Consider the following 57,671-nt stretch of genomic DNA (forward strand, 5'->3'; position numbering starts at 1 on the left):
CAGCATGGCGTGGTGTGCGGTCAGCGAGCGGCCGCTCTCCGAGAAGATGTGCGGGTGCGGCAAGCCCTGGGCGTCGCAGAACTCCTTGAGCATCCCCACCACCACGCCGGCATAGTCATCCATGTCGTAGTTGATCGAGCTGGCGTTGCGCGAGTGGGTACCGTCGTAGTCAACGCCCAGCCCGCCACCGACGTCGATGTGATCGACCGGCAGGCCCAGGCCACGCAGCTCGCCGTAATAGCGGATGGCTTCCTTGAAGCCGTGCTGGTAGTCGGCCAGGTTGGCGATCTGCGAGCCCATATGGAAGTGCAGCAGGCGGATGCCCTGGTCGAGCCCGGCATCACGGAAGCGGCTGACCACCGACAGCAACTGCGCAGCCGACAGACCGAACTTGGATTTCTCGCCCCCGGTGTCGGCCCACTTGCTCGACGCCAGCGACGACAGGCGCACGCGCAGGCCGACCTGTGGCTTGACCTTGAGCTCGGCGGCCTCCTCGATCACCAGGGCGACCTCGGACTCCTTCTCGATGACGATGAACACGTTGTGGCCGAGCTTCTGGCCCATCAGCGCCAGGCGGATGAACTCGCGGTCCTTGTAGCCGTTGCAAACGATGGTGCCGCCCTTGGGCGCCAGCGCCAGCACGGCCAGCAGCTCGGGCTTGGAGCCGGCTTCGAGGCCGATCGAGACGTTTTGCGTGGCGATGATGTTCTCGACCACCGCTTCCTGCTGGTTGACCTTGATCGGATAAAGGGCCGTGTACTGGCTCTGGTACTCCAGGCGTGCGATGTTGGCGTCGAAGGCACCGGTCAGTTGGCGTACGCGGTCCTGCAGGATGTCCGGGAAGCGGACCAGCAGGGGCAGCGACAGGCCACTCTGGCGCAACTCGTCGACCTGCTCGAAGAGATCGATCGGCGCGCTGTCGGGGCCGTTAGGGCGTACTTCGACACGCCCGGCTTCATTGATGGCGAAATAACCAGCGCCCCAATGGCGGATACCATAAACACTGCGGCTGTCGGCCACGGTCCATTGGCTGCCATCGTCCTTGCGTGTGCGTCGTACGGACATTCAAGTCCCCTATAGATAAGTCAAGACACTGCCCCGCGATGGGTGCGGGCGCAGTGTAGAAGCTGAAAATGACGATTCGTCCGTCTTCGGGGGTAGACCCCGGCAACGGAAACGAGTTTAGAAAGCACTGGGCAAAAAATCCTGCGGGCTGGCTCAGCCGCCGGACTTCTTCGCCTTGAAGCCCTGCTTGATCAGTTCGGCGAGCAACAGCTCGACGTGATCACCCTGGATCTCGATGACGCCGTCTTTGAGGGCGCCACCGGTACCGCATCGACGCTTGAGCGTGCTGGCGAGATCCTTGAGCTGCTCGAGCGGCAGCGGGACGCCGGTAATGGTAGTGACGGTCTTGCCGCCACGCCCTTTGCTTTCACGACGTACCCGGGCGATGCCATCGCCTTCGGGGATGAGTTGCTGCTTGCAGACACACGCGTCCACCGGCTTGCTGCAGTCGGGGCAGTGCCGACCAGCGTCGGTGGAAAACACGAGACCGCCGAGGGCGGAGAAGGAAGAAGCTTTCTTGGCCACTTTTGTTCCTCTTGCTGAGGACAAAAACTGGTCGGACCACAGGGGGACTGGACCGACCGCGAAGCCCCACTCTGGCAGGGGCGGCGCTACTGTCGCAGGTGTTGCGACAGCCCGAAAAGGGCGCGCAGTGTAACGATAAATCCTTGGCTTGCTAAGTACTGGATTGCGGCATTTTGCGAATGTTTTGCGACGTGGGGGAGCGCCGGCTGCTACAGGCTCGCCTTGTAGCGCTGCAACGCCGCCAGCGAGTCCGGACAGAAGTCCTTCTTCCGGCTCTCGGCCTCTGCCTGCTCCACCGTGACGAAGCGCGCCTCGATGACCTCTTCAGGCTGCAACCGCAGCGGCGCATCGGATACCGCCGAGAACACCGCGCACCACAGCCGGTTGCCCGGCTGGTCGAAGTAGAACTTCTCGTGAAAGCGCAACGTCACGCCGGCAATGCCCAGTTCCTCTTCCAGCTCGCGGGCCGCAGACTCGGCGTACTCCTCGTGCGCCCCGACCATGCCACCGGCCGCCACATCCCAGTACCCGGGATACAACGCCTTGCTCAAGGTGCGCCGGTGCACGCACAGCTCGCCCTGGCTGTTGAACAGCAGAATGAAAGTGCAGCGCCCGATCAGCCCACGCTCGCGCAACTCGGCCCGCGCCAGTGCGCCCAGGTACTGGTCGTGCTCGTCCACCCAGGCCACCAGTTCGGCATCGGAGGCCGCGCGGTGCGCGACCTCGGCGGGATTGATGGTCATCCTTGCGAGAGCAACTGACGCAGGTCGATGACTGCGGCGTTGGCCCGGGAGATGTAGTTGGCCATTACCAGCGAGTGGTTGGCCCACATGCCGAAGCCACTGCCGTTGAGTACCATCGGGCTCCACAGCGGCTCCTGCGAAGCTTCCAGCTCACGAATGATCTGACGCACGCTGACGGTGGCGTTCTTCTTGGCCAGTACGTCGGCGAAGTCGACCTCGATGGCACGCAGCAGATGCGACAGCGCCCAGGCCTGGCCGCGGGCTTCGTAGAAGACGTTGTCGATCTGCAGCCATGGCGTCTCGACGATTTCCTCGTCGACCTGCGGTGCCTGGCCGGCCTGGACGGTTTCGGTCTTCAGGTTGCTGTTGAGCTTGACCCGTCCCACGCTCGCCGACAGACGCTGAGACAACGAGCCCAGACGCGTGGCAACGTCGCCCAGCCAGTTGTTCAGGTTGTCGGCGCGGGTGTAGAAGATCGCGCCCTGGTCGCCAGCGGCCAGGCGCACCTGATAGCGGTTGAGCGACTTGATACCTTCCTCGAACTCCGACTCGCTGGACGGCAGGATCCAGCTCTTGTTGTCGAAGTTGAAGCGCGGCTCGGCCTTGGCCAGGTCGGCGTCTTCGGTCGATTGCGACTGCGAGCGAGCGAAGTCCTTGCGCAGCGCACGCGACAGGTCGCGCACCTGGACCAGCACGCCATATTCCCAGCTCGGCATGTTGTCCATCCACAACCCCGGCGGGAAGCGGTCGTTGGAGATATAACCGCCCGGCTTGTCGAGCAGGGTGCCGGCAACGTTCTTGAGGGTTTCGATGGTGGTATAGCCAACCACCATCTGCTGGCCGTTACGCTCGGCCGCAGCCTGGGCGTTCTGTTGCACCGGGAACAGGTCGGGCTCTTCGCTCCAGTACCAGCCGAGGCCGATGCACACCAGCAGGTACAGGCCGATCAGAGTGCCCAGGGCGCGGCTCCAGAGGCCGCCGAGGTAGCTACGGGTGGCGGCGCCACGGCCATCGGCGCGCTCAGGGCGCTCGGCCTTGGCCTCACGGTTTTTCCAGTCCAGCATGGCGTTGTCCTTAATCAATCATGACGGTTCAGGGGCTTGGACCACAGGCCTCGGCCAGGGTGCCACGGCAAGCCCGCGTCCCAGCACTATAAAGCAGACGCCGCCATACGCATAAGCGACCAATGGGTCGGGAACTGAATAATCGGGCCTGAACGCTTTGTTGATTCACAGCACTCGCGAGCAGGAAAAGACCTGCTAGCATAGAGCCATCATTGAACCTGCACCCTAACCTCCAACAAGCAGTCAGGACATGACCCAGCCAGCCGAGCCCAGCCACGAGCGCTTGAAGCAGCATTTCGCCCAGCGGGTCATCCATCAGGCCCGACAGATCCTCGAGATCTGGCAGCGCCTGCAGCGTGGCGAGTGGTCGAGCGCAGGGCTGGGCGAGCTGAGCGACGCCAATCTGCGCCTGCAACGCTACGCCGACCGTTTCGAACAGCCCGAGCACGGCAGCCTGTCGACGGCTATCGGGCAGACGCTGAGGGCCATCGAAGCGAACAGCACGCGGCTCAATTCAGAGCTGATCGGCGAGCTCAGTCGCCTGATGCAACGCTTGTCGCGCACCGGCCTGCGCAAGGGCGACCAGCTCGATCATGTGCCCCTGCCGCCCTTGCGCAAGCCGGTTTACATACTGCTGCAGGACCATGACCGCGCCGAACGCCTGGCGCAACAGCTGGAGTTCTTCGGGTTGGGGGTGCAGGCACTGGGCAACGCCGATGCCTTTCGTGCCTCGATGAGCGAACGCCTGCCTTCTGCCATCGTCATGGATGTCGATTTCAGTGGCCCCGGCCAGGGCCTCAAACTGGCCGCCGAAGCCCAGCAAAGGCTGGAGCTGCACATTCCGCTGCTGTTCTTCAGCCTCCACGAGACCGACACCCCGACCCGCCTGGCCGCCGTGCGCGCCGGCGGCCAGGAGTTCCTCACCGGCACCCTGGAAGCGTCCAGCCTGCTGGAGAAGGTCGAACTGCTGACCAGCGCCGCCCAATACGACCCGTTCCGGGTGCTGATCATCGATGACTCGCGCGCCCAGGCCATGCACACCGAGCGCCTGCTCAACGGCGCCGGCATCATCACCCGCACGCTCACCGAGCCGATCCGCACCATGGCCGAGCTCGCTGACTTCCAGCCCGACCTGATCATCCTCGACATGTATATGCCCGACTGCACCGGTACCGAACTGGCCAAGGTGATCCGCCACAACGACCGTTATGTCAGCGTACCGATCATCTACCTGTCGGCCGAGGACGACCTGGACAAGCAGCTCGACGCCATGAGCGAAGGTGGCGACGACTTCCTCACCAAGCCGATCCGCGCCCGCCATCTGGTGACCACCGTGCGCAACCGCGCCGCCCGCGCTCGTCATCTCAAGGCACGCATGGTGCGCGACAGCCTGACCGGGCTGTACAACCATACCCACATCCTGCAACTGCTCGAAGACTGCAGCTTCCGCGCTCGCCGCGAGGAACACCCACTGAGCTTCGCCATGCTCGACATCGACCATTTCAAGAAGATCAACGACCGGCATGGCCATCCCATGGGCGACCGGGTGATCAAGAGCCTGGCGCTGTTCCTCAAGCAGCGCCTGCGCAAGACCGATTTCATCGGCCGCTATGGCGGTGAGGAATTCGCCATCGTCATGCCCAACACCGGGCTGGAAGCTGCGCACAAGGTCCTCGACGAGATCCGCCAGCGCTTCGCCGAAATCCACTATCCCGCCCAGCCGAACGACCTGCAGTGCACCTTCAGCGCCGGGGTGGTGCAACTCGATGACACGCTGGACGCGCTGACCATGGCCAGCGCGGCGGATGAGGCGCTGTACCGGGCCAAGCACGCGGGGCGCAATTGCGTGGTGAGGGTCGAGCCCTAGACTGGCACTCTGCCACTTTTTTATGGCGCCACCCCGTCCTCGTCATCACCCGGTCACAAAATCGCAATAACTTCAGGCACCTACCTCTCCATTCCCGCAGGAAGTTCGCGGCTATGCGCCTGAAGTGGCTGACCAATTTCAACACCCTCTTGCTGGTGACCGTATGCTTCGCCCTGGGCGCAACCCTGTGGTGGTCGCAACGTGCACTCGAGCGTCCCTACCAGATGATGGAGCGCTACCTGGGGCTGTCCCAGCAGTTCCAGAACGAGGCCGCCGCCAATATCCAGGCCTACCTGGCCAGCGGCGACGCCCTGCGCCACGCCTCGGCCATGGAGGCCAACAAGCAGCTGCACAGCGCCCTTGGAGAATGGCCAGACGCACTGGCCGCCAAGCTTCGCCCGAGCCTGGACAGCCTGCAGGGCTTCACCGCCAACGAATTGCTGGCCGCCGGCAAGCTGGCCGGTGATCCGCAGGCACTGCTGCTGCAAGCCGAGCGCGAGCTGGGCGCCAACCTTGAGCAACTGGCCGGTTATGCCCGCGACAGCGGCAACGCCGAGGCTGGTCGCTACCTGGCCCCGCTGATGGACGCCTCGCTGCACCTGGGCCGCCTGGCAATGGCCCGCGACAAGCTGGTCAGCAGCGGTCGCGCGGAACTGGCCGACGAAGTGGAGCGTGAACTGCAACAGATCCGCGCCCAGGCGCAAATCATCGACAGCCTGCCGTTGCTGGGGGTGACCCGCGCGGCCGAATCCAACGCCGACGACTTCGCCGCGATGATGGGCCTGCAAAGCCAGGGCAGCGAGCAGAAGGAAGACGTTGCCGTGAGCCTCAAGCGTGAATTGCAGAGCTTGCTCGGTCGCTATCCGGCCGAACTGCAGCGCACCCGTGAACAGATCGAGCGTCGTGCCGCACTGGCCGCCAGCACCAGCGAGCGCCTCGAAGCTGTGCGAAAGGCCATCGCCGGACTGGAACCAGAGGTGCGTGGTCAGCACGCGAAGATCGCTGGCGAGGTCCGGGTCATCCAGGGCCTGATGATCGGCCTGATCCTGCTGATCGCCCTGCTCATCGACACCTTGCAGCGCCGCCTGACACGCACCCTCACCAGCCTTGCGCCGGCCCTGTCGCGCTGGGCCGAGGGCGATTTTGCCCAGCCGGTCGCCCTTGGCAAGACCAACCTCGAACTGCACGACATCCAGGAGTCGCTCAACCGGCTGCGCCAGTACCTGGTGACGCTGGTCGGCACCATCCGCCACAACGCCGAGCAAGTCGCAGGCAGCAGCCATGCCCTGGCCGGCATGAGCAGCGCGCTGCATGACGGTGCCGAACGCCAGGCAGGCGATACCGCACAGATCCGCGATGCCCTGGGCGAGCTCGAAGCGACCATCCAGCAGGTGGCCGGCGATGCCAGTTCGGCCGCCGATGCCAGCCGCGACGCCGGGCGCGCCGTGGAGCACGGCCAGGCGGTGATCGGCCACAGCCTCTCCGGCCTGCGAGCACTGGTCGATGAGGTGCAGGGCAATGCGCAGTTGATCGAACAGCTGGCCGAGGAGTCGGCGACCATCGGTGGCGTGCTGACGGTGATCCGCTCGATCGCCGAGCAGACCAACCTGCTGGCCCTCAACGCAGCGATCGAAGCGGCCCGTGCCGGGGAAATGGGCCGCGGCTTTGCCGTGGTGGCCGACGAAGTACGTTCGCTGGCCCAGCGCACCACCGGCGCCACCGGCGAGATCCAGTCGCTGATAGACCGCCTGCAACAGGCAGCGCGCGAATCGGTGAATGGCATGCGCACCCAGCTCGAACACGCCGAAGCGACCGCCAGCCAGGCCCAGGCGGCGGATGGTGCGCTGGATGAGATTGTCAGCGCGATTCGCACCATCTCCGATACAGCGGTGAGGATTGCCGACGTCACCGCCCAGCAGAGCGGTGCAGTGAGCGAGATCCGCGACCACAGCGAGCGGATTCATGCACTCGGTGAGGACAACCTGCAACGCATAGGCGAAGGGCGCGAGCAGGGTGAGCAGTTGCTGCAACTGGGTGGTGAGCTGAATACCGCTGTGGGGGCCTTCAGGGTGTGATCGACAGGCTTGGCTCCTTCGCGGGCAAGTCGCAGCGGCGAACCGCCGCTCCCACAGGAACCGCGCCAGCAGGAGGTTTCCTCGCCGCTACCCAGTGGGAGCGGGCTTGCCCGCGAAGGGGCCAGGCCTGCAAGCAGCCGAACCTGCGACCACCTGTCATCCCCGGCTCCAGCCAACTCCGTTATCATGCCGGGCACGTTCCGCCTCGCGAGTCCGCCATGCGCCGCCTGTTCCTCCTGCTGTTCCTGCTGCTGGCCAGCCCCACCTTCGCCTCGGGCCTGCTCGACAACCGTCCCAGCGCCACCCTCGGCGCCGCCTCGCTGTCCAACAGCGCCGATTTCCTGCCGGTCCACGAAGCCTTCAAGCTCGACCTGATCAGCGCCGATGCCCAGTCGATCAAGCTGCGCTTCGTCGCCACAGAGGGCTATTACCTCTATCGCCATCGCTTCCAGTTTCGCAGCGAGCCGGCCGACATCGCCCTCGGCAACGCACGGATTCCCCAAGGCGAAGCCAAGCACGACGAGTTCTTCGGCGATGTCGAGGTCTACCATGGCATCGTCGACATCGAAGTACCGCGCACCGACTCGCGCGCCTTCACCTTGCTGGTCGGCTACCAGGGCTGCGCCGACAAGGGATTGTGCTATCCGCCGGAAACCGCACGACTGTCGATTCCCGGCGAAGGCAGCACCTTGTCCACCACCACGGCCGAGGGCTGGAGCTGGCAGACCTTGCTGCTGTTCTTCCTCGCCGGTCTGGGCCTGACCTTCACGCCCTGCGTGCTGCCGATGCTGCCGATCCTCTCGGGCGTGGTGCTGCGCGGCCAGGTGGGAGGGTGGCGCGGCTTCAGCCTTTCGCTGGCCTACGTGCTACCGATGGCTGCCAGCTTTGCCGCGCTCGGTGCGCTGATGGGCCTGTTCGGTGCCAGCCTCAACCTGCAGGCACGTCTGCAGTCGGCCTGGGTACTGGTGCCCTTCGCCCTGTTCTTCGTGGTGTTCGCCCTGGCGATGTTCGGGCTGTTCGAACTCAAGCTGCCGCACGCCCTGAGCCAACGCCTGGACCGCGTCGCGAGCAATACCCGCGGCGGTTCGCTGCTCGGTGCTGCAGTGCTGGGCGTGCTTTCCAGCCTGCTGGTCTCGCCCTGCGTGTCGGCACCACTGGCCGGTGCCCTGCTCTATATCAGCGCCAGCGGCGATGCCCTGGGCGGGGCACTGAAGCTGTTCGCGCTCGGATTGGGCATGGGCGCGCCACTGCTGCTGGTGGCGACCGGCGGTGCCGCCTGGCTGCCCAAGAGCGGGGCGTGGATGAACACGGTGAAGAACGTGATCGGGGTCCTGCTGCTGGGCGTGGCGCTTGGCCTGCTCAGCCGCGTGTTGCCGGGGCCGGTGACCTTGCTGCTGATCGGCCTGTTGTCGGCAGGCGTGGCGCTGTTCCTCGGCGCGCTGGAGTTCGTGGTCAAGACCCCACGTCAACGCCTGGCCCAGCTGCTGGGGCTGCTCTGCCTGGTCTATGCACTGGCGTGCTGGTACGGCGCCCTCGCGGGTCAGGGCGATCCTCTGCGTCCATTGCCCGGCCCCGGCGTCAGCACCTCGTCCCACGCCACCTTCCAGGCAGATGCGTGGCAAACCCTCACCACCCCTGCCGCCCTGGAAGCCGCATTGGCCCAGGCCAAGGCCGCAGGCCAGCCGGTGCTGCTGGACTGGTACGCCGACTGGTGCATCAGTTGCAAGGTGATCGAACATGAAGTACTCAACGCGCCACAGGTGCAGGCCCAGCTGAACGGCTTCAAGCTGCTGCGGTTCGACCTGACCGAGAGCAACGCCGAACAACGCGCCCTGCTCGACCGCTACACGCTGTTCGGCCCACCCGCCTTGTTGTTTTTTGCCGCAAACGGCAGCGAAATGACCACTGATCGGGTGGTAGGCGAGGTGAACGCCGACGAATTTGCGAAAATTCTCACCGGCATGCGCAGCAAACTCGGTCTATAACTTCCCGCGCACCGGTAACTTTCTCCAACGAAGTGACCAGAGCTGATCATCTGGTCACATACTTTGCGCGAATCTCGGTCATCGTGCTGGCTATTGCAGGGAACTGGACACTCGCTAGTCTCTTGCGGCATAGTCGCCGCGCTATGTCGAATTGCCCTACAAAACCAAGGAAACCGCAGATGGCCACCCTACTGGTGCTGCACGGCCCCAACCTCAACCTGCTCGGTACCCGCGAGCCGGGAGTCTACGGCGCCGTCACCCTCGCCCAGATCAACCAGGACCTCGAGCAGCGCGCACGCGCCGCCGGCCACCACCTGCAGTACCTGCAGAGCAATGCCGAGTACGAACTGATCGACCGTATCCATGCCGCGCGCAACGAAGGCGTGGACTTCATCCTGATCAACCCGGCCGCTTTCACCCACACCAGCGTCGCATTACGTGACGCATTGCTCGCTGTGAGCATCCCATTCATCGAAGTGCACCTCTCCAACGTGCACAAGCGTGAACCGTTCCGTCATCACTCCTACTTCTCCGATGTGGCAGTGGGCGTGATCTGCGGCCTGGGCGCCAGCGGTTACCGGCTAGCCCTGGAGTCTGCTCTGGAACACCTGGCTGCCAACGCACAGCCCTGATGACGCAAAGCCCAGGCCTACATGCCTGGGCTTCGAAACACTACGAAGAAACGTTTTCGACACGTTTTGATAATTAAGTCCCCGACCGAACCTTGGGAGTTGCTGATTAATGGATATCCGTAAAGTCAAAAAGCTGATCGAACTGCTGGAAGAGTCCGGCATCGACGAACTGGAGATCAAGGAAGGCGAAGAGTCCGTTCGCATCAGCCGTAACAGCAAACAACCTGCCGGCGCCCAGTACTTCGCCCCCCCAGCGCAATTTGCCGCTCCGGCCCCTGCCGCCGCAGCCCCCGTGGCCGCCGCCCCGGCTGCCGAAGCCGCTGCAGCACCTGCCCTCAAAGGCACCGTGATCCGCTCGCCGATGGTCGGTACCTTCTACCGCAAGCCTTCGCCAACCTCGCCGAACTTCGCTGAAGTCGGTCAGTCGGTGAAGAAAGGCGACACCCTGTGCATCGTCGAAGCCATGAAGATGATGAACCACATCGAAGCCGATATCGGCGGTGTCATCGACGCCATCCTGGTAGAAGACGGTCAGCCGGTTGAGTTCGACCAGCCGCTGTTCACCATCGTTTGAATCGCGGAGAGCCAACGATGTCTGGGAAGCTCGAAAAAGTCCTGATCGCCAACCGCGGGGAAATTGCCCTGCGGATCCTGCGTGCCTGCAAAGAGCTGGGCATCAAGACCGTCGCGGTCCACTCCACCGCTGACCGCGAACTGATGCACCTGGGCCTGGCAGACGAATCGGTCTGCATCGGCCCTGCATCGTCGAAAGAATCCTACCTGCACATCCCGGCGATCATCGCTGCCGCCGAAGTGACTGGCGCCACCGCCATCCACCCGGGCTACGGCTTCCTCGCCGAGAACGCCGACTTCGCCGAGCAGGTGGAGAAATCCGGTTTCGCCTTCATCGGCCCTAAAGCCGACACCATCCGCCTGATGGGCGACAAGGTTTCGGCCAAGGACGCGATGATCAAGTCGGGCGTCCCGACCGTGCCGGGCTCTGACGGCCCACTGCCGGAAGACGAAGAAACTGCACTGGCCATCGCCCGTGAAGTCGGCTATCCGGTGATCATCAAGGCCGCCGGTGGCGGTGGTGGTCGCGGCATGCGCGTGGTGCACAAGGAAGAAGACCTGATCGCCTCGGCCAAGCTGACCCGTACCGAAGCCGGTGCTGCGTTCGGTAACCCGATGGTCTACCTGGAAAAGTTCCTGACCAATCCACGTCACGTGGAAGTTCAGGTACTGTCCGATGGCCAGGGCAACGCCGTGCACCTGGGCGACCGCGACTGCTCGCTGCAGCGCCGTCACCAGAAAGTACTGGAAGAAGCGCCGGCCCCCGGCATCGACGAGAAGGCCCGCCAGGAAGTCTTCAAGCGTTGCGTCGATGCGTGCATCGAGATCGGCTACCGCGGTGCAGGTACTTTCGAGTTCCTGTACGAGAACGGTCGCTTCTACTTCATCGAGATGAACACCCGCGTCCAGGTCGAGCACCCGGTTTCGGAGATGGTCACCGGCATCGACATCGTCAAGGAGATGCTCAGCATCGCCGCTGGCAACAAGCTGTCGTTCCGCCAGGAAGACGTGGTGATCCGCGGTCACTCGCTGGAGTGCCGGATCAACGCCGAAGACCCGAAGAAGTTCATTCCGAGCCCAGGCACCGTCAAGCACTTCCATGCTCCGGGTGGCAATGGCGTGCGGGTCGATTCGCACCTGTACAGCGGCTATTCGGTTCCGCCGAACTACGACTCGCTGATCGGCAAGCTGATCACCTACGGCAAGGACCGCGACGAAGCCATGGCACGCATGCGCAATGCCCTGGACGAGATCGTTGTCGACGGTATCAAGACCAACATCCCGCTGCACCGCGACCTGGTGCGTGATGAAGGTTTCTGCAAAGGCGGCGTCAACATCCACTACCTCGAGCACAAACTGGCCAACCAGGAGTGATCGCTTGTTGAGGTAGCACGCCCGGCGATCGCTGCGATGCCAACCACTGGCCTTTCAGAAAAAACCGGGGATGCCACAAAAAACCGATGCCAGAATCTGGCATCGGTTTTTTTTTGCTATCTACCCAGGACAGAGCAGGTCACCCAGGCTCGCATGAGCGGGATATCCGCTTGTCAGAGGCTCACCACTGAGATCGCCTGCAAGGCGAGTTCGTCCGGGGCCGGCGCCAATCCAGCAGCATCTTCCACGACTCCGCCTGACCGCTCGTACAGTGGGCCGGCGCGGAAACGGCTTTTGAATCTGAAGGCGCGAGCGGGCACACCCGGCAACCGGAAATTGGCCTTCTTCATGATCGGATCAAGTACTTGTTCGACCAACCTCGCAGGCGTTCGATAGACACGCGTAACCCCAGTTCCTAGATTCAGCGTCATGCCGTAGCTACCGCCAAAACACGACGAAAACGACCAGTGCTGCCAGCTTGCCTGGATTCCCTGGCGCCTGAGCAACGTACGCACGGCGCCGCCAATATCCACACCGCCCAGCCAGTCGCCGCCGACCATGACTGCCCTGACGCCCGCGCCATTCTGCGCAGCACCAATCTCCGTCAGCACTTGCCGCAGTGCGGGCTCGATCAGGCTGCGGACATTGTGATCAACATGCAGTACCGCACCTGCACGTGTTGCAGGGTTATACAAGGATACCGCCACACAGGACTGTGCATTGACGGTATACAGGTAGTCATCCGCCCTCCCCAAGTGTCGCGCCACTACGGCTTCTCCCTGCAGAGCGCCACGTATCTGCGATGGCGCACCCTCACCGTCGGTAATTTGCCGTGCCTGCGTCAGGGTTCCAGCATCCTGCACATGATTGCCGCCGCGAAGGCCTGTGCTGTTGGCAACCCATCGGCCATCTTCATGCAATCGCACTGCCTGGCGATGGTAGCTCTGCGGGCGATTGGCCTTGAACACCCGTAAGGTGGCCTGCTCGACGTCGTGTGTGACCTTGTAGTAACGACCGCCCGAGTGGATGAAATGCTCTGCATTGGCAGCGTCCTCGGCGCCGCTGCGGTAGGTGCCCTTCCAGATGCCGTCCTCCGTCACCTTGTGCAGATCGCCAGGCTTGCTCTTGACTGCCCAGGACTTGTCGAACTGCAGGGAGGGGGTTCGTGTCGCACCCGTCACCTGAGGGCGGCGAACAACTGCCTGGCGCAAGGGCGCAAGCGCTGACTTGAGCATTCCCAGGCTCACTCCCGGCACACTCAACACCGCCCCCAACAAACTCCACGACGCTTCCAGCCAGTTCTGCAGGGCCACCGCGGTTTCCCATCGAGTATGGGCGACAATGGCCTTTTTCAAAGCGGAGGCGGTCATGAAGGCACCAAACGCTATGGCGAACGGCGGATACACCAGCAATGGCAGTGCGCTGAACAAAACGCCTTTGAACACCTGGGCGCGAATGACCTCGGCTTTGCCAAGGGTCGCATCCTCGACATCGGCGAGCGCATGCTCGATGAACGCGTTGTACTCCCCGGCCACCGTCACCACCTGGTTGAGCCCACGCAGGGAATCACGATGACTGTCGCCACTGGCCAACCTCCTCAGGCGCGTGCTGACCTTGGATCTGGAGGCCAACGTAACGCGGTTGAGCAGATAATCGTAAAGCACGCCCGTACCTGTGGCGTTCAAGGACTGATAGGGACGCAGCAGAACACCATCCGGGGCGTCCGGGGTATACAGCCAGTCAGTCGCCACTTTGTCTGCCACATCGCGCAGGACATAGGCGCCCAGTACGAAACAGCCGTCGATCGACAAGCGAAACACCCCCGAACTCTCGACCACCGTTTCCGACTCACTGACGATGTCGGGCTGGCTCAACGTCCGCCCCAGCGCCGTCACCAGTGCAATCAGTTTCGTATAGGTCGCTTGATCGAGTTCAGCCTTGATACTGGCCAGGCGCAAATCGCGGTCCATCGCCGAGATCAGCGCACGACCGAACATCTTCCGGCGAGCCGCATAATCCGCCGAGGACTCGTTCAGATAGTGCTCGCGTATGTGTGTGATGTACGTCTCGCCAACGTAAGCGCGACGTGCATAGCGCGTAAAGTCGTGGCTGCGCAGAGCGCTCAGGTCCTGGCCAACCAGAGAGCGCACGCCCTTATTCGGGTTGTCCAGGCCAGAATTGTCGTCATATCCATAGCAGACCAGATCGACCAGGTTCATCGTCAGCGGCGTATCCGTGCCTGTGGACGGCAGATCGAACAGAATAGACTCCGGGTCAACCTGTTCGGTGATGCCCTTGTCGGCCAGGTAAGGCTTGATGGCAGTCTCGACGGTACGCCGGGCGAACGCGTGAAAACCTTCATAATCCTGCATCGACGCGGCAAACACGTGCTCAGCTTGCAACGCCACCTGCTTTTCCAGGTTGATCACGCGCTTTTGGCCAATGTTCAGATTAAGTGCGTAATACGGCGCAATAGAGGCCTCGATCTCATCCTCGGCCTTTTTATTGCTCAAGCGCACCCGTTCGGCCAGGCATGCCTCGTAACCCGTCAGGGCTCGCCTGCGATCCAGACTCAGGGACCATTCGGAAGGTTTTTCCACAATGCTCAGGATGGATGCACTGACCGTGGCTCGTTGAACGAAGGGAACCTGGCTCAACAGATAATGACGACCCGTTTCCTCCGCCAACCAACCACCGATTTCACTGTTGAGCGCGCGCTGTGATACCAGCTCTATCCACTCCTGGCCATCTGGTTTACCAGGGGCATACAGCACAAAGGCGTCATCTGCTACGGCGAACAACAACAAGTCACTGCAATCTGCGCCCGCCCACAACTGCAGAGGGCAGATCTCGTCGCCTGGCGGCTCCTGGGCGAGCAATGCCACGACCTGATCATGACGCGCATCCGACAGGTGCCCTTTCTTGCTGGCAATCAGCAGGCTGTAGCGCAATTGCATGTCATAGAGTTCTAGCTGCGCCAACCCGACTTCAGCGTCCTGATGGCGTTGCTTGAGGGTCGTCAGGAAGCTGTGCGGTGCATCGAGTTCGCTCAACAAGACCTGCAGTTGCTCAGCGGAAGGTGGCTTGCAATGCAGTAACGGCATACTTACCTGGAGCGGCTTGTATACCTGCGTCACGTCAATGGCGCCTTCCATCACCAGTTCGGTAAGCGTCTGTGTCCTGACGCTCACATTTTCCGTGGCTGACGGTTCGCATTTGACGGTGATGAGGTCGGCAGACAGTGGCAGGTCGAAATGCTCGCGCAGATAGGCGCTCGCCAGGCTGCCCGCATGCTCACGCAACGAGCGCGCACTACCGAGCAAGTTTTCGAGCGTTGACTGTGCTCCGTCACAAGCACCCTGAGCAGCACTCAGCGCCGCGACGTCCTCGGCATTCAAATTGCGATACCACTCCGGCAGGTGCTTGCGGACAAGCCTGTCGATCACTTGCTTCTCATCGTCATCGGAGAGAAACAACAACGCAGGCTGCGCATGCCAGTCCCGCTCCTGCTCCCGAATCAGCGCCCGCACCTGGGCACTGGTCATCGCGGCAACCTGTGGCGCGCCCAGCGCGGCTTCAAGATCGATGCAATGCTGCTCGCAACGTTGGCGGATTCGCTTCTGGTACTCGAGCACATCACTCAAGCCCTGGGGCTTCGTCTCCCAGTGGCGGGTGAGGTAATCCCGGTAGGTTTCAACCATGCGCCCACCGATGCCCTCCACCAGTTGTTCGACCTGCTGGCGCCGTTCCAGCGGCACTTCGAGCGGCTCACCGTCGCTGATGCGATAGATGGCATGTTCTGCTTCGTCATAGAGCACCGGCTGCTGGGTGGCCAGGCGCTGCAGAGCGGCATCCAGCAGGTCCTGGATGAAAGTCGGGTCGATATCTTCGGTGTAGTAGGTGCGCAGTTGCACAAGCGCGTCGCTTTCGATTGCCTCGATAAAGCTCAGCTGGGAGTTGCGTCGTTGCTCGAAGGCCGCACTCCAGCGCCCGAGTCGCTCGATGATGGAGTGGGCCGACGAATCGTCAATGGGGGAATGGGTAGCGGGCTGATCGTTCATGACGCTATACCTCGTAGGCTTGGGGGCCCGAATTCTAGGTAGCGCCACGGCACGACCAGCGGTAGTTATTTGTTCGACGGATCATCCTGCGGCCTGTCCGTACGGGACGCGCTCGCGTAAAATGCTCCATTTGGCAGTCGTAGACTGCCTCTTCGATCACACCGAACCACATTTAAGGTGCCCGCCATGCCCTGGCTGCAAGTACGTCTGGCCATCAGCCCGGAACAAGCCGAAACCTACGAAGACGCCCTGCTCGAAGTCGGCGCCGTCTCGGTCACGTTCATGGATGCCGAAGACCAGCCGATCTTCGAACCGGACCTCAACACCACCCCACTGTGGTCGCACACGCATCTACTGGCCTTGTTCGAAGCCGATGCCGAGCCCGAAGCGGTATTCGCCCATCTGCAGTTGCTGACCGGTGCAGCGCTCCCCGAGCACCAGGCCGAGGTCATCGAGGACCAGGACTGGGAACGCAGCTGGATGGACGGTTTCCAACCGATGCGTTTCGGCCAACGCCTGTGGATCGTGCCGAGCTGGCATGAGGCCCCGGAGAAAGACGCCGTCAACCTGCTGCTCGACCCGGGCCTTGCCTTCGGCACCGGCACCCATCCGACCACCGCTCTGTGCCTGGAATGGCTCGACGGCCAGTCGCTCGCAGGCACCCAGGTGCTCGACTTTGGCTGCGGCTCGGGCATCCTGGCCATTGCCGCCCTGCTGCTGGGCGCCCGCGAAGCGGTGGGGACCGACATCGACGTGCAGGCCATCGAAGCCTCGCGTGACAATGCCCAGCGCAACGGCATCGCCGACGAGAAGCTGGCGCTGTACCTGCCCGAGCACATGCCGGCGATGCAGGCCGACGTGCTGGTCGCCAACATCCTGGCCGGCCCGCTGGTCTCCCTGGCCCCGCAGTTGTCCGGCCTGGTGCGCCCTGGTGGACTCCTGGCGCTGTCGGGCATTCTCGCCGAGCAGGGCGAGGAAGTGGCTGCTGCCTACGCCGCCGACTTCGACCTCGACCCGATCGTCGTGCGCGATGGCTGGGTGCGTATCAGCGGCCGTCGTCGCTAGGCTACAGTTCGTGAAGCACCAGACTCCAACCCTGCACAACGCCCGGATCGCCGCATGACCGACAGTTTCGTCACCCAGTGCCCGCATTGCCAGACGCGTTTTCGCGTCACGTATCACCAGTTGAGCGTGGCCCGTGGGGTGGTGCGTTGTGGCCAGTGCCTGCAGGTGTTCAATGCCGCCCGGCAACTGCTCGAGCAAAGCCAGGAGGTTGCGCCGCCGGTCGCCACGGTACCGGTGGCGCCACCGGTGCCAGCAACGCCTGCGGTCGAGCCACCCGCGCCGAGCCAGGACGACTGGGCTGCCACGCTGGATGCCATGGATCTGGACCAGGAGCTTGCGCGCCTGGAGCGACGCGGCCCCCGCCCCGAGCGCCAAAACGCCGACCGCGACGAATCCTTGCAGGCGCGGCGTGACGATCAGCACCCGGAGCAACATGGTGACGAGCCCTTCGGCACTGCAACCGATGACCGCCTCGAGCCCGACTCGCAACCCACACCTGCACCGGTTCTGGTCGAGCAGGAGCCCCTCGACCTGGAACCGATAGCCCAGGAGCGTACCGAGCCAACCCTCGGACAGGCGCTTGAGCTCGACGACGAAGACACCCCCGCACACTTGCCCGCCGAACACGACGAACCAGCCACCGAGCGGCTCTCGTCCCTCGACGAGCCTCGTCCGGAAAAAGGCCTCTCGGCCCTGGACGACGATGTCGCGAATCTGCACCTGTCGGCACGTGACGACCACGACGGCGCCGAAGACGACGAACGGCTGGAGCCGGTCCTGGCCAGCAAACCCTCGCGCGCGCGCAAGGAACCATTGGTCGATGTGGTCGACGACCCGCTGCAACTGGACTGGCAAAAGCCCGCACCGAACTGGGGCAAGCGCCTGCTTTGGGGCTTCCTGGCGCTGCTCGCCGTTGGCCTGCTGGCCTTCCAGTACGTCTACTACCACTTCGATGAAATGGCCCGGCACGATCGTTACCGGCCGCTGTTCCAGCAACTGTGCCCGATCGTCGGCTGCCAGGTACCCACCCGAGTCGACATCGCGCGTATCAAGAGCAGCAACCTGGTGGTGCGCAGCCATCCGGACTTCAAGGGCGCGCTGATCGTCGACGCGATCATCTACAACCGCGCCTCCTTCAGCCAACCCTTCCCCTTGCTGGAGCTGCGTTTCGCCGACCTCAACGGGCAGTTGATCGCCAGTCGTCGGTTCAAACCCAGCGAGTACCTGTCGGGCGAGCTGGCCGGGCGTGGCGAGATGCCTAGCCAGACACCGATCCACATCGCTCTGGACATCCTCGATCCAGGCCCCAAGGCGGTGAACTACAGCTTGAGTTTCCGCTCCCCCGAGTAGCACGCCATACCTGAGGGAGCGCGGTGGGCGACATCACCAACCTAAATGTCATAAGCCCACAACTGTTCAGATTTTATCCAGTTCCATCTTTATCCGGTCACCGAGAGCGGGTATCATGCCATCCCTTTTTCGAACTCCAATGATCCGGCCCCACAACAGGGAACACCTATGTCGGCGGTACGCATCGGCCCATATACACTGCAGAACAACCTGATCCTCGCGCCTATGGCCGGGGTGACGGACCAGCCTTTCCGCACGCTTTGCAAACGTCTGGGGGCGGGCATGGTGGTGTCGGAGATGGTCACCAGCGACATGAACCTGTGGAACAGCCGCAAATCGCGCCTGCGCCGCATCCACGAAGGCGATCCCGAACCCCGTTCGGTACAGATCGCCGGTGGCGATGCACAGATGCTGGCTGCGGCAGCGCGAGCCAACGTCGAGTCCGGTGCCCAGATCATCGATATCAACATGGGCTGTCCGGCAAAAAAAGTCTGCAACAAAGCGGCAGGCTCTGCTTTATTGAGAGATGAAGCGCTGGTCGCTGAAATCCTCGACGCGGTGGTCGGTGCGGTCGATGTGCCGGTCACCCTGAAGATTCGCACCGGGTGGGATCGCTCGAACAAGAACGGCCTGAACGTGGCGAAGATCGCTGAACAGGCCGGAATCCAGGCGCTGGCGGTGCATGGCCGCACACGCGCCGACCTGTACACCGGTGAAGCCGAGTACGACACCATCGCCGCAATCAAGCAGGCGGTGTCGATCCCGGTTTTCGCCAACGGCGACATCACGTCGCCAGAAAAGGCCCGGGCGGTGCTGGATGCCACAGGGGCCGACGGCCTGCTGATCGGCCGTGCCGCCCAAGGGCGGCCATGGATCTTCCGCGAGATCGAGCATTACCTGCGGACAGGCGAGCATCTTCCGGCTCCCGGGCTGGATGAGGTGGAACGCATTCTGCTGGAGCACCTTGCCGCGCTGCATGCCTTCTATGGGGATGTGATGGGCGTACGTATCGCCCGCAAGCACGTGGGTTGGTACCTGGCAACACGCACGGGCGGCAGGGAGTTTCGCGCCCGCTTCAATGCCTTGGAAGATACCCAAGCGCAGTGCGCCAACGTTCGGGCGTTTTTCGCCGAACGTCGACAGAGCCTTGAGACAGAGGACGGACAAGGGGTGGCCGCATGACGATGATGACCGAGACATTAGTGAGTGGAACAACGCCCGTGAGCGACAACGCCAACCTGAAGCAGCACCTGAACACGCCGAGCGAAGAGGGCCAGACCCTGCGCGACAGCGTCGAGAAGGCACTGCACAACTACTTCGCCCACCTGGAAGGCGCCACCGTCACGGACGTGTACAACCTGGTGCTCTCGGAAGTCGAGGCACCGCTGCTCGAGAGCGTGATGAACCACGTCAAGGGCAACCAGACCAAGGCCAGCGAGATGCTCGGGCTCAACCGCGGCACCCTGCGCAAGAAGCTCAAACAGTACGACCTGTTGTAAGCCAGAATCCCAATCAGAAAAGGCGGCTCCGTTGAAAGAGGCGCCTTTTTTGCTGACTCCACCGCGTTATGGAATCCGAAATGACCGACCAGACTACCCGCCTGCCGATCCGCCGCGCCCTGATCAGCGTCTCCGACAAGACCGGTATCCTCGAGTTCGCCCGTGAGCTGCAACAGCTCGGTGTCGAGATCCTGTCCACCGGCGGCACCTACAAGCTGCTCAAGGATAACGGCGTGAACGCGGTGGAAGTGGCCGACTACACCGGCTTTGCCGAAATGATGGACGGCCGGGTCAAGACCCTGCATCCGAAGATCCACGGCGGCATCCTCGGCCGTCGCGGCACCGACGACGCCATCATGAACGAGCACGGCATCAAGCCGATCGACCTGGTCGCGGTCAACCTGTATCCGTTCGAAGCCACCATCAGCAAGCCAGGTTGCGACCTGCCGACCGCCATCGAGAACATCGATATCGGCGGCCCGACCATGGTGCGTTCCGCGGCGAAGAACCACAAGGACGTCGCCATCGTGGTCAACGCCAGCGACTACGCCGGCATCGTCGAAGGCCTCAAAGCCGGCGGCCTGACCTACGCCCAGCGCTTCGACCTGATGCTCAAGGCCTTCGAGCACACCGCCGCCTACGACGGCATGATCGCCAACTACATGGGCAGCATCGACCAGTCCAAGGACACCCTGTCGACCGAAGGCCGCAGCGAGTTCCCGCGCACCTTCAACAGCCAGTTCGTCAAGGCCCAGGAAATGCGCTACGGCGAGAACCCGCACCAGAGCGCGGCGTTCTATGTCGAGGAAAAGAAAGGCGAGGCCAGCATTTCCACCGCCGTCCAGTTGCAGGGCAAGGAACTGTCGTTCAACAACGTGGCCGACACCGACGCCGCGCTGGAGTGCGTGAAGAGCTTCGTCAAGCCGGCCTGCGTCATCGTCAAGCACGCCAACCCGTGCGGCGTGGCGGTGGTCCCGGAAAACGAAGGTGGCATTCGCAAGGCCTATGACCTGGCCTACGCCACCGACACCGAGTCGGCGTTCGGCGGCATCATCGCCTTCAACCGCGAACTCGACGGCGAAACCGCCAAGGCCATCGTCGAGCGTCAGTTCGTCGAAGTGATCATCGCACCGAAAATCTCCCAGGCCGCCCGTGACGTGGTCGCCGCCAAGCAGAACGTACGCCTGCTCGAGTGTGGCGAATGGCCTGCCGAACGCGCTGCTGGCTGGGACTTCAAGCGCGTCAACGGTGGCCTGCTGGTGCAGAGCCGCGATATCGGCATGATCAGCGCCGAGGACCTGAAAGTCGTCACCAAACGCGCGCCGACCGAGCAAGAGATCCACGACCTGGTGTTCGCCTGGAAAGTCGCCAAGTTCGTCAAGTCCAACGCTATCGTCTACGCCAAGAACCGCCAGACCATCGGTGTCGGTGCCGGCCAGATGAGCCGCGTCAACTCCGCTCGCATCGCTGCAATCAAGGCCGAGCATGCTGGTCTGCAGGTACAGGGTGCGGTCATGGCTTCGGACGCGTTCTTCCCGTTCCGCGACGGCATCGACAACGCCGCCAAGGTGGGTATCAGCGCTGTGATCCAGCCGGGTGGCTCGATGCGTGATGCAGAAGTCATCGCCGCCGCCGACGAAGCCGGTATCGCGATGGTGTTCACCGGTATGCGCCACTTCCGCCACTGATTTATGGCAATCGGCCGCACTGAAGCAGGCATCTGCTGCGTTGGGGCCGGTTCCGCTGATGCTCATTGCCAGAAGGCAACTCCGCTCATCGGAACCGTCCCCGCCTTGCATCTACCAGCTTCATTGCGACCTCGTACAGCGAGAAGCATTGTCTCTCGTTCGACAGATTTCGAGGTTTTGACATGAAAGTTTTGATCATCGGCAGCGGCGGCCGTGAACACGCCCTGGCCTGGAAAGTCGCCCAGGATCCACGCGTCGAGAAAGTCTTCGTGGCCCCGGGCAACGCCGGCACGGCCATCGAAGCCAAATGCGAGAACGTCGCCATCGACGTCTGCGCCCTGGAGCAACTGGCCGATTTCGCCGAGAAGAACGTCGACCTGACGATTGTCGGCCCTGAAGCGCCACTGGTGATTGGCGTGGTCGACCTGTTCCGCAGCCGCGGCCTGGACTGCTTCGGTCCGACCAAGGGCGCAGCGCAGCTCGAAGGCTCCAAGGCCTTCACCAAGGATTTCCTGGCTCGCCACAAGATCCCGACCGCCGACTACCAGAACTTCACCGAGATCGAGCCGGCGCTGGCCTACCTGCGCGAGAAAGGCGCACCGATCGTGATCAAGGCCGACGGCCTGGCCGCAGGCAAAGGCGTGATCGTCGCCATGACCCTGCAGGAAGCCGAAGACGCCGTGCGCGACATGCTCGCCGGCAACGCCTTCGGTGAAGCCGGTTCACGCGTGGTGATCGAAGAATTCCTCGACGGCGAGGAAGCCAGCTTCATCGTCATGGTCGATGGCCACAACGTGCTGCCAATGGCCACCAGCCAGGACCACAAACGTGTCGGCGACAAAGACACCGGCCCCAACACCGGCGGCATGGGCGCCTACTCGCCGGCCCCGGTGGTCACGGCCGACGTGCACCAGCGCGTGATGGACCAGGTGATCTGGCCGACCGTGCGCGGCATGGCCGAGGAAGGTAACGTCTACACCGGTTTCCTCTATGCGGGCCTGATGATCGACAAGGCAGGCAATCCCAAGGTAATCGAGTTCAACTGCCGCTTCGGCGACCCCGAGACACAACCGGTCATGCTGCGCCTGGAGTCGAGCCTGGTGCTGTTGGTCGAGGCCGCATTCGCCAAGGCTCTGGACAAGGTCGAAGCACAGTGGGACCCACGCCCGAGCCTGGGCGTAGTGCTGGCCGCTGGCGGTTACCCGGGCGACTACGCCAAGGGTGACGTGATCGACGGCCTGGATGCTGCTGCCAAGATCGAAGGCAAGGTATTCCATGCCGGTACTGCGCTCAAGGATGGCCAGGTAACCACCAACGGCGGACGCGTGCTGTGCGCCACTGCCATGGGCAGCACCGTTGCCGATGCACAGCAGCAGGCCTACCGCCTGGCCAAGGAAGTCAGCTGGAACGGTAGTTTCTACCGTACCGACATCGGCTACCGAGCCATCGCCCGCGAGCGCGGTGAACACCAGCAGTAAACTGCGGCCCGCAGGTCGTAGCGCCATGGCGCACGGCCTGCGGCTCGTCGACAGGGCCCCACCGGGGCCTTGCCTTCGGCGCGGCACGCCGCGCATAGTTGTTATCCGGCTTATCAGCCAAGAAAGGATCTCGTCGTGCGTCGGCTTCGGATTGCCACTGCCCTGATCGTCAGCATGCTGACCCTGCTCTGCCTGCTTCCGGCTGCGGCCGAACAAGGCGGCGGGTGGTCTGTGCTGCTCGATGAACAGGCAAGCCTGCAGCTCTCCGACGTACGTTCCGACCGCTACCGCAACCAGTTCAGCCCGCTGCAACTGGACGCGCTGGATGCCGCCCTGCCCGACCAGGCCCTGTGGCTGCACTACCGCCTGGAGCCCGCCGACCAGGAGCGCCTGCTGCGCATCTTCGCCCCCGACCTGTCACGCCTGGACCTCTACGCCCTCGACGGCAGCACGCTGCTGCGCCAGTTGCACCATGGTCGACAGTTGGGCAACGCCAGCCCCACCCTGCGCGGCAGCGACCACGTTCTGCCACTGCCCAACGCCACGCAACCGCTGGACATCTATCTGCGCCTGGTCTCCGAGCACCAGTTGCGCCCGGCGATCTCTCTGGAATCGGCGGCCAGCGCGGCCATCGACCAGCGCCAGCCGCTGCTGTTCGGCCTGCTGTTCGGCGGCCTGGTGATGCTGATCCTGCACAACCTGATTCGCTTCTTCTACACCCGTTCCAGCACAACCCTGGTGCTGGCGCTCTACCACGCGTTGATGCTGCTCAGTGCCTTGATCCTGCTCAACCTCAGCGGCCCGTGGTGGCACCTGTGGCACAGCGCACAAACGCCTGCCGCCTACCTCACGCTGGTCCTGGCCGGGCTTTGCGGGTTGTACTTCACCCAGCGCTTCTTCTCGCCCTGCGGTTCTGCGCGGCTCACCCGCATCCTGCAGGCAGAAATGCTGATTGCCGCGATCAGCGGCTTGCTCCTGCTGTTCATCGACACCCTGCCGCTGAACCTGACCACCTACACCCTGCTTGCCCTCGGCAGCCTGAGCATGCTCCTGGCCAGCGCCTACTACTGGTACAAGGGCTACAACCCCGCCCGCCTGTTCACCTTGGCCATGCTGGTGTTCAACCTCGGTGGCCTGGTCCTGCTGCCGGCGCTGCTCGGCCTGACCCGCACCCCCACCCCCTGGCTGCTGGTCATCCTGATGGGGCTGACCGTGGTCAGCGGCCTGTTGCTGAACCTTGCCGTCAGCGAGCGCCTGCGCAAGATCAACGAGGAGCGCGTGCGCGCCAGCCGTGCCCTCGCCGCCAGCGACGCCGAAATCAACGCCAAGGCCGAATTCCTGGCCAAGATCAGCCACGAGATCCGCACGCCGATGAACGGCGTGCTGGGCATGACCGAGCTGCTGCTGGGCACACCGCTGTCGGTCAAGCAGCGCGACTATGTGCAGACCATCCACAGTGCCGGCAACGAGTTGCTCACGCTGATCAACGAGATCCTCGACATCTCCAAGCTCGAATCACGACAGATCGAGCTGGATGATGTGCAGTTCGATCTCAACGCACTGATCGAAGACTGCCTGAACATCTTCCGGGCCAAGGCCGAACAGCAGAACATCGAGCTGATCAGCTTCACCCAGCCACAGGTGCCACGCGTGATCAGCGGCGACCCGACGCGGTTGCGTCAGGCGCTGTCGAGCCTGCTGGACAATGCCCTGAAGAACACCGACCAAGGCGAAATCCTGCTGGTGGTGGCCCTCGACCAGCGCGGTGACGCTCCGCGCCTGCGTATCGCCGTGCAGGACAGCGGCGAGCCGATGGCCAGCGCCGAGCGCGAGGCTTTGCTGCAGGCCGAGCTGCACAGCCACCACTTCCTCTCCAGCAACAAGCTCGGCGGCCACCTGGGGCTGGTGATCGCCAAGCAGTTGATCGGCCTGATGCACGGCGAATTCGGCATCAAGACCAGCACCAGCCTGGGCAATACGCTATGGCTGACACTGCCGCTCGATCCACTGCGCCTGGAACAGCCGCCCGCCGACCTCGACGGCCCGCTGCGCGATGCTCGGGTGCTGGTAGTGGACGATAACGACACCTGTCGCAAGGTGCTGGTGCAGCAGTGCAGCGCCTGGGGCATGAACGTCAGCGCCGTGCCTTCCGGCAAGGAGGCACTGGCGCTGCTGCGCACCAAGGCACACCTGCGCGACTACTTCGATGCCGTGCTGCTGGACCAGAACATGCCCGGCATGACAGGCATGCAACTGGCAGCCAAGATCAAGGAAGATCCGAGCCTGAACCACGACATCCTGGTGATCATGCTGACCGGCATCAGCAACGCGCCCAGCAAGATCATCGCCCGCAATGCCGGGGTCAAACGCATCCTCGCCAAGCCGGTAGCCGGCTACACGCTCAAGACCACCCTGGCCGAGGAGCTGACCCAGCGCGGCCGCGAGCCGGCGATAATTGCCGCTCTCGGTGGTGCGCCGGCGCCGCTGAACCTGCCTGCCGACTTCCGTATCCTGGTCGCAGAAGACAACAGCATCTCGACCAAGGTGATCCGCGGCATGCTCGGCAAGCTCAACCTCGAGCCCGACACTGCCAGCAATGGCGAAGAGGCGCTGGAGGCGATGCAGGCCACGCGCTACGACCTGGTCCTGATGGATTGCGAGATGCCGATACTCGATGGTTTCTCCGCGACCCAACGCCTGCGTGACTGGGAGGCGGCCAACCAGCGCCAGCGCACCCCGGTGGTAGCGCTGACCGCGCATATTCTCAGCGAACACAAGGAACGCGCGCGCCTGGCCGGCATGGACGGGCACATGGCCAAACCTGTAGAGCTGTCGCAACTGCGCGAACTGATCCAGTTCTGGGCGAACCAGCGCGAAGCGGCCGCCGGCCCTCTCCATACGCCCTGATCGCCCAGCGCCCTTCAAACGTCGTAGTCGTGTATCTGTTTCAGGGATACCTCCACGATCCGTGCTTGAACCTTGGGCAGGTAGCTGTTCTCGAATGCCAGGATGTTGAACCGTACAAGCTCGGCGCGCACGTTCTTCATACCACGCTTGCGGGTGATGAAACCGGCACGCCAGGCATCCTGGGTATCGATCTCGTGATACAGCACCATATCGACCCGGTTCTGCCCGGCAGGGGCACAAGGCAGTAACTGAAAGTGCCCTCGCTCGCGCGCGTGCTTCTCCAGAGTGGCGAGCGTCTGCGGACTGTTGCACAGCCGCTGCAGGGACACCTGCAAATTGCTGGCAAAGCGCTCACCCGCAGTCTTGGCGATCAAGCCCAGGACTTTGTCGACCTCCTCGGCGCGCCCCGCATCCGGCCAGTGGACCTGCTCGGCAGAAACCGCGTCCCAGCCCATGAATTTCAACTGGTTGCGGTAGTAGGCGAACCAATCCTCCACCAGCCCTTCGTCGAAAGCCGTCTGGGTAGCTCGCTCGGCCAACGCCAAGGCCAGCTTCACCTTGTTTTTCTGTACCAGCGACAGCCCCGGCAGGAACGAGACGACTCCCGCACCAATCACAGCAGCATTGGCTTCATTCACGTGGAATCACTCCCAGCGCCAGTCGACGAGGCTTCTCGCGTTCCTTGTCGAGTATCAGGATGTGCAGGTCCGAACGCCGCGCAGCGAAGCGCTGGTTGCTCAGGTTCAGCGACAGTGCCCGTACCGCCAGTTCGCCTTGCAGCTGGGTACGCTGCGCAATGGTGGCCAGTGTCTCCCGAGTGATCGGGTGGTCGCACTGCATCGACACGCTGCACAGGTCGAGAATCGGCCCGGCGCCGAGCAGCCCGAACTCGATGTGCACCTCGCCCTTGTTGGCCTCGTTACGCACGGCGAAACGCAGCAGATGCTCCAGACCCTCGGGCGCGCCCGACAGCACCTGCGACAGCTTCGCCAATGCCATATCGACATCGATCTCGCGCTGCTTCAGCCAGCTCAAGAGGGGCGTATCCTGTCTGGGGGTGGCCTGCGGCGCGAGCGAGATACTGTCGTGCGTGCTGACGAACTTGATCCAGTTCAGTGACGCGAAGGCCTTGCGATAAGCAACCGCCCACTCATTGGGATGATCGAAGCATGAGCCAGCTTGCTTGTCGGCCAGCAACTGGCAGTAATGCAGTGAATCCAGGGCATCCTCGCGCTGCTGTACCTCGATGCCAGGTGGCAAAAGCAGCGCGGTCTGGCCAATCAAAGTCAGCGTGTGGTCTGTATAGGTCATGGCAGGTGTTCCGGTCTGTAGAAACTGAAAAGCGCGGTGCCCGAAGGCCCGCGCCCGTGATCAGATGTCGTACTGCAGAACGTTCTCGACACTGCGCACGCCGAGCTTCTCTTCCACCGTGGCACGCACTTTGTCGTAGACGAAATTGTTCAGCGTCAGCACTGCATGACCGGCGTAGTACTCCGACTTCTCGATCTGGAACTGCACCCCCAGCACATCTTCATCCAGGTTCGGCTCCGTCGCCCGCACGCAGCTCATCACCATGACCACATCGCCTTGCTCGGTTTCCAGGCAAGCCGCCATCCCGACCACGCCCCTGGCCTTGCTCTTTTTCTTGTGGTGGATGATGCGGGTATCGTTTTCGACGTTGGTAAGCTTGTCGAACCCCTTCTTGGCCAGTACGCCCAGCGTAGTGCCGCCCAGCAGTGCACTGCCGGCTGCACCGATGACACGAACGGCCACCGCGCCCAGCGTGACTTTCACCTCCGAAGAGGTCTCCAGTTCGAAACTGCGGTGGGGAGTGGTGAAGCCCAGGTCACGCATCGCGTCGAGGAATTTGTCGTACCAGGCCTTGCCGTTCTCTTCGATATCCAGCGCCTTGTCGGCGACGAGGGTGGCGAAGTGAAACGCATTCTTCACGTCGTGGCGGCTTTGCGCCGTCATGCCCGCACCGCACGCCAGCAAGTTGCCCTCGACCAGCAGGCCGGCGTCGGTGGTGGTGACTTGTTTATCATCGCTCATCTGAAACTCCTTTGGGTTGCCCCTGAACACCAGGGGCGACCACGTTAGCCAGCGCCAGCTCGATCTGGCGGGCTGAAGGAGTTCCAATAAGGTCAATGGTGCGGGGGATACCAGCGTGGGGTATAGACCCACTGCATGCCATCGGGATGCTTGAACACAGTGGTGGTGCTGGAGCCAACCAGCACCATCGTGCGCATATCGACCATCTCCGGCAGCAGCTCCGCCAGAGTGACGACACTCAGTGTCTGCCCCGGTCTGCCGATATCGCGCCCCAGGACGACAGGGGTCTGCCCATCTCGATGACGGCGAACGATCTCCACGGCCTGCCCCAGCTGCCAAGGCCGGGCGCGGGAGATCGGGTTGTAGAAGGCCAGCACCAGGTCGGCCTGTGCCGCCAGGTCCAGGCGCTTCTCGATGATCGACCAGGGCTTGAGGTTGTCCGACAGCGACATCACACAGAAGTCGTGCCCCAACGGTGCACCAGCCTGGGCGGCAGTGGCCAAGGAGGCCGAAACGCCGGGCAGAATCTGCAGGTCGACGCGATGCCAGGCCGCATCGCTCGACTCGTGCAATGCCTCGAGCACCGCAGCCGCCATGGCGAACACGCCAGGATCGCCGGAAGATACCACAACCACCGAGCGCCCTTGCGCCGCGAGCTCGAAGGCGTGCCGCGCACGTTGCATCTCCTCGCGGTTGTCGGTGCAGTGCAGCACTTGATCGGTGCGGAAAGGGCCAGCCATGCGCACATAGGTTTCGTAACCCAGTACATCGTCGGCACGGGCCAGTTCGGCCTTTACTGCCGGCACCATGAATTCGGCGGCTCCCGGGCCCAGGCCGATCACCGCCAGGCGGCCGCGCGCGCGCCCGACCTGCAACGGGTCGATCGGCGACGGCGCCACAGCGATGACCACCCCGCCCTGTTCGATCAGTTGCGCGCCCTCCAGCGCCTGCCCGGCCATCTCGACCAGGCTGCCACCTGCTGGAGCGAATCGCAGGGGCACACCCAGGCTGCGGGCGGCGTCGTGCACAGCGGTCTCGGCCATCGCCTCGTCGCCAGCCAGCAAGCACGCCAGCGATGCGTCGGCGATATTCGCCGCAGCCAGGGCGTCATGCACACGGGCAGGCAGATCGGCCTGCCCGGCCTGAACCGCTACCAACACCGAACGCACATGGATCAGCAACTCGTCGCGGCTGGCAGGACGCGCCTGGCAGCCGACATGAATACTGCGTCGGGCTGCTGCGTCTTCGGGCAGTTGCGCCTGGGCCAGCCAGGGCGCCGCGCCTTCGATGCGCACGCTCTCGCCGGCCAGCAGGTCAGAGACGAAGCGCTTGCCCTGCTCAAGATTCGCCAAAGCGTAGCCTGCCGGCGGATTGAGCAGGCAGGTGCCGAAACGCAGCTCACCGCTGGTGGTGATGGCCGCCGCCACCCCCAGCACCTCGCCGATCTCCCGCGCCATGACATTGACCCCGCTCAGGCCGCCCAACAGCGGCACCACGGCGCTGCCGTCCTCCGCCACCGCCAGCACCGGCGGCTCGGCGCCCTTCTCGCCAAGCAGGGGCGCCAGGGTGCGAATGACGATCCCGGCCGCGCACAGGGCGATGATCGGCGCACCCTCGCGGTACAGGCCGCGCAGGGTGTCGCCGAAGGATTCGTAGCAGTGCTCGACACCTTCGACCCGGCCGCTCAGGCCATGAACCCGCGCCTGTGGATAACGCTGCTGGATCCGCTGGGCGGTGGCCAGGCTGCCAGGGCCGAGAATGACGATGGCCGGTGCCTTGTCGCTGTTCATCCCTGCCATTTTTCACCCGGTACCACGATCAGCGAGAAATACGGCGAAGACTGCGGATCAACCGCGTCCAGCGCGACGATCTTCTGGTTGGCCATGGTTGCGCGCTCCACGTACAACGCGCGACCGTCCAGGCCCAGCTCGGCAAGCACCTCGCGCACCTTGGGGAAGTTGCGCCCAAGCTTCATGATCACTGCGGCGTCGGCATCGGCCAGGCGGCGCTTGAGTTCTTCGTGGGGCAATACACCGGAGAGTACGGTCAGCGTCTGGTTGCGGTAGACCAGCGGCGCACCGAGTACGGACGCCCCGCCGAGCATCGAGCACACGCCCGGGATTACCTCGGCCTCGTAGCGCTGGGCCAGGCGATCGTGCAGGTACATGTAGGAGCCGTAGAAGAACGGATCGCCTTCGCAGATCACCGCCACATCACGACCGGCGTCCAGGTGTTCGGCCACCTGCACGCTGGCTTCGTCGTAGAAGTCGCTGATCACCTGCTCGTACGACAGCGGTGCCGGCAGCACCTCGGTGGTGACCGGATACACCAGCGGCAGCAGGGTCTGCTGCGCCTGCAGGTGCGCCTCGATGATACCGAAGGCATTGCCGCGCTTGCCCTTGGCCACGAAATACGCCACTACCGGCGCCTCGCGCAGCAGGCGCAGGGCCTTGACCGTGATCAGTTCCGGGTCGCCAGGGCCAACCCCCAGGCCGAGCAGACGTCCACGAGGCTGCATCATTCCACCTCCGTGGCGAGCGCATTGACAGCAGCGGCGGCCATGGCGCTACCACCCAGGCGCCCCTGCATGATGACGAACGGCACACCACGGCTGTCGGCGGCCAGCATCGCCTTGGACTCGGCAGCGCCGACGAAGCCTACCGGGAAGCCCAGGATCAACGCAGGCTTGGGCGCACCGGCGTCGAGCATTTCCAGCAAGTAGAACAGCGCGGTCGGGGCATTGCCGATCACCACCACGCTGCCCTCCAGATGCGGGCGCCACAGCTCGAGGGCCACCGCCGAGCGGGTGTTGCCGGCGTCCTTGGCCAGGCCCGGCACGCTGGGATCACGCAGGGTGCAGATGACCGGGTTGTCGGCCGGCAGACGCGCGCGGGTGATACCTTCGGCAACCATGTGCGCGTCGCAGAGAATCGGTGCGCCCTTGGCCAGGGCCTGGCGCCCCGCCGTTCCGGCACCTTCGGAAAACTGCAGGCCGTCGATGGCCTCGACCATGCCGCAGGCGTGGATCACCCGCACCGCGAGCTTTTCCAGATCGGCCGGAATCCGCTCCAGGCGGGCCTCCTCGCGAATGATGCGGAAGGAATTGCGATAGATCTCCTGACCATCGCGGATGTAGTCAATCATCAAGGTGCTCCGTCGGCAGGTCGAGCATGGCGCCTGCTTCTTCTGGGGTAAGGTCGGATGCGCGCAGTCGGCCGAAACCCGGCAGGCGTGCATCGCGAAAATAAAGGTCATAACGGCCCGGGGCGCGGGCCAGCAGGGTGGCCGGGGCGACATGGGCCACGGCACAGGAACGCGGGCAGCCCGACAGGTGCACACTGGCCGGGGCGCCATGGTGCAGCAGGCCGGCAATCACCTGCGCATCGGCCTTGGTGTCGGACTGGCCCTTGGCGCAACCACTGGAACCGGTGCAAGCGCTGATGCGTGCAAGTGGCTGCAAGACGTCGTTGATCATGCCCAGCGCCTTTGTCTCGGCTTGGGCCTGCGCGAGCAGCAATGGATCGAAGTTCGGCAGCACCAGACTCTGCCAGGGCGTGAGCCGCAGGCTGTCATCTCCGGCCTCGCGCGCAAGCCTGGCCAGGCCGCGCAGCATGGCGGGCGTCAAGCGCCCCAGCGGCGGCGCCACGCCGAACGCACTGCCCTCACGCTGGGCCAACACACCGAGCCAGCGCGGTGTGGCAGGCACACGCCGCCATTGACGCACAGCGCTGTCGCGACGAATCGGCAGGCCCAGCCCTTCGACGAAATCCTGCACGGGGCAAGTCTGCAGCAACTGGCGCATCCGTGTCTGCTCGGGCGTGGCCAGGTCGAGGAAGCGCTCCAGCACCGCCTGCACCAATACCATCCCCTGCTCCAGCGGGACGGCGCCAAGGGTTGCGCCATCGCCCGGGCAGCCCGCCAGCCCGAAGGCCAGCCACACCTGCCGGTCAAGCAACAGCGCCGACAGCCACAGGTCATGGGGGTGCGCGAGCATCGCCAGGGACTCCCCCGCATCGAGCTGCACGGCGAACTTGGCCGACAGTTCATGCAGACGCGGGGTGGTTTCCAGCAGGTGCAGGATCTGCCCGGCCAGGGGCCGAATGTCGATCAGCATCGCCGGATCGACACCGGCCAACGGGCTGAGCATCAGGTTGCGGACATCGTCACCGGCCGCCTCGCGCGGGCCGAGGCCGGCATCGAGCAGGTGCCCGACCAGCGCCAGGTGGTGGTCGCCGATACCGCGTATCTGCAAGTTGGCGCGGTTGGTTGCCTCGATCACCCCGCCGGCGAAGCGCTCGGCAGCCTCGGCCACCGCCTCGGCCTGCTCGGCCAGCAGCAGGCCGCCGGGGAGTTTGATCCGGCAAATGCCGCCATCACGCGCCGCGACGATGCGCCACAACCCCGGGCAAGCCGAGGGGCGGGGCGAAACGGCGGGTGTGTGGGGTGGCTTCAAGGGGGATTCCGGCAATCGTGAAGGCGCGCTTCAGTGTAGAAGGCGCGGTATTATGCCTGCTTTGTCCGGCGGCATGAAAAGCCGATGGTCGAGCAATGCATCAGGACCGTGTCGTCCTTTTCGCGGGCAAGCCCGCTCCCACAGGTATCCTGCAGGTCCGGATAGCTATGGGAACGGCGGTTCGCCGCTGCGACTTGCCTGCGAAAAGGGCGACACGACTCCCAACACGACGGAAATGATCAGATGACCCCCTGGCTGACAGTAGTAGGCATCGGCGAAGACGGCTTCAGCGGCCTGGGCAAGCAGGCCCGGCGCGCGCTGCTGTCTGCTGCACGTATCTTCGGCAGCCCGCGCCAACTGGCCCTGTTGCCGCGCTGCGTGGTCGGTGAGCGCCTGGCCTGGCCCAACCCGTTCTCCCTCGCCCCTGTGCTGGCCCTGCACGGCGAGCCCGTGTGCGTGCTGGCCAGCGGCGACCCGATGTTCTACGGCGTTGGCGCAAGCCTCGCGCGCCAGGTCCCGGCCAAACAGATGCAGGTGCTGTCGATGCCCTCCTCCTGCGCCCTGGCCGCCGCCCGTCTGGGCTGGCCGTTGCAGGAGGTGCAGGTGGTGTCGGTGGTCGCGCGGCCGCTGGCGGCGCTCAATGCCCAACTCTACAGCGGTGTGCGCCTGCTGGTGCTGAGCAATGACGGCGACAGCCCTGCGGCCATTGCGCAGTTGTTGCGTGAACGCGGCTACGGGCCGAGCCGGATGCAGGTGTTCGAACACTTGGGCGGCCCCGATGAGAAGCGCCTGAGCGGCAGTGCAGAGGACTGGCCACACGCCCAGGTCGCAGCACTGAACCTGGTCGCCATCGAATGCCAGGCCGCGCCGGACAGCCCGCGCCTGTCGCCCATCAGCGGCCTGCCCGACAGCGCCTTTCGCCACGACGGCCAGTTGACCAAACGCGACGTGCGCGCCATCACCCTGGCACGCCTGGCACCACAGCCCGGCGAACTGCTGTGGGATGTCGGCGCCGGCTGTGGCTCGATCGGTATCGAATGGATGCGCGCCCACCCCAGCTGCCGCGCACTGGCCATCGAGGCCGACGAAGGTCGCCAGGCGTTCATCGAATACAACCGCGACCAGCTCGGCGTTCCTGGCCTGCAGTTGATTCGCGGCAAGGCGCCACAAGCCCTGGCCGATCTCGAACGCCCCGATGCCATTTTCATCGGCGGCGGCGTCACCGGCGAAGGCGTACTGCCCTTGTGCTGGGAGCGTCTGCGCCCTGGAGGGCGGCTGGTAGCCAATGCCGTGACCCTGCAAAGCGAACTGGCCCTGGCGCATTTTCGTGAGCAGCATGGCGGCGAACTGACCCGCATCCACGTGGCCCAGGCCCAGGCCCTGGGCAGTTTCGATACCTGGCGCCAGGCCTTGCCGATCACGCTGCTCGAGGTGGTGAAACCCCTCGATGCGTGAAGAAACCCGCGAACAGCCCGCGCCACTTCGCAGCGGCCTGACCACCGGCAGCTGTGCCACCGCCACCAGCCTGGCGGCAGCACAGTTGCTGCTCACCGGCCAGTCCACCGACGCCGTGCAGATCACCCTGCCCAAGGGCAAGCAGGTGCAGATGCGCCTGGAATTCTGCCGCCGAGACGGCGAGCGCGCCGAGGCCGGCACCGTGAAAGACGCAGGCGACGATCCCGACGTGACCCACGGTGCCCTGCTCTACAGCCAGGTGCGCCTGATCGACGAGCCGGGCGTGCGCTTCGTCGCCGGCCAAGGCGTGGGCACGGTGACACGTCCCGGCCTGGTCCTGGCGGTCGGGGAACCTGCCATCAACCCGGTGCCGCGGCGGATGATCAGCGAGCACCTGCAGCGACTGGCAGGCGAGTGCGCCTACGCGGGCGGATTCGAGGTGACGGTGAACGTGCAGGGCGGCGCGGAGCTTGCGCTCAAGACCATGAACCCGCGGCTGGGCATTCTCGGCGGGCTGTCGATCCTCGGCACCAGCGGCATCGTCCGGCCGTTTTCCTGCTCTGCCTACATCGCCTCGATCCACCAGGGCATCGACGTTGCCCACACCAACGGCTACACCCACATCGCCGCCTGCACCGGCAATGCCAGCGAAGACACCATGCGCCGGGTCTACGGGCTGCCGGAAATCGCCCTGATCGAGATGGGCGACTTCGTCGGCGCGGTGCTCAAGCACCTGCGCAAGGTGCCGGTGCCACGCCTGACGCTGTGCGGCGGTTTCGGCAAGATCAGCAAGCTTGCCGCGGGCCACATGGACCTGCACAGCCGTCATTCGAGCATCGACCTGCCGCAACTCGCAGGTTGGGCAGCCGATATCGGCGCAGACGCCGCCCTGCAGGCGGCGATCATCGGCGCCAACACCAGCCAGCAGGCATTGGCTCTCGCCCATGCCGCCGGTATCGCCCTGGGCGACGCCGTCTGCGCCCACGCCCTGGCATTCGCCCGCAGCGTGGTGCCTGCACAGGTGCAGGTCGAGGTCTTCGCCATCGACCGCCAGGGCGGTGTCGTCGGCAAGGCGGGTGTGCAATGAGCGGCCGTATCTTGTTGCTGGGCGGCGTCACCGAGGCGCTGGCCATCGCCCGGTTGCTGGGGCCGGAGCATGTCTACAGCCTCGCCGGTATCGGCCGTATCCCACAGGACCTGGCCTGCCAGGTGCGGGTGGGCGGTTACGGCGGGGCCGACGGCCTGGCCGACTACCTCCGGCGCGAACGGATCGAGCTGCTGATCGACGCCACCCACCCCTATGCCGCACAGATCAGCGCCAATGCCGCACAGGCGGCGGAGGCGGCGGGCATTCCCTGCTGGGCCTTGCGCCGCCCCGCCTGGCAGCCACAGCCAGGTGACGACTGGCGCGAAGTCGAGGGCTGGGATGCGTTGATCGACGCATTGGCGCCTTTCAAGCGCCCGTTATTCACCCTGGGGCGCGAGCCGCTGCAACATCTAGAAGACATTCCGGCCCACCAGTTCTGGACCTTGCGTGCCCTGGAAGCCTGCCCGGGCAATGAGCGTTGCGAGGTGATCGGCGCACGAGGGCCGTTCCACCTCGAGGATGAACGAGCGCTGTTCGAGCGGCGCCAGATCGATGTGCTGGTGAGCAAGAACAGTGGCAGCGCCGCGACCGAGCCAAAGCTTGAAGTTGCACGCGAGCGTGGGGTGCCGGTGCTGGTGTTGAAGCGGCCGGAGCTGCCGGAGGTGGATCGGCTGTTCGGATCGGTGGCGCAGTTGCGCGAAGCCTTGTCGATATGAGCAGCGCAGCCCCGGCAGTTTCCGACGCCGCCATCCTCCACTGCCAATAGTCTTCCCGCGCCCCCTGCCGTAAACTTCAAGCCCCCTCACCGCAAGGCCCTGCCCATATGGAAATGCAATGGTGGATCTGGCTCGTCTTCGGCATCGCCCTGGTCCTGCTCGAACTGGTCCTGCCTACGTTCTTCATTCTCTGGTTCGGCATCGGCGCCATCCTGGTGTCGCTGATCGCCCTGGCCGCCCCAGCCCTGCAACTGGACATGCAGGTGCTGCTGTGGGTGGCATTCTCCTCCCTCACCACCCTGCTGTGGTTCAAGCTGTTCCGGCGCAAGAAGCCGGACGTACGCTGGACTGCCGACAGTGTGATCGGTGAAGTCGGCCTGCTGACCGCCAGCGTGTCGCAGTTCCAGAAAGGCCGGGTGCGCTTCCAGAAGCCCATCCTCGGCAACGAGGAATGGACCTGCGTCGCCGACAGCGACATCCCTGCCGGCGAGCGCGTTCGCCTGGCTGCCATCGAAGGCAACACCGCGCGGGTTACCCGCCCCTGAATCCGTACTGAAAGGAAGCTTGCAATGACCAGCCTCATCGTCGTCGGCGCCATCGCCCTGTTCGTTCTGATCACCCTGTTCAAGGGGGTGCGCATCGTGCCCCAGGGCGAGGAATGGATCGTCGAGCGTCTGGGCCGCTACCACAGCACCCTCAAGCCCGGCCTGAACATCCTGGTGCCGTACATGGATGTGGTCGCCTACCGCCTGCCGACCAAGGACATCATCCTCGACGTGCAGCAACAGGAAATCATCACCCGCGACAACGCGGTGATCGTCGCCAACGCCCTGTGCTTCGCCAAGGTGGTCGACCCGCAGAAGGCCTCCTACGGCGTGCAGAACTTCTCCTTCGCCGTCACCAGCCTGACCATGACCTCGCTGCGTGCCATCGTCGGAGCCATGGACCTCGACGAGGCGTTGTCGAGCCGCGAGCAGATCAAGGCGCGCCTGCGCGAGGCGATGTCCGAACAGACCGAAGACTGGGGCGTGACCGTACGCTCGGTGGAGATCCAGGACATCAAGCCTTCGGAAAACATGCAGAAGGCCATGGAGCGCCAGGCCGCAGCCGAGCGTGAACGAAAGGCCGACGTGACCCGCGCCGAGGGCGCCAAGCAGGCCGCCATTCTCGAAGCCGAGGCTCGCCTGCAAGCGGCACGGCTGGACGCCGAGGCGCAGATCAGCCTCGCCGAGGCTTCGGCCCGGGCGATCAGCCTGGTGCGTGAAGCGGTGGGCAATGAAACCACCCCGGCCATGTACCTGCTGGGTGAGCGCTACATAGGCGCGATGGAGAACCTGGCCGGCAGCGACAATTCGAAAGTCGTAGTGTTGCCAGCGGACCTGCAGGAGACCGTGCGCGGGTTGCTGGGGCGCGGCAAGGCCTGATACCGGCGGTGACTGCTTCGCGGGCAAGCCCGCTCCCACAAATCCCGAGAACACCGCTGAACCTGTGGGAGCGGCGGTTCGGCGCCCCGACTTGCCCGCGAAGAACACAATACCGATTTCAAGCGCTGCGCACCGACAACTGCGGCACTTCACCGCACCCCCGCATTTTTACCTATACTCCGCCGTACAATAGCCACCTGATTCCTGACCGGATCTCTCCATGCCCCCACGTCGGCACATCGCCTGGATAGCCTGCCTTGCAGTGCTGTTCAACCTGCTGGCCATGCCGCTGTCTTCTGCCGCGCCCAAGGGCCCGGCCGAACAGCTGCTGTGGGGTGCCTTCTGCTCGACTGGCGCGGGCAAGGCCAAGCTCGATGTCCAGGCCCTGGCCAAGATCGACCTGGGCCAACAGGACGACCACTCCAACATGCAGCACTGCTGGTGCTGCTCGGGTGCCTCGCCTGTGCTCGCCCTGGCCAGCCACGCACCGCAACTGCACAGCCCGCTGCAACTGCGCTTCGGTCAGGCACCACCACTCGCCACGCACCAGCCCACGCCGCGCCAGCTCTGGCCGGCGCTCAATCCGCGAGCCTCTCCGTTGGCCTGAGTTCAAGACGCTGTTCATGAACCTGTACAGACCGGAGACTCACCATGCTCAAGCAAGCCCTCACCCTGGCCACCCTGCTGCTGCCCAGCGCCTTCGCCAATGCCCACGAATACAGTGTCGGCGACCTGCATATCGCCCACCCCTGGTCGCTGGAACTGCCACCGAACGCACCCAATGTCGCGGCGTATTTCATCGTTCACAACAACGGCAAGGTCGATGACCGTCTGTTGAGTGTCGAAAGCCCCGTCAGCGACGACGCCCAGTTGCACGAACACGTCAAGACCGCTGCCGGCGCCATGAAGATGCAGCAGGTACAAAGTGTGGTCGTGCCTGCAGGCAAGGACCTGACCTTCGCCCCCAGCGCCTATCACGTGATGCTGATGCAACCCAAGGACCGCAGCCTGCTCACTGACGGCAAGCGCTTCCCGCTCACCCTGCACTTCGAGAAAGCCGGCGACATCACCGTCGACGTCGCCGTGCAGAAGCAGCCGCCCGCCGACCAGGCAGGACACGAACACGCGCACTGACCGCTGACAGGCGCTCGTCATGAGCTTGCCGCGCAACAGCACAGCCCGCAGCACCCGCCCTGATCGCAGGCGCGTCGGTGGCGGCTGGCTGAGCCTGTTCGCCATGTGGATGATTTTCATCGGCCCGCTGGTTTCCCAGTCGATGCCGATGGATCACCACGCCGGCATGAACATGAGCATGGCCATGGACATGCCCATGGCCGCTGGGCACCAGCATGCCGGGCAAGACCACCACGGTCACGGCAACGACGGCCAGCTACACGCCGATTGGGAGAAATGCGGCTACTGCAGTTTGCTGTTCAACTGCCCCGCCCTGCCCCAGACCCTCAGCCCACTCAGCCTCGCCAGCACCATCCCGACCACCCTCTCCACCTGCCCGACCCGCCAGGGCCATGCCCTGCAAGCGGTGTTTCCCGGTGCCCGCAGCCGCGCCCCACCTCCATCGATCAACGTCTGACCACCCCGTTTCACGCCCGAAGCCAGGAGGCTTCGCGCTTACTCATGACTGATCGACTGGAATCATTATGTCCGGCTGCACCCCTGTTTCTGCCCTGTCCCGCCATGGGACCCTCGCCATGCTCTGCGGCTCGCTGCTGAGCCCGCTGGCGCTCGCCGTCGAGCCTGGCCACGAAGGCCATGACGCCCCGGAGCTGAGCCCGACGGTGATCACCGCCATCGCGCCCAGCTCGCCGCTGACCGTGGTCACCAACCCCAAGGACCCCCGTCAACCGGTGCCAGCCAGCGACGGCGCCGACTACCTCAAGACCATCCCCGGCTTCTCCGCCATCCGCTCCGGCGGCACCAACGGCGACCCGGTGCTGCGCGGCATGTTCGGCTCGCGCCTGAACATCCTCACCAACGGCGGCGTGATGCTCGGCGCCTGCCCAAACCGCATGGACGCCCCGACCTCGTACATCTCGCCGGAAACCTACGACCGCCTGACCGTGATCAAAGGTCCGCAAAGCGTGATCTGGGGCCCCGGCGGCTCGGCTGGCACCATCCTCTTCGAGCGCGAGCCGGAGAAATTCGGCACCCTCGGCAGCCGGGTCAACGCCAGCCTGCTCGCGGGCTCCAACGGCCGCTTCGACAAGGTGCTCGACGCCGCCGCCGGCAACAACCAGGCCTATGCGCGCTTCGTCGGCAACCAGTCGCGTTCGGACGACTACAAGGACGGCAACGGCGATACCGTGCCTTCGCGCTGGGACAAATGGAACGGCGACGTGACCCTCGGCTGGACCCCGGATACCGACACCCTGCTCGAACTCACCGCCGGCAAGGGCGATGGCGAAGCGCGCTACGCCGGACGCGGCATGGACGGCTCGCAGTTCAAGCGCGAAAGCCTGGGTCTGCGCTTTGAAAAGTCCAACCTCGGCGAGGTGCTCGACAAGGTCGAGGCGCAGGTCTACTACAACTATGCCGACCACGTGATGGACAACTACAGCCTGCGCACGCCCTCGGGCAGCGGCATGATGGGCATGCCCATGGTCAGCAACGTCGATCGGCGCACCCTCGGCGCACGTATCAAGGCGACCTGGCGCTGGGCCGACGTACAGTTGATCAGCGGCATCGACGCGCAGACCAACGAACACCGCAAACGCGGCGGCATGGGCGTCGATGCGCACAAGGGCCAGCCCTGGACCAAGGACGCCGGCTTCCATAACTACGGCGTGTTCAGCGAGCTGACCTGGTACGCCACCGGCGAGGATCGGCTGATCAGCGGCGCGCGCCTGGACCGCGCCTCGGCCCGCGACTTCCGCCAGGCCAGTGCGACCAATGGCGATACCCGCGCCGATACCCTGCCCAGCGGCTTCATCCGTTACGAGCATGACTTGGCGGCGATTTCCGCTACCAGCTACATCGGCCTGGGCCACGCCCAGCGCTTCCCCGACTACTGGGAGCTGTTCTCGCCAACCAACGGCCCGCGGGGCTCGGTCAACGCCTTCGACAGCATCAAGCCAGAGAAGACCACCCAGCTCGACTTCGGCATCCAGTACCAGGACGAACGCCTGCAAGCCTGGGCCTCCGGCTACGTCGGACAGATCCGCGACTACATCCTGTTCGACTACCGCAGCATGATGGGCATGAGCAGCACCCAGGCGCAGAACATCGACGCCCGCATCATGGGCGGCGAGCTGGGCGCGGCGTACAAGCTCGACGATAACTGGAAAGCCGATGCGACGCTGGCCTACGCCTGGGGCAAGAACAGCAGCGACGGCAAGGCCCTGCCGCAGATGCCTCCGCTGGAAAGCCGCCTCGGCCTGACCTACAGCCGCGATGCCTGGAGCGTCGGTGCGCTGTGGCGCCTGGTCGCGGCGCAGAACCGCATCGCCCAGAACCAGGGCAACGTGGTGGGCAAGGACTACGAGAAGAGCGGCGGTTTCGGCGTGTTCTCGCTCAACGGTGCCTACAAGGTCAACAACAACCTCAAGCTCAGCGCGGGCGTCGACAACCTGTTCGACAAGGCCTACGCCGAGCACTTGAACCTGGCCGGGAACGCCGGGTTCGGCTACCCGGCGGCAGACCCGCAGCCGGTCAACGAGCCGGGCAGGACCTTCTGGACCAAGGTCGATTTCAGCTTCTGACAATAACAACCGGGGCGCGGGCCTGACCGCGCCCCACCTGGTCGAACGGGAGGCTCCATGAGCAAACCAAAGCAATCCTTCTACAACCTGGCCTGGCGCTGGCATTTCTATGCCGGGCTGTTCGTCGCGCCCTTCATGATCCTGCTGGCGATCACCGGGATCATCTACCTGTTCAAGCCGCAGCTCGACCCGTGGATGTACCGCGAGCTGATGGTGGTCGAGGCCGGACCGCAGCGCCAGAGCGCCGACACGCTGCTGGCCCAGGTGCGCCAGGCTTATCCACAGGGCCATGTCGGCCAGTACCTGCCACCGCTGGACGCCGAGCGCAGCGCGCAGTTTGTGGTGCATGATGGCGGCCGCGAACTGAACGTGTTCGTCGACCCGTACAACGCCAAGGTGCTGGGCGCGCAGGACGGCAAGCAGAACCTGCAGGCAATCGCCCGCGCCCTGCATGGCGAGCTGATGGTCGGCACTGTCGGCGATCGGCTGGTGGAGCTCGCCGCAGGCTGGGGCATCGTGCTGGTGGTGTCCGGGCTTTATCTGTGGTGGCCACGTGGCCGCAACAGCCGTGGCGTACTGTGGCCACGCCTGTCGGCACGCGGTCGCGTGCTGTGGCGCGACCTGCATGCGGTCAGTGGCTTCTGGGGTTCGGCGCTGCTGTTGCTGATGCTGCTCAGCGGCATGACTTGGACCGGGCTGTGGGGCAAGCAATACGCCGACCTGTGGAACCGTTTCCCAGCGGCGATGTGGAACGACGTACCGAAATCCGACCAGCAGGCCGGCGCGCTGAACAGCGCCCATCGCCAGACCGTGCCCTGGGCCCTGGAGAACACGCCGATGCCGGTGTCCGGCGCGCATGCCGAGCACATGGGCCATCACGACATGCACAGCACACCGGCCGCGCCGCAGATCACCCTGCAGCAGGTCGAGGATCTGGCCAACGCCCGCGGCGTGGCGCCGGGCTACAGCATCACCTCGCCGAGCACCGCTGAAGGCGTGTTCACCATCGCGGTGTTCGCCGATGATCCGCGCAACGACGCCACCCTGCATGTCGACCAGTACACCGGCAAGGTCCTGGCCGACGTGCGTTGGCACGACTACAGCCCGGTAGCCCGCGCCACCGAGCTTGGGGTGATGCTGCACGAGGGCAAGATGTTCGGGCCGCTCAACCAGATCGTCATCCTGCTGGTGTGCCTGATGATCCTGCTGGGCTCGGTGAGCGGGTTGGTGATGTGGTGGAAGCGCCGCCCGTCCGGTGGGCTTGGCGTACCGCCGCTGCGGCATGACCTGCCGCGCTGGAAGACAGCGGTGACGGTGATGCTGGTGCTGGGTGTCGTGTTCCCGCTGGTTGGGGTGTCGATGGTAGTGATGTGGGTGGTCGACAGCCTGGTGGTACGGCGCGGGCGGATCGCAGTGCAGGCCTGAATCGCGTCGACCTTTTCGCGGGCAAGCCCGCTCCCACAGGTACAGCGCTGAACCCCGAGTCAGCGCTGTACCTGTGGGAGCGGGCTTGCCCGCGAAAAGGGCATCCGTTGATTTCGGTCATTCAAGAATCGCCACTGCACCGCCAAGATCGTGGCGATCTGTCACGCCCGCACCTTTGCAGTGCGTGTTAGCCTAACCGGCTTTCGCTCAAAAGAAGACTGACCCTCAATGGAATGCAGCCTATGACCCGGACCTCATCCCCCCAGGCAGATGACCAGCATCTGCAGCGCAACCTGACCAACCGCCACATCCAGCTCATCGCCATCGGTGGCGCCATCGGCACCGGCCTGTTCATGGGCTCGGGCAAGACCATCAGCCTCGCCGGCCCGTCGATCATCTTCGTCTACATGATCATCGGCTTCATGCTGTTCTTCGTCATGCGTGCCATGGGCGAGCTGTTGCTGTCGAACCTCAACTACAAGTCGTTCATCGATTTCTCCGCCGACCTGCTCGGCCCCTGGGCCGGCTACTTCACTGGCTGGACCTACTGGTTCTGCTGGGTCGTCACCGGCATCGCCGACGTGGTGGCGATCGCAGCCTATACACAGTTCTGGTTCCCCGACCTGCCGCAGTGGATACCGGCGCTGACCTGCGTGGCGGTGCTGCTGTCGCTGAACCTGGTCACGGTGAAACTGTTCGGCGAGATGGAGTTCTGGTTCGCCCTGATCAAGATCGTCGCCATCCTCGGCCTGGTCGCCACCGGCCTGTACATGGTCATCACCGGCTTCCAGTCGCCGAGCGGCCACACGGCCAGCGTGGCCAACCTGTGGAATGACGGCGGCATGTTCCCCAATGGCCTGTTCGGCTTCTTCGCCGGTTTCCAGATCGCGGTATTCGCCTTCGTCGGCATCGAGCTGGTAGGCACCACCGCCGCCGAAGCGAAGAACCCCGAGCGCACTCTGCCACGGGCGATCAACTCGATCCCGATCCGCATCATCGTGTTCTATGTGCTGGCGTTGATCGCGATCATGGCGGTTACACCATGGCGCGACGTGGTCCCGGGCAAGAGCCCGTTCGTCGAACTGTTCGTGCTGGCCGGCCTGCCGGCAGCGGCAAGCATCATCAACTTCGTGGTGCTGACCTCGGCCGCTTCGTCGGCCAACAGCGGCGTGTTCTCCACCAGCCGCATGCTCTACGGCCTGGCCCAGGAAGGCGATGCACCGAAGGCCTTCGAAAAGCTCTCGCGGCGCGCCGTGCCGGCCAACGGCCTGTACTTCTCCTGCCTGTGCCTGCTGCTCGGCGCGGTGCTGATCTACCTGGTGCCGAACGTGATCGAAGCCTTCACCCTGGTGACCACGGTGTCGGCGGTGCTGTTCATGTTCGTCTGGACGCTGATCCTGCTGTCGTACCTGAGCTACCGCAAGCAGCGCGCTGCGCTGCACGAGAAGTCGATCTACAAGATGCCTGGCGGGCGCTTCATGTGCTACGTGTGCCTGGTGTTCTTCGCCGGCATTCTGGTGCTGCTGAGCCTGGAGGCCGACACCCGTTCGGCGCTGGTGGTCACGCCGATCTGGTTCCTGATCCTGGCGGTCACTTACCAGTTCGTGCGCAGCAAGCGCCAGCCGCGGGCGGTGATGCGCGACCACTGATCTGCACAGGGCTGCTGTGCAGCCCTTCTCGGGTAAACCCGCTCCCACAGGGACCGCGCAGTACTGAAGACCTGCGCAATACCTGTGGGAGCGCAATCTTCTTGAGCATGGTGCATCTCCTTGCAGCTCTCTCTTTATGACGCTCCGAGCCCATACGCCAATATGGGTGGACGGAGCCGTGCGGGTTGGCGTTGCCGGTCAGAAGGTCCGGTGAGCCCGAAGGCTCCCACACACGGCTCCGCCCATAACGGGTGCAACCATGCAGGGCACAACTATCGCGTATGCGATGTGCCCGGTTCTGACAGCGGGACGCCAATCCCGACCCGCAGAATCTACTGCGGTGCCGAACGGTACTCAAGTACCGCTTATGTGTCAAAACTGTTCACCGCCCTGGCCCCAATCCTGTGCAGGCCAGCCGCGCAAGCACCAACCTGGCCCTCATCCAAGCCCCGCATCGAAGCACAACCCTTCTAATCCGTAGCCTCGCGCACCACGGCACAGCCTTTGCAATCTCCCTTCTGCCAACACCACAACAACTCAGCGGAGAGAGCACATGAAGCGACGCAGTCTGATCAAGGCCTTCACCCTCAGCGCATCGATTGCGGCGATGGGCCTGAGCTGGAGCATCCAGGCGGCCGAGACCATCAAGGTCGGCATCCTGCATTCGCTGTCCGGGACCATGGCCATTTCCGAAACGTCGCTCAAGGACATGGCGCTGATGACCATCGACGAAATCAACGCCAAGGGCGGGGTCAATGGCAAGCTGCTCGAACCGGTGGTGGTCGACCCGGCCTCGAACTGGCCGCTGTTCGCCGAGAAGAGTCGCCAGTTGCTGACCCAGGACAAGGTCGCGGTGGTGTTCGGCTGCTGGACCTCGGTGTCGCGCAAGTCGGTGCTGCCGGTGTTCGAGGAGCTCAACGGGCTGCTGTTCTACCCGGTGCAATATGAAGGCGAGGAGATGTCGCCGAACGTGTTCTACACCGGCGCTGCGCCCAACCAGCAGGCGATCCCGGCGGTGGAGTACCTGATGAGCGAAGACGGCGGTGGTGCCAAGCGCTTCTTCCTGCTGGGCACCGACTACGTCTACCCGCGCACCACCAACAAGATCCTGCGCGCCTTCCTGCACAGCAAGGGCGTGGCCGACAAGGACATCGAAGAGGTCTACACGCCGTTCGGCCACAGCGACTACCAGACCATCGTCGCCAACATCAAGAAGTTCTCCGCGGGCGGCAAGACGGCGGTGATCTCCACCGTCAATGGCGACTCCAATGTGCCCTTCTACAAAGAGCTGGCCAATCAGGGCCTGAAAGCCACCGACGTGCCGGTGGTGGCCTTCTCGGTGGGTGAAGAGGAGTTGCGTGGCATCGACACCAAGCCGCTGGTCGGCCACTTGGCGGCGTGGAACTACTTCGAGTCGGTGGAGAACCCGGTCAACCAGAAGTTCGTTGCCGACTGGAAAGCCTACGCCAAGGCCAAGGGCTTGCCGGGTGCCGACAAGGCGGTGACCAACGACCCGATGGAGGCCACCTACGTGGGCATCCACATGTGGGCGCAGGCGGTCGAGAAAGCCAAGTCCACCGATGTCGACAAAGTGCGTGAGGCTTTGGCCGGGCAGAGCTTCCAGGCGCCGTCCGGCTTCACCCTGACCATGGACAAGACCAACCACCACCTGCACAAGCCGGTGATGATCGGCGAGATCCAGGAAGACGGGCAGTTCAGTGTGGTCTGGCAGACCGAGCAGCCGCTGCGTGCGCAGCCGTGGAGCCCGTTCATTCCGGGTAACGACAAGCGGCCTGACTATGCGGTGAAGGGCAACTGATTGCACGGGGGCCGCGTTGCGGCCCATTCGCGGGCAAGCCCGCTCCCACAGGTACGGTGCAAGGTCTGGAACCCGCGCGGTCCCTGTGGGAGCGGGTTCACCCGCGAAGAATCCACCGCCGATTTCCAGGATTACCCGCATGCTCAGACTCCTGCTCTCCCTCCTGCTGCTCCTGCCTCTGGCCACCCACGCCAGCGAGGGCGAATTCTTCCTCGGCGCCAAGCCCGCCGAACAGGCCAGCCTGCTCGAAGGCTGGGCCGCACAACCCGAACCGGCGCGCCTGGCGCTGCTGGAAAACCTGCGCGAAGGGCGTATTGCCGAAGACGACACGCGCAAGGTGCGCCTGAACAATCGTCTGCGCGGCCTGATCGACAACGCCCTGGCCAGCCATCAGCTGCTCAGCGCCGACAGCAACCTGCGTCTGGCCGCAGCACGGCAACTGCAAAAGAGCGCGCAACCGGCGCAGATGGCGCTGCTCGATCGCGCCTTCGCCAGTGAGCCGGACGCCGCCGTGCACGCCGCCCTGGGCCTCGCCTTGGCCAACCTGCAGCTGGGCGCCAGCGAACCTCGGGTACGCCTGGCCGCAGTGCGCCTGCTCGGGGAAACCGGCGACCCGCTGGCACGTACCCGTCTGGAAGTTCTGTTGCAGCCTGGCGCTGAACCCGACGCCGGGGTGCGCACCGCCGCCGAGACCAGCCTGGCCCAGGTCCAACGCAAGCTGCTGTTCGGTGAGATCCTCGGCCAGGCGTTCAGCGGCCTGTCGCTGGGTTCGATCCTGCTGCTGGCGGCCTTGGGCCTGGCGATCACCTTCGGCCTGCTCGGGGTGATCAACATGGCCCACGGCGAAATGCTGATGCTCGGCGCCTACAGCACCTACCTGGTGCAGGTGCTGCTGCAGCGCTACGCCCCCGGCGCCATCGAGTTCTACCCGCTGATCGCCCTGCCGGTGGCCTTCGCCGTCAGTGCTGGGGTCGGCATGGCGCTGGAACGCACCGTCATCCGCCATCTCTACGGCCGCCCCCTGGAAACCCTGCTGGCGACCTGGGGCATCAGCCTGATCCTGATCCAGGCGGTGCGCCTGCTGTTCGGCGCGCAAAACGTCGAGGTGAGCAACCCGGCGTGGTTGTCTGGCGGCATCCAGGTGCTGCCCAACCTGGTGCTGCCTTACAACCGCCTGGTGATCATCGGCTTCGCCCTGGCGGTGGTTCTGCTCACCTGGCTGCTGCTCAACCGCACACGGTTGGGGCTGAACGTGCGCGCGGTCACGCAGAACCGCAACATGGCGGCCTGCTGCGGTGTGTCCACCGGGCGCGTCGACATGCTCGCCTTCGGCCTGGGCTCGGGTATCGCCGGGCTGGGCGGGGTGGCCCTGAGCCAGGTCGGCAACGTCGGCCCTGACCTGGGCCAGAGCTACATCATCGACTCCTTCCTGGTGGTGGTGCTCGGCGGCGTCGGGCAACTGGCCGGCAGCCTCTGGGCGGCCTTCGGGCTGGGCATCGCCAACAAGCTGCTGGAACCGCAGATCGGTGCGGTACTCGGCAAGATCCTCATCCTTGCGCTGATCATTCTGTTCATCCAGAAACGCCCGCAAGGCCTGTTCGCCCTCAAGGGACGGGTAATCGACTGATGAACCAGCCACTGCTTGTCACTGCCACGCAAAAGGTCGGGCCACGCCTGTCACTGGCCATCGGCGCCATCGTCATCCTGGTGCTGCTGGCCCTGCCGCTGCTGTCGCTGCTACCTGACGGCCATGCGCTGCAGGTCTCGGCCTACACCCTGACCTTGGTCGGCAAGATCCTTTGCTACGCCATCGTCGCCCTGGCCCTGGACCTGGTCTGGGGCTATGCCGGGCTGCTGTCGCTGGGCCACGGCCTGTTCTTCGCCCTGGGCGGCTATGCCATGGGCATGTACCTGATGCGCCAGGCGGCCGGCGACGGCTTGCCGGGCTTCATGACCTTCCTGTCGTGGAGCGAGCTGCCCTGGTACTGGGCCGGTACCCAGCACTTCGCCTGGGCGCTGTGCCTGGCGGTACTGGCGCCGGGGATGCTGGCACTGGTGTTCGGCTGGTTCGCCTTCCGCTCGCGGATCAAGGGCGTGTACTTCTCGATCATGACCCAGGCCCTGACCTTTGCGGGGATGCTGCTGTTCTTTCGCAACGAAACCGGGTTCGGCGGCAACAACGGCTTCACCAGCTTCCGCACCATCCTGGGCTTCGAGATCACTGCACCGGGCACCCGCGCGGTGCTGTTCCTGCTCACTGTCGCATTGCTGCTGGGCAGCCTGTACCTGTGCTGGTGGCTGACGCGCAGCAAGTTCGGGCGCCTGCTCACCGCGCTGCGCGACGCCGAGAACCGCCTGATGTTCTGCGGATACGATCCACGCGGCTTCAAGCTGCTGGTGTGGGTGCTCAGCGCCGTGCTGTGCGGCCTGGCCGGGGCGCTTTACGTGCCGCAGGTGGGCATCATCAACCCCAGCGAAATGTCGCCGACCAATTCCATCGAAGCCGCTGTCTGGGTTGCCCTGGGCGGTCGCGGCACGCTGATCGGCCCGCTGCTTGGCGCAGGCCTGGTCAATGGCATGAAGAGCTGGTTCACCGTGGCCTTCCCGGAGTTCTGGCTGTTCTTCCTCGGCGCACTGTTCATCCTGGTCACCCTGTACCTGCCCAAGGGCGTGGTCGGGCTGCTGAAGAAAAGGAGCCAGCCATGAGAGGCATCCCTGCGGTTCATCCGGAATTCATGCTGGAGCCGGTCTTCGATCAGGTGGGCACCGGCCGCGACGCCATTGGCCTGGGCCAGCCGCGCAAGGCCGGGCTCGACACCCGCCATGGCACGGTACTGAGCCTTGAAGACATCAGCGTCAGCTTCGACGGATTCAAGGCGCTCAACGCGCTCAACCTGTACATCGGCGTTGGCGAACTGCGTTGCATCATCGGCCCCAACGGCGCCGGCAAGACCACGATGATGGACGTGATCACCGGCAAGACCCGCCCCGACACCGGCAGTGCGTTCTTTGGCGATACCCTGGACCTGACCCGCATGAGCGAGTACCAGATCGCCCAGGCGGGCATCGGCCGCAAATTCCAGAAGCCCACGGTGTTCGAGGCACTGAGCGTGCATGAAAACCTCGAATTGGCGCTCAAGACCGACAAGTCGGTCTGGGCCAGCCTGGCGGCGCGCTTGAGCGGCGAGCAGCGTGAGCGAATAGAGCACGTACTGACGACCGTGCGCCTGAACAGCCTGGCCTCGCGCCAGGCCGGGCTGTTGTCACACGGCCAGAAGCAGTTCCTGGAGATCGCCATGCTGCTGGTGCAGGAGCCGCAGTTGCTGCTGCTCGACGAGCCGGTGGCGGGCATGACCGACGCCGAGACCGAGTTCACCGCCGAGCTGTTCAAGGGCCTGGAGGGCACGCATTCGCTGATGGTGGTGGAGCACGACATGGGCTTCGTGGGCAGCATTGCCGACCATGTGACGGTGCTGCACCAGGGCTCGGTGCTGGCCGAGGGGTCGCTGGCACAGGTGCAGGCGGACGAGCGGGTGGTCGAGGTTTATCTGGGCCGCTAGATCAGGAAACCTGCACTGACCTCTTCGCGGGGAAACCCGCTCCCACAGGTACGGTGCAAGGTCTCGGAAACTGCGCCGCCCCTGTGGGAGCGGGTTTACCCGCGAAAGGGCCGGTACAGGCAAAGCAGAATTGTCAGGAACCCAACATGCTCAAGATCGACACCCTGCACCAGTACTACGGCGGCAGCCACATCCTCCGAGGCCTGTCGTTCGAAGCCAGGATCGGCGAAGTCACCTGCCTGCTGGGCCGCAACGGCGTGGGCAAGACCACCCTGCTGCGCTGCCTGATGGGCCTGGTGCCAGCCCGCGAAGGCAGCATCGAGTGGGAGGGCAAGCCGATCACTGCGCTCAAGCCCCAGCAGCGGGTGCATGCCGGCATCGCCTACGTGCCCCAGGGCCGCGAGATATTCCCGCGCCTGACCGTGGAGGAAAACCTGCTGATGGGCCTGTCGCGCTTCAGCGCCCGCGAGGCGCGGGAGGTGCCGGCATTCATCTATGAGCTGTTCCCGGTGCTCGAGCAGATGAAGCAGCGCCGTGGCGGCGACCTCTCCGGCGGCCAGCAGCAACAGCTGGCGATCGGTCGCGCCCTGGCCAGCCGCCCGCGCCTGCTGATCCTCGACGAACCCACCGAAGGCATCCAGCCGTCGGTGATCAAGGAAATCGGCGCGGTCATCCGCAGCCTGGCCCAGCGCGGCGACATGGCCATCCTGCTGGTCGAGCAGTTCTACGATTTTGCCGAAGAGCTGGCCGACCAGTACCTGGTCATGGCCCGCGGTGAAATCGTCCAGCGCGGTTGCGGCGAAAACATGCAGGCCGAAGGTGTACGCGGGCTGGTAACCATTTAATCTGCAACATCGACTTCGCGAAGACACTGCCATGAGCTACCTGATCCGTGATGCCCTACCCGACGACGTGGCGGGCATCCTCGACATCTACAACGACGCCGTGCGCAACACCACGGCGATCTGGAACGAAACCCCGGTCGACCTGGCCAACCGCCAGGCCTGGTTCGCCGCCCGCGCCGAGCAGGGTTACCCGATCCTGGTCGCGGCCGACGCAAACGTCGTACTGGGCTACGCCTCGTTCGGCGACTGGCGGCCGTTCGAGGGTTTTCGCCTCACGGTCGAACACTCGGTGTACATCCGCAGCGACCAGCGCGGCAAGGGCCTGGGTCCGCTGCTGATGCAGGCGCTGGTCGAGCGCGCCCGGCAGTGCGGCAAGCACATGATGGTCGCGGCCATCGAGAGCGGCAACGCGGCCTCGATCCGTCTGCACGAGCGACTGGGTTTCATTACGACCGGGCAAATGGCCCAGGTCGGGGTGAAGTTCGGTCGCTGGCTCGACCTGACGTTCATGCAACTGGCGTTGGACGACAATCGCGAACCACCTCGAAAGGACTGATTCATGAACGCCGCACAGCTACAGCGCGTCACCCACGAGAGCCTGACCTACTACCGCGACAGCCTCGTGGCGCTGTTGCTCGATGCGGTACGCAATGGGGCTTCGGTGGGGTTTCTGGCGGACATCGACGAGGCCCAGGCGCTTGCGTATTTCGCTGAAGTTCGCAGCCGGCTTGTCAGCGGTGAGCAGTTGCTCTGGGTGATCGCCCAGGGGCAGGAGGTGCTGGCCAGCGTGCAGTTGGGGCTGTGCCTGAAACCCAACGGCCTGAACCGCGCCGAGGTGCAGAAGCTGCTGGTGCACAGCCGTGCCCGACGGCGTGGGCTGGGGCAACAGTTGATAGCGGCGCTGGAGGCCGATGCCCGACGTCTGAAACGCGGGATGCTGTACCTGGACACCGAGGCAGGGTCGGGTGCCGAGGGGTTCTACCAGGCACTGGGGTATGACAAGGCCGGGGAGATCCCGGACTATGCCTGCGGCCCGGACGGTGTGTATCGGGCGACGGCGCTGTACTACAAGGTGCTGGCTGGCGCTTGAGAACACCGCAGTTCTACATCTGGGTGAATCGCCCCAAACGCTGCCTCAACATGCTGTTCTCACTGCGCAACTGCTGCACTTCCTGCAGCAACTCCAGCGCCAGCGCCACCCCTTCCCACTCCAGTTCCAACTCTTGGTGCAGCTTTGCCGCACGCTTGGCCAGCAGCGGCGCCTGATCGTCGAATAACCAGTCCTCCGGGGTGCGCCCGGTGGGTTCGACAATGCCGTGCTCGACGATTTCGATCACGCAGTCGGCCGTGACATCGGCCTCCTGACACAAGGTTCGCATGTCCAGTTGAACGATCAGGGTGCTGCTCATGGTCACTTACTCCATTGTGTCCTCGGGTTGAACGCGGCCTTCTCGGAGAGTTTGGTCCAGAGTTCGCGAGTGGTCGCATCGGAGGTGCTCGGCATGACCACTTTGAGCTGGGCGTAGAGATCGCCACGCTCGCCCTGCTTGTTCGCAAGGCCCATGCCCTTGACCCGCAGGCGCTGGCCGCTCTGGCTGTCGGGGCGGATGGTCAGGTTGATCTTGCCGGTCAGGGTCGGAACCGCCACCTTGGTGCCCAGCGCTGCCTCCCAGGGAGCCAGCGGCACGGTGATGATCAGGTCGTGGCCTTCGACATCGAACAGCGGATGCGGCGCCATGCGGATGGTCAGAAACAGGTCGCCGTTGGCGCCACCACCCACGCCCGGAGCGCCCTGGCCCTTGAGGCGAATGCGCTCGCCGTCGGTCACTCCGGCCGGGATCTTCACGTTCAGCGTCTTGGTGGTGAAACCGGTGCGCTGCCCGGCAGCGTTGGTCTGCGGCACCTGGAAGCTGATCTGCTTGGACTCCTTGCTCAGGGTCTCTTCGAGAAACACCGCCAGTTCCAGTTCCACGTCCTGCCCTCGCCTGCCGGCACTGCGCTGCTGGCCGCGTGCGCCGCCAAAGGGATTGCCGCCACGGGCACCGAAGATCGAGCTGAAGAAGTCGGAGAAGTCTCCGCTCTCGAAGCCGCCGCCACCGCCGCGACTTTCCCAGCCTGGCGGCGCCTGGAACGGCCGACCATGCTGGCCGCCGTACTTGCGGATCTCGTCGAATTCAGCGCGTTTCTGCGCATCGCCCAGCACTTCGTAGGCCTCGTTGGCCTCTTTGAATTTCTCCTCGGCGTCACGCTCCTTGCTGACGTCGGGGTGATACTTGCGCGCCAGCTTGCGGTACGCGGCCTTGATCGCCTTCTCGTCCGCGCTGGGCTCGACGCCGAGTATCTTGTAATAGTCTTTGAAGTCCATCTAAGGATCACCAGTAGGAATTTTCGTGTTGCATCTGAAGATTGGGGTCAAGCATAGCCTTTCAAGGTTCGCTTGGGTTTGTCATATGGCAGACGATCGGTCTTGATTCTGTCGGCCACTGGCATAAACTGCGCGGCCGTTTGGCCTCCGGAAGCCCCTCCCCATGTCTGACCTATCCCCGGCTCGCGCCCTTGGCATCGACTTCGGCACCTCCAACTCCACGGTGGGTTGGCACCGCCCTGGCGTCGAATCGCTGATCGCCCTGGAAGAGGGCAAGATCACCCTGCCGTCGGTGGTGTTCTTCAACATCGAGGAGCGGCGCCCGGTGTATGGCCGTCTGGCCCTGCACGAGTACCTGGAAGGCTACGAAGGCCGCCTGATGCGCTCGCTCAAGAGCCTGCTGGGCTCCAAGCTGATCAAGCATGACACCAGCGTGCTCGGCAGCGCGCTGCCTTTCAAGGACCTGCTGGGCATGTTCATCGGCGAGCTGAAGAAGCGCGCCGAGGCCAATGCCGGGCGCAGCTTCGACCAGGTCGTGCTGGGCCGTCCGGTGTTCTTCGTCGACGAGGACCCGGCGGCCGACCAGGAGGCCGAGGATACCCTCGCCGAAGTCGCACGCAAGATCGGCTTCAAGGACGTGTCGTTCCAGTACGAACCGATCGCCGCAGCCTTCGACTACGAGTCGGGCATCAGCCGCGAAGAGCTGGTGCTCATCGTCGATATCGGCGGTGGTACTTCGGACTTTACCCTGATCCGCCTGTCGCCCGAACGGCACCTGGTCGATGAGCGCCAGGATGACATCCTCGCCACCGGCGGCGTGCACATCGGCGGTACCGACTTCGACAAGCAGCTGAGCCTGCAAGGCGTGATGCCGCTGTTCGGCTATGGCAGCCGCATGAAGAGCGGCGCGCTGATGCCGACCAGCTACCACCTGAACCTGGCGACCTGGCACACCATCAACGCCCTGTACTCGCAGAAGTCGCAACTGGCCCTGGGCAGCATGCGCTACGACATCGAGGATGCGCTGGGCATCGATCGCCTGTTCAACCTGATCGAACAGCGCGCCGGACACTGGCTGGCGATGGAAGTGGAGGCCAGCAAGATCGAGCTGACCGACCAGGTCAGCCGGCGCATCGACCTGGGCCGGGTCGAGCCGGGCCTGGCGGCGGACCTGACCCGCGGCCTGTTCGAGGACGCCATCGACGGCCTGTTGCAGCGGGTCCGTGGCAGTGTCAGCGAGCTGCTGGCCAAGGCCGGGGTCAGTGAAGCGCAGGTGGATACGGTGTTCTTCACCGGGGGCTCGAGCGGCATTCCGGCGCTGCGCAACAGCGTTGCGGCGATGCTGCCCAATGCGCGGCATGTGGAAGGCAATATCTTTGGCAGCATTGGCAGCGGTCTGGCCATTGAGGCGCGCAAGCGGTACGGGACAATCTGATCCTTTGCCTGTACTGGCCTCTTCGCGGGTAAACCCGCTCCCACAGGATTATCTATGCCTTGAAGGCAGCGGTGAACCTGTGAATCCCACAGGATTACCTATGCCTTGAAGGCAGCAGTGAACCTGTGGCCCCCACAGGATTACCTATGCGTTGAAGGCAGCGGTGGACCTGTGGCTCCCACTGGTTACCTATGCTTTGAAGGCAGCGGTGGACCTGTGCCTCCCACAGGATTACCTATGCCTTGAAGGCAGCGGTGGACCTGTGGGAGCGGGTTTACCCGCGAAGAGGCCGGTACACGTTCAAGCACCCCCTCAGACCAGCTCCATCCGCCTCAGCTCACTCTTCAGGTAGGCATAGTAGATCGGCCCCGCCACCACCCCCGGCAAGCCGAACGCCGCTTCGAACACCAGCATCGCCAGCAACAGCTCCCACGACTTGGCACTGATCTGCCCACCGACGATCCGCGCGTTGAGGAAATACTCGACCTTGTGGATGACGATCAGGTAGCCCAGCGCCGCCGCCGCAACCCAGATCGACAGCGACAGCCCGACGATGGTGATCAGGGTGTTGGACATCAGGTTGCCGATCACTGGCAGCAGCCCGAGCAGGAAGGTCAGTACGATCAGGGTCTTGGTCAGCGGCAGGTGCACGTCGAACAGCGGCAGCACCACGGCGAGGAAGATGCCGGTGAACGCGGTGTTGAGCAGCGAGATCTTGATCTGCGCGAAGACGATATTGCGAAACGCCTGCACCAGCAGGCTCAGGCGCTCGAACAGCGCGGCGGCCAGAGGCTTGCGTCGGGACAGGTCGGGCAGCCGCTGCAAGGCGATGATGGCGCCGAGGATCATGCCGATCAGCAGGGTCACGAACATATGTGCCATGCCCTTGCCAACCAGTTGCAGGTCGCTCAGGTGGCTGCGGATCCAGTCGCCGATGGCCACTTTGAACTCTGCCGCGCTGGCCGGCAGGTATCCCTCGATGAATGGCGGCAACTGCCCTCGGGCGCGCTCCACCAGGCCCATGAACTTGTCCAGCGAAGCGCCGGGGTTTTCGGCTTCGTGCAGCAGGAAGCTGAAAGCGCCGGCGATCAACAGCGTCAGCGTGCTCACCACCAGGGTGCCGAGCAGCGCCACCGCCAGCCAGCGCGCCCGTTGTCCGGCGATCAGTGGCTGCAAGCGTGGGGTGAGCATGTTCACCAGCTCGAACACCAGCAGGCCCGCGAGCAGGCTCGGCAGCAGCTTGAGGGGCAACGCCAGGAGCAGGCCGGCAACGACGATGATGCAGCTGGCCAGGGTGATCTGGCGGGGAGTGAAAGTCATACAGCCTCGGCGGCAGACAGCGGAAAGACCCGCAGTCTGCCAGCCTTCAGGCGCAAGGCATAGGCGCAGGTCACTTCTTCTTCAGGCATTCGCTCATGAATGCCTTGCGCTCGTCGCCCTTGAGCGCCGTGGCCTTCGGGTCGGCGTTACAGGCCTTCATGCGCTCCTGCGGCGTGGTCGGCTTGGCAGGCTCGGCTTTTTTCAGGCAGTTGCTCATGAACGCCTTGCGCTCGTCGCCCTTGAGGGCCTGACTGGTAGCATCGGCGTTACAGGTCTTCATCTTTTCCTGTTGCGGCGTAGCGGCGAATCCTTGCCCGGCGATCGACATCCCCAGTACCAGCAATGACACATGCAGCATCTTCATGGAGTGGTCTCCTTGTCCCGCGCAGGATGCACGGTCGTCGAGCTGAGTGTAGACAACAATTCCTACATCCCTGATCGCACCCTGCGCCGGTACTGCTCAGGCGTGCACCGAGCCTGGCGCTGGAACATGGCGATGAACGCCGAGGCACTGCTGTAGCCCAGGTCGAAGGCGATGCTCTGGATCGGCGTGCCGCTTTCCAGCGCTTCGATGGCGCGCAGAAAGCGCAGGCGCAAGCGCCACTCGCCAAAGCTCATGCCCAGCTCGCGGATGAACTGGCGGGCCAGAGTACGCTCGCTGACATGCGCCTGCGCGGCCCAGTCACCGAGCGGTCGGTTATCGCCGGGCTCGGCGTGCAGGGCCTCGAGCACCTGACGCAGGCCGTCGCTGCGGGCGAAAGGCAGGTAGCAGGTTTGCGTGGGTGCCAGCCGCAGTTGGTCGAGCAGCACCTGGACCAGGCGCTGGTCCCGTTCGTCCTGGGCAATCTTGAGGTCGCGACGGGCAAAGTCGCCGAGGATCGCCTTGAGGATGTCGCTTATCGCCAGGCTGCAGGGCTGGGCCGGCAGATCGACGCATAGGCTGCGGTCGAGGTAGACCGAGCGGAAGACGACGGCCTGCGGGTTGTAGCAACCGTGCTCATGATCAGGAGGAACCCAGACCGCGTGGTTTGGCGGCGAGATGAAACGCTGGCCGTCGACATCCAGGTGCATGACGCCGTGAGCGGCATAGTTGAGCTGGCCCCACGGATGAAAGTGCGGGGCGCTGACCGTGTCGGCGCCGAACTCGTCGTAGCGAAAGTACACCGGCGCCGGGAGTTCGGGGAAACGAGGATGGTCGAGGTATTTGGCGGACATGCTGTCTGCTTCACGGGGCGAGTTGTCTGGATGGGAGTATAGCCTTGTGGACAGACAGAGGATAATGGCGGGCATCTGCGGTGTTCTTTTCGCGGGCAAGTCGGAGCGCCGAACCGCCCCACAAAAGCATCACACCGAAACAGCAATTCCCACGAGTCAAAGCCTCATGAACTACAGCTTCCCCGTCCTGGCGATTCTTATCTGGGCCGGCAACACCGTCGTCACCAAGATGTCCGCCGGGGCGATCTTTCCCGCCGAGATCGGCTTCTACCGCTGGCTGCTCGCAGGCCTGCTGTTCACCCCCTTCCTGCTGCCGCAGGTGTGGCGCAATCGCACAGCGATCCGCCCGCTCTTGGGCAAGCTGTTCGTCCTGGGGGTACTGGGCATGGTCATGTACCAGAGCATGGCGTACTTCGCCGCCGGCATCACCAGCGCCACCAACATGGGCATCATCCTTTCGCTGATGCCACTGATGTCGCTGGCCCTGTCGATCGCCTGGCTCGGCCAGCGCCTGACCTACGGCGCCTCGCTCGGCGCTCTGGTGTCGTTCTTCGGCGTGCTGGAGGTAGTGTCCGCCGGCAATCCCGGCGCGCTGCTGCACCAAGGGCTCAATGGCGGTGACCTGCTGATGCTGGTCGCCACCTTCGCGTATGCGCTGTACAGCGTGCTGTTGAAGAAATGGCAATTGCGCCTGCCACAGATGCAACTGCTGTATCTGCAGATCTGGATGGCGATCTTGGTACTGCTGCCGATGTACCTGCTGTCGGAGAAGACCGGGCTGACCGCGAACAACATCGGCCTGGTGCTGTATGCCTGTGTGCTGGCGTCGATGATCGCGCCGCAGTTCTGGATGCAGGCCGTGCACAGGCTCGGGCCGGCCCGCACGACCCTGTTCTTCAATCTGTTGCCGGTGGTGACTGCCGTGATCGCTGCTGGCGTCCTGAACGAACAGTTGGCCAGCTATCACTTGTATGGCGGCCTGCTGACACTGGCCGGGGTCATCCTCGCCGAACGCTGGACCACTCCCGTGCGCCGCGCGCTTACAGCCCGGCAGCCTTGAGCCGGGCAGCGTGCTCGGTGAACAGGCGCACCGGGTGGGCGCTCTTGCCCACGGCACCGAACTGCTGGTTGACGATGTCCAGGTGATCGAGCGGGTAATCGTCGCCGATCACCTGGCCGAGGTG

The 57,671-nt window shown here is 64.3% G+C and carries 51 protein-coding genes (2 of these 51 running past the window's edge); 33 read left to right on the forward strand and 18 right to left on the reverse strand.

The features are described 5' to 3' along the window. The 4 genes from speA to F6X62_RS15695 all read right to left on the reverse strand — a co-directional run. Nucleotides 1-1,065: the 5' portion of an arginine decarboxylase gene (gene speA / locus F6X62_RS15680; protein WP_153774079.1), read on the reverse strand. Its footprint begins 849 nt before the window's first position; 1,065 of the gene's 1,914 nt are visible here — the first part of the coding sequence; it begins with the start codon at nt 1,063-1,065; its stop codon lies beyond the left edge, outside the window. Nucleotides 1,066-1,218: 153 nt separating this feature from the next. Continuing rightward, the gene (locus F6X62_RS15685) at nt 1,219-1,590 is read right to left on the reverse strand and encodes a translation initiation factor Sui1 (RefSeq protein WP_054894197.1); all 372 of its coding nucleotides are present in this window, start codon (nt 1,588-1,590) and stop codon (nt 1,219-1,221) included. 209 nt (nt 1,591-1,799) lie between these two features. Next, nucleotides 1,800-2,333, reverse strand: a complete 534-nt coding sequence (locus tag F6X62_RS15690; protein ID WP_153774080.1) for an NUDIX hydrolase — start codon at nt 2,331-2,333, stop codon at nt 1,800-1,802. Next, nucleotides 2,330-3,397: a DUF2333 family protein gene (locus tag F6X62_RS15695; protein WP_054894199.1), complete on the reverse strand. Its 1,068-nt coding sequence runs from the start codon at nt 3,395-3,397 to the stop codon at nt 2,330-2,332. The genes F6X62_RS15690 and F6X62_RS15695 overlap by 4 nt, the downstream gene beginning before the upstream one ends. 250 nt (nt 3,398-3,647) lie before the next feature. On the opposite strand from F6X62_RS15695, the gene F6X62_RS15700 reads away from it, so the two are divergent. From F6X62_RS15700 to accC, 6 genes are all read left to right on the forward strand, one after another. Further along, nucleotides 3,648-5,264, forward strand: coding sequence for a PleD family two-component system response regulator (locus F6X62_RS15700; protein WP_153774081.1), 1,617 nt, complete (start codon nt 3,648-3,650; stop codon nt 5,262-5,264). Between the two features lie 1,295 nt (nt 5,265-6,559). Next, nucleotides 6,560-7,339: a methyl-accepting chemotaxis protein gene (locus F6X62_RS25670; protein WP_371926308.1), complete on the forward strand. Its 780-nt coding sequence runs from the start codon at nt 6,560-6,562 to the stop codon at nt 7,337-7,339. Nucleotides 7,340-7,557: 218 nt separating this feature from the next. Next, the gene (locus F6X62_RS15710; protein ID WP_153774083.1) at nt 7,558-9,324 is read left to right on the forward strand and encodes a protein-disulfide reductase DsbD; all 1,767 of its coding nucleotides are present in this window, start codon (nt 7,558-7,560) and stop codon (nt 9,322-9,324) included. A gap of 179 nt (nt 9,325-9,503) precedes the next feature. Continuing rightward, nucleotides 9,504-9,956 (forward strand): type II 3-dehydroquinate dehydratase, encoded by a 453-nt coding sequence (aroQ, locus tag F6X62_RS15715; RefSeq protein ID WP_054894203.1) that lies wholly within the window; start codon nt 9,504-9,506, stop codon nt 9,954-9,956. A 109-nt stretch (nt 9,957-10,065) separates the two neighbouring features. Continuing rightward, nucleotides 10,066-10,530, forward strand: coding sequence for an acetyl-CoA carboxylase biotin carboxyl carrier protein (gene accB / locus F6X62_RS15720; protein ID WP_054894204.1), 465 nt, complete (start codon nt 10,066-10,068; stop codon nt 10,528-10,530). Between the two features lie 17 nt (nt 10,531-10,547). After that, nucleotides 10,548-11,903 carry an acetyl-CoA carboxylase biotin carboxylase subunit gene (gene accC / locus F6X62_RS15725; RefSeq protein WP_054894205.1) on the forward strand — a complete coding sequence of 452 codons (1,356 nt, stop codon included), beginning with the start codon at nt 10,548-10,550 and terminating at the stop codon, nt 11,901-11,903. Between the two features lie 173 nt (nt 11,904-12,076). Here accC and F6X62_RS15730 read toward each other — a convergent pair whose 3' ends face one another. Beyond that, nucleotides 12,077-15,964, reverse strand: coding sequence for a dermonecrotic toxin domain-containing protein (locus F6X62_RS15730; RefSeq protein WP_153774084.1), 3,888 nt, complete (start codon nt 15,962-15,964; stop codon nt 12,077-12,079). 186 nt (nt 15,965-16,150) lie between these two features. Between F6X62_RS15730 and prmA the strand changes: the two genes are divergently transcribed. The 7 genes from prmA (at nt 16,151) to F6X62_RS15765 (ending at nt 25,951) form a co-directional block, all read left to right on the forward strand. Beyond that, nucleotides 16,151-17,029: a 50S ribosomal protein L11 methyltransferase gene (gene prmA, locus F6X62_RS15735; RefSeq protein WP_054894207.1), complete on the forward strand. Its 879-nt coding sequence runs from the start codon at nt 16,151-16,153 to the stop codon at nt 17,027-17,029. A 54-nt stretch (nt 17,030-17,083) separates the two neighbouring features. Continuing rightward, a complete protein-coding gene (locus tag F6X62_RS15740; protein ID WP_153774085.1) occupies nt 17,084-18,379 on the forward strand; it encodes a DUF3426 domain-containing protein in 1,296 nt (431 codons plus the stop codon). 168 nt (nt 18,380-18,547) lie between these two features. After that, the gene (dusB, locus tag F6X62_RS15745; RefSeq protein WP_054894209.1) at nt 18,548-19,561 is read left to right on the forward strand and encodes a tRNA dihydrouridine synthase DusB; all 1,014 of its coding nucleotides are present in this window, start codon (nt 18,548-18,550) and stop codon (nt 19,559-19,561) included. Next, nucleotides 19,558-19,878, forward strand: a complete 321-nt coding sequence (gene fis / locus F6X62_RS15750; protein ID WP_029614158.1) for a DNA-binding transcriptional regulator Fis — start codon at nt 19,558-19,560, stop codon at nt 19,876-19,878. The genes dusB and fis overlap by 4 nt, the downstream gene beginning before the upstream one ends. An 80-nt stretch (nt 19,879-19,958) precedes the next feature. Further along, nucleotides 19,959-21,566: a bifunctional phosphoribosylaminoimidazolecarboxamide formyltransferase/IMP cyclohydrolase gene (gene purH, locus F6X62_RS15755; protein ID WP_063546312.1), complete on the forward strand. Its 1,608-nt coding sequence runs from the start codon at nt 19,959-19,961 to the stop codon at nt 21,564-21,566. 182 nt (nt 21,567-21,748) lie between these two features. After that, nucleotides 21,749-23,044: a phosphoribosylamine--glycine ligase gene (gene purD, locus F6X62_RS15760; RefSeq protein WP_065861657.1), complete on the forward strand. Its 1,296-nt coding sequence runs from the start codon at nt 21,749-21,751 to the stop codon at nt 23,042-23,044. 135 nt (nt 23,045-23,179) lie between these two features. Further along, complete coding sequence (locus F6X62_RS15765; protein ID WP_153774086.1) at nt 23,180-25,951, forward strand: hybrid sensor histidine kinase/response regulator; 2,772 nt, start codon at nt 23,180-23,182, stop codon at nt 25,949-25,951. A gap of 14 nt (nt 25,952-25,965) precedes the next feature. On the opposite strand, the gene F6X62_RS15770 is transcribed toward F6X62_RS15765, so the two are convergent. The 7 genes from F6X62_RS15770 to cobG form a co-directional block, all read right to left on the reverse strand. Continuing rightward, entirely contained in the window at nt 25,966-26,589 is a 624-nt protein-coding gene (locus tag F6X62_RS15770) for a hypothetical protein (RefSeq protein WP_153774087.1), read from the reverse strand. Then, nucleotides 26,582-27,262 carry a hypothetical protein gene (locus tag F6X62_RS15775; protein ID WP_153774088.1) on the reverse strand — a complete coding sequence of 227 codons (681 nt, stop codon included), beginning with the start codon at nt 27,260-27,262 and terminating at the stop codon, nt 26,582-26,584. Before F6X62_RS15775 ends, F6X62_RS15770 begins: the two co-directional genes overlap by 8 nt. Before the next feature lie 60 nt (nt 27,263-27,322). Beyond that, nucleotides 27,323-28,003, reverse strand: a complete 681-nt coding sequence (locus F6X62_RS15780; RefSeq protein ID WP_153774089.1) for a hypothetical protein — start codon at nt 28,001-28,003, stop codon at nt 27,323-27,325. A gap of 92 nt (nt 28,004-28,095) precedes the next feature. Continuing rightward, complete coding sequence (gene cobJ, locus F6X62_RS15785; RefSeq protein ID WP_153774090.1) at nt 28,096-29,802, reverse strand: precorrin-3B C(17)-methyltransferase; 1,707 nt, start codon at nt 29,800-29,802, stop codon at nt 28,096-28,098. After that, nucleotides 29,790-30,524 (reverse strand): precorrin-2 C(20)-methyltransferase, encoded by a 735-nt coding sequence (locus tag F6X62_RS15790; protein ID WP_172964810.1) that lies wholly within the window; start codon nt 30,522-30,524, stop codon nt 29,790-29,792. The genes cobJ and F6X62_RS15790 overlap by 13 nt, the downstream gene beginning before the upstream one ends. After that, nucleotides 30,521-31,147, reverse strand: coding sequence for a precorrin-8X methylmutase (locus F6X62_RS15795; RefSeq protein ID WP_054894218.1), 627 nt, complete (start codon nt 31,145-31,147; stop codon nt 30,521-30,523). Before F6X62_RS15795 ends, F6X62_RS15790 begins: the two co-directional genes overlap by 4 nt. Further along, nucleotides 31,140-32,471: a precorrin-3B synthase gene (cobG, locus tag F6X62_RS15800; RefSeq protein WP_153774091.1), complete on the reverse strand. Its 1,332-nt coding sequence runs from the start codon at nt 32,469-32,471 to the stop codon at nt 31,140-31,142. Before cobG ends, F6X62_RS15795 begins: the two co-directional genes overlap by 8 nt. A 228-nt stretch (nt 32,472-32,699) precedes the next feature. Here cobG and cbiE point away from each other — a divergent pair, with 228 nt between their 5' ends. The 18 genes from cbiE to F6X62_RS15890 all read left to right on the forward strand — a co-directional run bounded on the left by cbiE (nt 32,700) and on the right by F6X62_RS15890 (nt 51,242). Beyond that, the gene (cbiE, locus tag F6X62_RS15805; protein ID WP_153774092.1) at nt 32,700-33,911 is read left to right on the forward strand and encodes a precorrin-6y C5,15-methyltransferase (decarboxylating) subunit CbiE; all 1,212 of its coding nucleotides are present in this window, start codon (nt 32,700-32,702) and stop codon (nt 33,909-33,911) included. Further along, nucleotides 33,904-34,998, forward strand: coding sequence for a cobalt-precorrin-5B (C(1))-methyltransferase (locus tag F6X62_RS15810; RefSeq protein ID WP_112899277.1), 1,095 nt, complete (start codon nt 33,904-33,906; stop codon nt 34,996-34,998). Before cbiE ends, F6X62_RS15810 begins: the two co-directional genes overlap by 8 nt. Beyond that, on the forward strand, nt 34,995-35,714 hold the full coding sequence (locus tag F6X62_RS15815) for a cobalt-precorrin-6A reductase (RefSeq protein WP_153774093.1): 720 nt from the start codon (nt 34,995-34,997) through the stop codon (nt 35,712-35,714). Before F6X62_RS15810 ends, F6X62_RS15815 begins: the two co-directional genes overlap by 4 nt. 107 nt (nt 35,715-35,821) lie before the next feature. Continuing rightward, nucleotides 35,822-36,259 carry an NfeD family protein gene (locus F6X62_RS15820; protein ID WP_054894581.1) on the forward strand — a complete coding sequence of 146 codons (438 nt, stop codon included), beginning with the start codon at nt 35,822-35,824 and terminating at the stop codon, nt 36,257-36,259. Nucleotides 36,260-36,283: 24 nt separating this feature from the next. Then, nucleotides 36,284-37,138, forward strand: coding sequence for an SPFH domain-containing protein (locus F6X62_RS15825; RefSeq protein WP_153774094.1), 855 nt, complete (start codon nt 36,284-36,286; stop codon nt 37,136-37,138). A 220-nt stretch (nt 37,139-37,358) separates the two neighbouring features. Next, nucleotides 37,359-37,745, forward strand: a complete 387-nt coding sequence (locus F6X62_RS15830) for a DUF2946 domain-containing protein (protein WP_054894579.1) — start codon at nt 37,359-37,361, stop codon at nt 37,743-37,745. A gap of 44 nt (nt 37,746-37,789) precedes the next feature. Beyond that, on the forward strand, nt 37,790-38,272 hold the full coding sequence (locus F6X62_RS15835; protein ID WP_153774095.1) for a copper chaperone PCu(A)C: 483 nt from the start codon (nt 37,790-37,792) through the stop codon (nt 38,270-38,272). Between the two features lie 19 nt (nt 38,273-38,291). Then, nucleotides 38,292-38,729, forward strand: a complete 438-nt coding sequence (locus tag F6X62_RS15840) for a DUF2946 domain-containing protein (protein WP_153774096.1) — start codon at nt 38,292-38,294, stop codon at nt 38,727-38,729. Between the two features lie 67 nt (nt 38,730-38,796). Then, nucleotides 38,797-40,854, forward strand: a complete 2,058-nt coding sequence (locus tag F6X62_RS15845) for a TonB-dependent copper receptor (RefSeq protein ID WP_153774097.1) — start codon at nt 38,797-38,799, stop codon at nt 40,852-40,854. A gap of 57 nt (nt 40,855-40,911) precedes the next feature. Then, the gene (locus tag F6X62_RS15850) at nt 40,912-42,279 is read left to right on the forward strand and encodes a PepSY domain-containing protein (RefSeq protein WP_153774098.1); all 1,368 of its coding nucleotides are present in this window, start codon (nt 40,912-40,914) and stop codon (nt 42,277-42,279) included. Between the two features lie 242 nt (nt 42,280-42,521). Beyond that, complete coding sequence (cycA, locus tag F6X62_RS15855) at nt 42,522-43,928, forward strand: D-serine/D-alanine/glycine transporter (protein ID WP_153774099.1); 1,407 nt, start codon at nt 42,522-42,524, stop codon at nt 43,926-43,928. Between the two features lie 553 nt (nt 43,929-44,481). Next, nucleotides 44,482-45,747: an urea ABC transporter substrate-binding protein gene (gene urtA, locus F6X62_RS15860; protein ID WP_112899285.1), complete on the forward strand. Its 1,266-nt coding sequence runs from the start codon at nt 44,482-44,484 to the stop codon at nt 45,745-45,747. Nucleotides 45,748-45,886: 139 nt separating this feature from the next. Then, a complete protein-coding gene (gene urtB, locus F6X62_RS15865; RefSeq protein WP_153774100.1) occupies nt 45,887-47,374 on the forward strand; it encodes an urea ABC transporter permease subunit UrtB in 1,488 nt (495 codons plus the stop codon). Further along, nucleotides 47,374-48,453, forward strand: a complete 1,080-nt coding sequence (urtC, locus tag F6X62_RS15870; protein ID WP_054894572.1) for an urea ABC transporter permease subunit UrtC — start codon at nt 47,374-47,376, stop codon at nt 48,451-48,453. The genes urtB and urtC overlap by 1 nt, the downstream gene beginning before the upstream one ends. Next, on the forward strand, nt 48,450-49,307 hold the full coding sequence (urtD, locus tag F6X62_RS15875) for an urea ABC transporter ATP-binding protein UrtD (protein ID WP_153774101.1): 858 nt from the start codon (nt 48,450-48,452) through the stop codon (nt 49,305-49,307). Before urtC ends, urtD begins: the two co-directional genes overlap by 4 nt. A gap of 146 nt (nt 49,308-49,453) precedes the next feature. Then, complete coding sequence (gene urtE, locus F6X62_RS15880) at nt 49,454-50,152, forward strand: urea ABC transporter ATP-binding subunit UrtE (protein WP_153774102.1); 699 nt, start codon at nt 49,454-49,456, stop codon at nt 50,150-50,152. 31 nt (nt 50,153-50,183) lie between these two features. Beyond that, the gene (locus F6X62_RS15885; RefSeq protein WP_153774103.1) at nt 50,184-50,708 is read left to right on the forward strand and encodes a GNAT family N-acetyltransferase; all 525 of its coding nucleotides are present in this window, start codon (nt 50,184-50,186) and stop codon (nt 50,706-50,708) included. A 3-nt stretch (nt 50,709-50,711) separates the two neighbouring features. Then, nucleotides 50,712-51,242 (forward strand): GNAT family N-acetyltransferase, encoded by a 531-nt coding sequence (locus tag F6X62_RS15890; RefSeq protein ID WP_054894568.1) that lies wholly within the window; start codon nt 50,712-50,714, stop codon nt 51,240-51,242. 13 nt (nt 51,243-51,255) lie between these two features. Here F6X62_RS15890 and F6X62_RS15895 read toward each other — a convergent pair whose 3' ends face one another. Together F6X62_RS15895 and cbpA are read right to left on the reverse strand one after the other, a co-directional pair. Further along, nucleotides 51,256-51,561, reverse strand: a complete 306-nt coding sequence (locus F6X62_RS15895) for a chaperone modulator CbpM (RefSeq protein WP_054894567.1) — start codon at nt 51,559-51,561, stop codon at nt 51,256-51,258. A 2-nt stretch (nt 51,562-51,563) separates the two neighbouring features. After that, a complete protein-coding gene (cbpA, locus tag F6X62_RS15900) occupies nt 51,564-52,517 on the reverse strand; it encodes a curved DNA-binding protein (protein ID WP_054894566.1) in 954 nt (317 codons plus the stop codon). A gap of 163 nt (nt 52,518-52,680) precedes the next feature. Here cbpA and F6X62_RS15905 point away from each other — a divergent pair, with 163 nt between their 5' ends. Beyond that, nucleotides 52,681-53,952 (forward strand): Hsp70 family protein, encoded by a 1,272-nt coding sequence (locus tag F6X62_RS15905; RefSeq protein ID WP_063546350.1) that lies wholly within the window; start codon nt 52,681-52,683, stop codon nt 53,950-53,952. A 312-nt stretch (nt 53,953-54,264) separates the two neighbouring features. Here the strand turns inward: F6X62_RS15905 and F6X62_RS15910 are convergent, their stop codons facing one another. The 3 genes from F6X62_RS15910 to F6X62_RS15920 all read right to left on the reverse strand — a co-directional run bounded on the left by F6X62_RS15910 (nt 54,265) and on the right by F6X62_RS15920 (nt 56,487). Further along, a complete protein-coding gene (locus tag F6X62_RS15910; RefSeq protein ID WP_153774104.1) occupies nt 54,265-55,272 on the reverse strand; it encodes an AI-2E family transporter in 1,008 nt (335 codons plus the stop codon). A 70-nt stretch (nt 55,273-55,342) separates the two neighbouring features. After that, a complete protein-coding gene (locus F6X62_RS15915; RefSeq protein WP_153774105.1) occupies nt 55,343-55,636 on the reverse strand; it encodes a PsiF family protein in 294 nt (97 codons plus the stop codon). A gap of 62 nt (nt 55,637-55,698) precedes the next feature. Then, nucleotides 55,699-56,487 (reverse strand): helix-turn-helix domain-containing protein, encoded by a 789-nt coding sequence (locus F6X62_RS15920; protein WP_153774106.1) that lies wholly within the window; start codon nt 56,485-56,487, stop codon nt 55,699-55,701. A 166-nt stretch (nt 56,488-56,653) separates the two neighbouring features. On the opposite strand from F6X62_RS15920, the gene F6X62_RS15925 reads away from it, so the two are divergent. Next, on the forward strand, nt 56,654-57,547 hold the full coding sequence (locus F6X62_RS15925) for a DMT family transporter (protein WP_063546353.1): 894 nt from the start codon (nt 56,654-56,656) through the stop codon (nt 57,545-57,547). Here the strand turns inward: F6X62_RS15925 and F6X62_RS15930 are convergent. Continuing rightward, on the reverse strand, nt 57,528-57,671 hold the end of the coding sequence (locus F6X62_RS15930; protein WP_153774107.1) for a triacylglycerol lipase. Its footprint extends 747 nt past the window's final position; the window shows 144 of its 891 coding nt (coding positions 748-891); its start codon lies beyond the right edge, outside the window; its stop codon occupies nt 57,528-57,530. The two genes, F6X62_RS15925 and F6X62_RS15930, sit on opposite strands and share 20 nt — an antisense overlap.

This window comes from Pseudomonas sp. MNR3A (assembly GCF_009650575.1).
Classification (GTDB): domain Bacteria; phylum Pseudomonadota; class Gammaproteobacteria; order Pseudomonadales; family Pseudomonadaceae; genus Aquipseudomonas; species Aquipseudomonas machongensis.

Coding starts and splice junctions, on each gene's coding strand:
- urtE (WP_153774102.1), top strand. CDS start 49,454: ATGCTCAAGATCGACACCCTGCACCAGTACTACGGCGGCAGCCACATC.
- accC (WP_054894205.1), top strand. CDS start 10,548: ATGTCTGGGAAGCTCGAAAAAGTCCTGATCGCCAACCGCGGGGAAATT.
- F6X62_RS15740 (WP_153774085.1), top strand. CDS start 17,084: ATGACCGACAGTTTCGTCACCCAGTGCCCGCATTGCCAGACGCGTTTT.
- urtA (WP_112899285.1), top strand. CDS start 44,482: ATGAAGCGACGCAGTCTGATCAAGGCCTTCACCCTCAGCGCATCGATT.
- F6X62_RS15890 (WP_054894568.1), top strand. CDS start 50,712: ATGAACGCCGCACAGCTACAGCGCGTCACCCACGAGAGCCTGACCTAC.
- F6X62_RS15795 (WP_054894218.1), bottom strand. CDS start 31,147: ATGATTGACTACATCCGCGATGGTCAGGAGATCTATCGCAATTCCTTC.
- F6X62_RS15895 (WP_054894567.1), bottom strand. CDS start 51,561: ATGAGCAGCACCCTGATCGTTCAACTGGACATGCGAACCTTGTGTCAG.
- F6X62_RS15815 (WP_153774093.1), top strand. CDS start 34,995: ATGAGCGGCCGTATCTTGTTGCTGGGCGGCGTCACCGAGGCGCTGGCC.
- prmA (WP_054894207.1), top strand. CDS start 16,151: ATGCCCTGGCTGCAAGTACGTCTGGCCATCAGCCCGGAACAAGCCGAA.
- F6X62_RS15840 (WP_153774096.1), top strand. CDS start 38,292: ATGAGCTTGCCGCGCAACAGCACAGCCCGCAGCACCCGCCCTGATCGC.
- fis (WP_029614158.1), top strand. CDS start 19,558: ATGACGATGATGACCGAGACATTAGTGAGTGGAACAACGCCCGTGAGC.
- F6X62_RS15915 (WP_153774105.1), bottom strand. CDS start 55,636: ATGAAGATGCTGCATGTGTCATTGCTGGTACTGGGGATGTCGATCGCC.
- F6X62_RS15710 (WP_153774083.1), top strand. CDS start 7,558: ATGCGCCGCCTGTTCCTCCTGCTGTTCCTGCTGCTGGCCAGCCCCACC.
- F6X62_RS15695 (WP_054894199.1), bottom strand. CDS start 3,397: ATGCTGGACTGGAAAAACCGTGAGGCCAAGGCCGAGCGCCCTGAGCGC.
- F6X62_RS15820 (WP_054894581.1), top strand. CDS start 35,822: ATGGAAATGCAATGGTGGATCTGGCTCGTCTTCGGCATCGCCCTGGTC.
- F6X62_RS15780 (WP_153774089.1), bottom strand. CDS start 28,003: ATGAGCGATGATAAACAAGTCACCACCACCGACGCCGGCCTGCTGGTC.
- purD (WP_065861657.1), top strand. CDS start 21,749: ATGAAAGTTTTGATCATCGGCAGCGGCGGCCGTGAACACGCCCTGGCC.
- F6X62_RS15700 (WP_153774081.1), top strand. CDS start 3,648: ATGACCCAGCCAGCCGAGCCCAGCCACGAGCGCTTGAAGCAGCATTTC.
- purH (WP_063546312.1), top strand. CDS start 19,959: ATGACCGACCAGACTACCCGCCTGCCGATCCGCCGCGCCCTGATCAGC.
- urtB (WP_153774100.1), top strand. CDS start 45,887: ATGCTCAGACTCCTGCTCTCCCTCCTGCTGCTCCTGCCTCTGGCCACC.
- F6X62_RS15690 (WP_153774080.1), bottom strand. CDS start 2,333: ATGACCATCAATCCCGCCGAGGTCGCGCACCGCGCGGCCTCCGATGCC.
- aroQ (WP_054894203.1), top strand. CDS start 9,504: ATGGCCACCCTACTGGTGCTGCACGGCCCCAACCTCAACCTGCTCGGT.
- F6X62_RS15730 (WP_153774084.1), bottom strand. CDS start 15,964: ATGAACGATCAGCCCGCTACCCATTCCCCCATTGACGATTCGTCGGCC.
- F6X62_RS25670 (WP_371926308.1), top strand. CDS start 6,560: ATGAGCAGCGCGCTGCATGACGGTGCCGAACGCCAGGCAGGCGATACC.
- F6X62_RS15910 (WP_153774104.1), bottom strand. CDS start 55,272: ATGACTTTCACTCCCCGCCAGATCACCCTGGCCAGCTGCATCATCGTC.
- F6X62_RS15830 (WP_054894579.1), top strand. CDS start 37,359: ATGCCCCCACGTCGGCACATCGCCTGGATAGCCTGCCTTGCAGTGCTG.
- cbiE (WP_153774092.1), top strand. CDS start 32,700: ATGACCCCCTGGCTGACAGTAGTAGGCATCGGCGAAGACGGCTTCAGC.
- F6X62_RS15850 (WP_153774098.1), top strand. CDS start 40,912: ATGAGCAAACCAAAGCAATCCTTCTACAACCTGGCCTGGCGCTGGCAT.
- F6X62_RS15885 (WP_153774103.1), top strand. CDS start 50,184: ATGAGCTACCTGATCCGTGATGCCCTACCCGACGACGTGGCGGGCATC.
- cobJ (WP_153774090.1), bottom strand. CDS start 29,802: ATGGCAGGGATGAACAGCGACAAGGCACCGGCCATCGTCATTCTCGGC.
- F6X62_RS15845 (WP_153774097.1), top strand. CDS start 38,797: ATGTCCGGCTGCACCCCTGTTTCTGCCCTGTCCCGCCATGGGACCCTC.
- F6X62_RS15775 (WP_153774088.1), bottom strand. CDS start 27,262: ATGACCTATACAGACCACACGCTGACTTTGATTGGCCAGACCGCGCTG.
- F6X62_RS15905 (WP_063546350.1), top strand. CDS start 52,681: ATGTCTGACCTATCCCCGGCTCGCGCCCTTGGCATCGACTTCGGCACC.
- F6X62_RS15925 (WP_063546353.1), top strand. CDS start 56,654: ATGAACTACAGCTTCCCCGTCCTGGCGATTCTTATCTGGGCCGGCAAC.
- urtC (WP_054894572.1), top strand. CDS start 47,374: ATGAACCAGCCACTGCTTGTCACTGCCACGCAAAAGGTCGGGCCACGC.
- F6X62_RS15810 (WP_112899277.1), top strand. CDS start 33,904: ATGCGTGAAGAAACCCGCGAACAGCCCGCGCCACTTCGCAGCGGCCTG.
- F6X62_RS15825 (WP_153774094.1), top strand. CDS start 36,284: ATGACCAGCCTCATCGTCGTCGGCGCCATCGCCCTGTTCGTTCTGATC.
- urtD (WP_153774101.1), top strand. CDS start 48,450: ATGAGAGGCATCCCTGCGGTTCATCCGGAATTCATGCTGGAGCCGGTC.
- cbpA (WP_054894566.1), bottom strand. CDS start 52,517: ATGGACTTCAAAGACTATTACAAGATACTCGGCGTCGAGCCCAGCGCG.
- cycA (WP_153774099.1), top strand. CDS start 42,522: ATGACCCGGACCTCATCCCCCCAGGCAGATGACCAGCATCTGCAGCGC.
- accB (WP_054894204.1), top strand. CDS start 10,066: ATGGATATCCGTAAAGTCAAAAAGCTGATCGAACTGCTGGAAGAGTCC.
- F6X62_RS15920 (WP_153774106.1), bottom strand. CDS start 56,487: ATGTCCGCCAAATACCTCGACCATCCTCGTTTCCCCGAACTCCCGGCG.
- dusB (WP_054894209.1), top strand. CDS start 18,548: ATGTCGGCGGTACGCATCGGCCCATATACACTGCAGAACAACCTGATC.
- F6X62_RS15835 (WP_153774095.1), top strand. CDS start 37,790: ATGCTCAAGCAAGCCCTCACCCTGGCCACCCTGCTGCTGCCCAGCGCC.
- F6X62_RS15790 (WP_172964810.1), bottom strand. CDS start 30,524: ATGATGCAGCCTCGTGGACGTCTGCTCGGCCTGGGGGTTGGCCCTGGC.